The organism is Fulvivirga imtechensis AK7 (assembly GCF_000331535.1).
Classification (GTDB): Bacteria; Bacteroidota; Bacteroidia; order Cytophagales; family Cyclobacteriaceae; genus Fulvivirga; species Fulvivirga imtechensis.
On the sequence record NZ_AMZN01000044.1, the window covers coordinates 57,672 to 99,066 of the forward strand.

Here is a 41,395-nt window from a genome sequence, read left to right on the forward strand (position 1 = left end):
GCAAGATAAAATTTATTGACAATAACAAGAAGGGCGAATACCTGCAGCAGTTGCATGAAGACCTGAGAAGATTTATTTGTCCCTGGTTTTACTCTCCTTCCTCGCGGATGAATTTTGGAGGCGCCATCAGGCATGAGGAGGTACTTACTTTTTTGGAATCATTGGATTATATCACATTTATCACAAAATTGTCGGTGGTCATCGTCCATTATGACAATGAGGAGTATTCTCTTTCCGATTCTATGGATGAAAGTAAAACACTATATGCCAGCGCGCCCTGGTGTGTTTTAGCACCTATGGACAGGCACCAGATATCGATTCTGGAAAAAACTATCCATGAAACTCCTGAAAGAGCAGCCATTGAAAGCATGCGCCTGGGGGGCGACTTTGTGGTGACGGGTGAGCGGCAGGATGACCTCGGTGAAGATTTTCCTCCCTATAGGAAGGGTGACGATAAAGATTATTTTGTAGTAGAAATTGACATATGATTTAAATGAATAGCTTATGCCGATATACAACCGCACTACGCTGAAGAATTTTTTCAAGAATGGTACAAACCCAACGGAGGTTCACTTTTCTGACTTGATAGATTCGACCATCAACAAAATAGATGATGGTTTTGCCAAAAGTATTGAGGATGGCTTACAGCTTTCACCTCTGGGCGAATCCAACCGGCTAATGAGCTTTTATGAAAATGTACGAGATAAGCAGCCGGACTGGCAATTGGTGATCAACCCTAAAGAACAGGTGAAAGGGTTATCCGTTACGCAGGGAGAGGATCGGCACAGGTTGTTCTTTCAAAGAAACGGGCATATTGGAGTTGGTACATTATTTCCGAGAACAAGGTTGGATGTAAATGGAACCAGCCGCTCACAGGCGCGAATAGGTGCTTACTCCAGTGGTATGGTGCCAGCGGATGGAAACTGGCATCCGATTATTGAAAGGCTCACTGACTGTCACGCTTTTGAGATCATGGCTAAAGCCGCGGCAGGCAAAGGCCGCGGTAAATATGCAATGGCACACGCTATGGCCATCAGCGCTTATGGCAGCTCCTCCAGCAAGATAAAGGTGACACAATCTTGGTATGGCAGCTTCTGGAACAGGATCAAATTTAGGTGGAGAGGGGAGCCGGCAAATTACCGCCTCGAGATGAAAACCCGGAGTCATTATGGCATGAACGGGGATAAGCCATATTACATTCAATTTCATACCTGTAGCCTGTGGGATGATAAATTATTTGCAAAAAAATAAGTACAATAACCATTAAAAGCTGACCTCCATTTATGGCTGAGCCAAAATCAATAGCGCGCGACCCCAACCTGCCGAAGAGCATGGACTACCAGGCACTTCGTAAGGAGGGGATTGCCTATTTGCAGCAGCTTTCCGGGAAAATATGGACAGACTATAATGAACATGATCCGGGAGTGACTATCCTGGAACAGATCTGCTTTGCGCTCACTGATGTTGCTTATCGTACCAACATAAGTATCGAAAAACTGCTTTTTTACGATGACGACTACAAAACAGTTTCCGATTCGAATGCACTTTTTGGGCCTAATGAGATTTTGCCGTGCGGCCCGCTGACACTAACTGACTATCGGATCCTGGTCATTGATAAGATCAGAGAGGTAAATAATGCCTGGCTCGAACCTGTGGAAGAAAATAAACTTGGAATTTCAGGTCTCTATAATGTAGTAGTACAGATCTCGAATGAAGTACCCGAAGATGATTACCAACATGTAAAAGATAAGGTGAGGCGGCTTTTCGCGGCCAGCAGAAATCTATGCGAAGACATTAATGAGGTAACAATACTGGTACCCATGCCGGTAAGCATTAACGCTAACATAGATATAAGCTCGGATGCTGTAGGTGAGGAGGTATTGTCAGAGCTGTTTTATCATATTGATCAGTATTTTAATCCAGCCGTACAATTCCATACATTTGAAGAGCTGACAGAAAAGGGGATGCCGATCGAAAAGATATTTGAAACACCATCATTCGATCATGGCTTTATTGTTCCTGGCGAGCTATATCTGAAAAATGATGAATTTTATGTTACTAAAATAGCTGAAATAATCTCCTCTATCCCTGGAATTCGTAATGTGCAGGATCTGGCTATTAAAAAAAATGGAATTAAAGTTTACGGAAACTCCATTAACATAGAACCGGGATATTTTGCCCACCTGGATGTCAGTTATATGGAATCCATTGAGATAACCAAGGGCGGTATTTCATATGAGTATGACAGATCTATTGCCCGGCACCTCTACGAGGTAAAGCTGGATAAACATAAAAGCGCTAATGAAGCCCGGTTTAAATGGCAGTTTGACAAAACAGTAAAGCCTTTTTCTTTTAGCCAGATATCAGATTTTACATCTATACAGAATACACTGCCCGGGATCTACGGTGTGGGTAGATATGGATTGCCCGATGATGCGAATGAGGAAAGGAAGGCTAAAGCCCGGCAACTCAAAGGGTATTTGCTAATGTTTGACCAGATATTGGCTAACCATTTGGTGCAATTGGAGAAAGTGAAGAACCTGTTCTCTATAGATGATCATCATCCACATACTTACTATGCCCAGTTGCCGGCCGATTTCCCTGACCTGGGAGAATTACTGAAAGATCCTGCACCTGAAGCCGTGCTGAGAGTAATGAGCGGATTTGATGAGTATCTTGACCGGAAAAACAGGATACTCGATCACCTGTTGGCCAGGTTTGGTGAACGCTTTTCTGCTGACGTTAGCGGTAAGGTGAAAAACCTCTTTGGCGAAATGTCGAAAGACGAGGTGGAACAGGAGATAATACGGTTGAAGTCAGAGTTTTTAAGGAACTATGTTCGCATGAGCCGGGATCGGGCGCAAGCGTTCAATTACCTCGAAAATTCAATAGATCAGGCCAATGTGCCTACTTTCAGGAGACGCATCAGCTTCTTGTTAAATATTAAAGACCACCGTCAGCGTTCATTGATCAACCATCATTCTCAGATTAAAGTAGATATTCATGAACCGGGAAGCAGAGGCATCAGTAGCGCCAGGGCTGACATGGGTCAGGGTCAGGAAATTCACTATAGACAAGCCGAAGAAACGCAGGGTAAGGCCACTTTTTTAGTAAAGGACAGGAAGACCCTGGAATACCTGCTTCTCAGGGGAGGCAGCAAGTCTAATTACCACATTGTGTCCGCTTCCGATTCAAAATACCTGGTGCTTTTTTATACTCAGAAGAAGGAATTTCCGGTGAAGGTGGCGGAGGCAGATTCTGCAGAGAAGGCTCAAAAACTCATTAGAAAGCTAGTGGCCTGGTTTAATGAAGTAAGTAGTAAAAGTGAAGGATTTCATGTGGTAGAACATATATTGTTGAGGCCTTATGGCATAGATGAATTTCATTTTCAGATACTTGACAGAGACGATGCCATATTATTTGATAGTATAGAGTCTCACACATACGAGGAACAAAAACTACGAGCAGAAGATGCTCTGGTAGCGGGGTGCGACAAAGCTAATTATAAAAGAGTGCAGGTGAGATCAGGAAAGCATGTCATAATTTTAAGAGACAGGCATAACAGGGAGCTGGCGAGGCTAAAAGGCGAATTGCCTTCCGAAGAGGGAGCAGCAAGAAAGGTAGACGACCTCGTGAAATACTTTAAAGAGCTGGAAAAGGATAATACTGTCAATCAGAAGAAGCTGGTGTTCACAGCGGTGAAGGTAGAACAGCGCAAGGTAAGTAAGGATTTCTATAATGCTAAAATGAGCATTATCCTACCCGCATGGATAGCGCGTTTTCAAAATGAAGAATTCAGGTTGTTGCTCCGTAATAGCCTGAGACAAAGCATTCCGGCGCATATTTCGACCAGCTTCATCTGGCTGGATATCGAAGGAATGAAAAACTTTGAATCCGTTCAAAAGCAGTGGCTAGAGCTCAGGCAGCACCTGAATTATGATTGGAAAAAGCTGAATTCACTTTCTGCTAAATTGATCAACATTTTAACGGCATCGGAATATGGCAGAGCATAGCAACCATGGTCACGATCGCATCGTCAATCCATTTCCCGGGTTGAGGCCTTATGGAAAAGAGGAGTGCCAATATTACTACTCTTATGGCTACCGGACCGATGATGTACTGTCGAGGCTTCGGGCCAACAAATTTCTCACGCTGGTGGGGGAGCCTGGTAGCGGAAAGGCCTCATTGGTCAACTGTGCTATCATCCCAACGCTCATGGAAGGATTTGCCGGCAAAGGAGGGAATGAGTGGAATTATATCACATTGAGACCAGGAACCAACCCATTGAAAAACCTTGCGCAGGCGCTTGCCCACTCCAAGGTATTTCTAAAAGGAGGTAAAATAGAGCCCAACTTTGCCGATCAACTGGAAGAAGCATTGAGAGAGAATGTGCAAGGGTTACTGCAGGTATTTGAAAAGTACCGGCTGGAAGAAGAGCATAATTTGCTCATTGTGATCGATGACTTTGAGGATATTTTCGCTTACCAGGAGCTATATGTTAACCCGGAAGACACACTGCTCTTTATCAACCTGATACTCAAATTTATCAGACGCAGCAATTTTCCCGTCTACATAGTCATATCGCTGTCTTCGGATTTCCTGAGTGAATCCTCGCAATACCCCGGCTTGCCCGAAATGATCAACGACAGCCAGTACATGCTTCCGAAAATGGATGGCACACTGCTGAGAAAGGTGCTGGCTCATGCATTTACCAGCAGCGGGATCAGGGCTGATCAGGAGTTGATTAACACTATCGTTCATGATTTCAGTACGTTTCAAGCCAACAATTATCAGTTGCAGTATGTGCTCAAATCAATGGTTGACCTGTGGCTTGGTGAGGCTCAAAATGCGGATAAAGTTCTGGGTGTTAAATATTATGACAAAGCCGGAGGACTCGACAAGGCTATTGAACGGACGGCTGAGAGTATCTATTCCAAACTTACAAAAAAGCAAAAGAGAATATGTACCTACCTTTTCAGGTGTGTAACCTTATCCGGTGAAAACAGCAGAACGAGAGCGGTAGTGGTGGAGGATGTCAGTCAAATAGCCAAATGCAACGTAGAGGAGGTGGTAGAGGTGATCAACTATTTCGGATATGAGCAACTGGAGCTTATCGAAGTCATTGAAAGTTACGACATTGAAGAAAGGCTTGACTCCCTTGACGAGTTGCTCAACAATCCGTTTTCATTGGTAAACAGGTATTCGAAGATCACTTTACGAAATATCGAGTTGGTAGAGTGTTGGTCGCGCTTGAAACGCTGGGTGGAAGAGGAAAACAAAAGTGCAGATATATATCTGAGACTTGTGAACTCTGCTTTACTGCACAGGCAGGGAAAGAAAGGCTTCTTCATGAATCCTGAACTAGAAGCGGCACTGGACTGGTACAGAAGAGAAAATCCGGGCGAGGCATGGGCAGCACGGTATGAACCCAATTTTACTGATGCCGTGGAGTATCTGTTTGCCAGCGAGCAAAATCATCAGCACCAGCTACGACAAGAGCGATTAAGGCAGGAGCAAAAGGTAAAACGCGACAAGCAGTTCAGATGGGTGTTGATAATAGCGAGTATTATCTCTTTGGCGCTGGCAGGGTGGGCTTACAATGAAAGAATGCACGAAAAAAAGTTAGGCGTTAGGTTAAATTATGTTCAGGATCTTGACTCACTTCGGGTGATATATATAGATGCCTTACAAGACATGGATTCTGCCCATATTGATCAGCTCAGATTTAAGGTAAGAAGCCTATCGCAAAACAGAGTTTCGTCAATGGATGAGATACTGCAATATGCGGAGTCAATGATAGAAAGAGATTCGCTTTGTAAAAAAAGTTTAAAAGCACAGATAGTGAGGGTAGAGGCGGCTTTGATGTTCTGGAGCCAGAACTGGAATAATATGGACGAGGTCAATGAAGACAGCGCTGTTGCAGTGCACCGAACTTTTTTTACCAATTTCTGCGAAACGCTGCGATTTCATTGTGGAGATCAATGGGTAAATCTGACTTCCATCAATTATAAATGTGACGCTTTGCAAAAATAATGTTAGGAGGATACGGGCTGTGATAGGGACTTTTTCACAGCCTCGGCTTGCTCCCGGAAGCTAACTGTCATTTTCTTTCTTAAACTCCTCAATTTTGTTAAGAAAGGTAATGGCTTTCTGCAATTTTTCAGCACCAAAAAATTTATCTGTCCGTTTGGCCCAATGGTCGGTACTGCTGTGGGGAGAAAGCTTAATAAACAAATAAATAGCGAATGCGGTCAGCGCTGCCACTATAGCTACCTGAATAACCCAAAACAAAGGACTAGCGTTGGTAATTAGTTCCTGACTGTACCACCATGTGCAGTAGAATGGTGTTTGTAATAGTAGTATTCTCCCGACATTAATATAAGATGTATTTACCCTGGCCAGCTTTTGTTGTGTTTTGATGATACTTTCTGCTATATCAATGCTTCCCAGAATTGCCAGATGTTGCAGATACGCGATCACGGCAAAAACATTGAAAAGGATGATCAGGCCTGCTGAAATGGTGAAATAAATATTGCCGCGGATGTTAAAAACGAGAAATCCCAGGAAAATAACCCATGCTATGCCCAAAAGCATAACAACAACATGCCCTTTCATAAACGAGCGTATAATTGATCCCGCTCTTTCGCTTTGTAGGGTCTTTAGCTGTTGATAATTGATTTCCAACAGCCGGTTTAGCTTCTGATCATACGTTTTCCACACACTTTTTAATTCCAGTTCATTCATAATATTATTCGTTTATTAGTGAAAATTGCTGCTTTAACTTTTTCTTAATGCGCCCGATCTTGGTGGCTACATTGGTCTCTGAAATGCCCAATACTTCTGCCATTTCTTTATAACTGCTGTCATCCAGGTATAGTAGCATGAGGGCTCTGTTTAATTCATCTAATTCATTAATAAAATGATACAGCCATTTTATATTTTCCTCCCGTTCACTCTGCTCTTCTCCGGCTGGTATGTTAATGATAGTTGATGTGATTGGCGATGAAGGTGTTTTCCTTTCTTTTCTGTAATAAGATATTGCCACATTCAAAGCGATGCGGTACATCCAGGTAGATATCTTATATTGGCTATCATAGTTAGCAAAGGATCTCCATAGTTGTATGATCATCTCCTGCACGAGGTCCTTTCTTTCTTCAGTATCTGTACAGTATGAGTTAGCCACTTTATAGATGATCCCTTTGTTCCGTTCAATCAGATCTACAAATGCTTTGTCTTTATCTAGTGAATCCATATGCAACCGGCAATAGCTAAATAAATATATTTACACACTATTATTCGCAGGTTGATGGAAATAATCACACTAACGTGAAAAATCTTTTCAAAGCTGATGCTGAGCTGCCGTTTAAAATTGGTATGTACTGTAGATATTCATGTTTAAACGCAAAATTTTCTAACCATTATCTTTTAAATTTTTAAGTCAATATGCTTATATTGATTGATTAAATATTTTTTGAATTATCATGGAAGAAACCAAATCAGCCACTATTGAAAAACTGATCAATGAGGGAAACATTATTATAGAGGAAAAATATGCCAGGGCTTACTATTCCAGGTCATTGAAGGTTGTGGGCGTGGTGTGGGACGGTATTTTTACCAAAGAGCAATACATGGATTTTTTTGATCGCCTACTTGAGTTCGGGCGAAAAAATCAGGTGATAGGATTCTTTTCCGATATCAGAAAACAAGGTGTCGTACCTGTAGATGCCAGAAAGTATTTTGAAAAGCACGTATCTCCGGAAGCACAGCGGCTGGGTATTAATAAAACAGGCGTGGTGTCGGATGCATCTCCTTTTAAGAAGTACTATTTGAATACCATTATCAAAATGACAGGCCGGCCCGCTAAGATTTGTTCGGACCCGAATGATGCGTTAAGCTATGTGCTTGGTGAATAGGCTCTGTGCATTGATACTGTATTTATAGGGCAGGCATCTGTTCCTTATAGTACTTGTTTCTGTATTCCAAAGGTGTAAGGCCGGTGATCTTTTTAAAAACAGAACGAAAAGCCTTGTTATCAGTATAGCCTACATCGAACATTACCTCAGTGATATTTTTACGGCTCATTTCAAAACTACGTTTGGCAGCTTCTATTTTTATTCTCTGGATGTACTCTGAAATAGTGTTATTAGTGGCCTTTTTAAACCTTCTTTCAAAGCTTCTTCTGCTTACCGCCAGCATATCCGATAGCTGATCTACGGTTATTTTTTCCTGATAGTTATCCTCTATAAACTGCTGTGCCCTTTTCACGTCCTCATCATTGTGCCCTTTCTGGCCATTGAACATCATAAAGGGGGCCTGACTATCTCGGTCGATATCAATGGCGAAATACTTAGAAGCCAGAATGGCCGTATCGCGATCAGTGTATTTCTCGACAAGGTACAGCAGCAGATTCCAGTAGGAGTTGGCTCCACCACTCGAATATAGTCCCTGCTGTTCTGTGATGATACTTCCGTCTGCCACCTGTACTTCTGGAAACATGCTTCTGAATTCGTTGGCAAAAGCCCAGTGGGTAGAGCATTGTTTCCCATCCAGCAAGCCAGTGGAGGCCAATAAAAATGCGCCGACACAAAGTGAGGCTACTTCAGCCCCACGGTTGTGATGACTGGTTATCCAGGGGATAGCATCCCGGTTCTTTTCTACTGCCAGCTTCATGTCTCCAAACAATGCGGGGATCACAATGAGATCGGTTTTCTGAACTTCATGAAGAAGCTTGTCCACATGTACGGAATAAAGGCCGCCATCAAGCCGCACTTCCCTGGATAGTCCGACAAGTTGCACTTCGAAGAGTGGAGGCTTTCCTGCTGCCTGTAGAAATTGATTTGTTGCGGTAAATAAGTAACGAGGATCGGCTATCGCCTCCATTACCGCCAACTCAGGAACCAGAACAGATACATTTTTCATATTATAGTATTGAGATATTAGTATTAAGACCGGGTATCTCATTTTGCCGTTCTTTTGCTCTCCTGCCTTATTGATCAGTGTTGGGTGTTTTTCACTGTTCATTGTCAGGATAGCTTTACTAGTCCCTCCAGGCTTAGTAAAGCAGGCTTTTTGTTACTCCGTACTCAATTCTCTCAACTAAGTACTCATGACTTATGGCCATTTCATGTTATAAAAGTAATGATTTGAAGTGACGCCAACAACCCCCTAAACTGGCGTTTTCACACCCTTTATCTCTTACGGCATCCCTTTAACTTTGTTTTGTTGATCAAGGGGAATTAAATGACGCAGCTTATAACATATCTAACATTTAACGGCAACTGCAGCGAGGCAATGAGCTTTTATCAGGAGTGCCTCGGTGGAGAGCTTTATCTGCAGAAAATAGAAGACTCGCCTATGGCTGATAAGCTGCCGCAGGATATGCGAGAGTGTATACTGCATTCTTCCTTGCAAAAGGGAAACCTCATACTCATGGCCACAGATATGGTAGGTGATGAGGGGTTGATCAGGGGCAATGCGGTGTCGGTATTGATACAGTGTAGCAGCGAGCAGGAAATGCGATCCTACTACGACAGGTTATCAGTCGGAGGGCAAAAAACCTATCCTATAGAAAACACGATGTGGGGTACGCTTTTCGGAGAGTTGATTGATCGATACGGAAATCATTGGCTTCTGAAATATGGCGAATATTAAAAAACTGTGTCATGCGGGGTCGACATAAAATTGAACATTAACAAAAAAAATAAATAAGATCATGCGTAAAGAAAAAACAATTTATTGGATTGCAACAGGGATCATCTTCCTGTTCGAAGCGGTGATGCCCGCATTGACATCACATACTGAGTTGGCTGTGGAAGGAATCAGGCATCTCGGATATCCCGATTATTTCAGGATACAGCTCACAGTGTTTAAAGTTCTGGGAGGGCTGGCGCTGATACTTCCTATGGTGCCGGCACGTGTTAAGGAGTGGGCATATGCCGGGTTTAGTATCACCTTTATATCTGCTTTTGTCGGACATTGGGTGGTGGATGGTCTTGGTATTCAAACTATTTTTCCGCTGATCATCTTCGGAATAATGATATTATCATACCAGTATTATCACAAAATCAAAGATCAAAAGAGCATAGCGCTGAAGCAGATGACAGCTTAAATGATTAAACAGTACAGATATGAAAAAACAGACATTAAAATTATCAATAGATATAGCAGCTCCAAAACAAAAAGTGTGGGATGTGCTGCTACAGGATGAAACCTATCGCCTATGGACTTCTGTATTTCACCCTGGATCTTATGCCGAAGGCGGCTGGGATGAAGGCAGCAGAGTGTATTTTAAAGGCCCGGAAGGGGATGGTCTGGTAAGCAGGGTGCTTGTTCATAAACCCAATGACACTATATCATTCGAACACCTGAATGTACTGGTCAAAGGCAAAGAAAACAGAGATCACCCGGAAGCTGCGAAATGGAAAGGGTTGACGGAGACTTATTACGTCACAGAGCAGCCTGGGGGTACCCATCTGGCGATCGCGCAGGATATCACCCCTGAATATGCAGAGCATTTCAATGACACATGGCAAAAGGCGCTCAAAAAAGTCAAGGAACTGGCTGAGCGGTAAAAGTGCCAGTGAGAGGAAACTACCTGTTGTTGGTGTTTTTCACCAGCAACAGCCTTTTACTTTGAGGCTAAAACAACATTTAGCAATAAATATCAAAAATAGTCTGCTGCGGAGGTATATTTTTGTGCGGTGGAATTGTTAAAGAACGAATACGAGCAAAGAGTTGAAAAAGCTGTCAGGTTTATTGAAGACAACCTGACAGCAAGACTCACACTTGAGCGAATCGCTGAACAGGCTTCTTTCTCCAAATACCACTTCCTTCGCATTTTCTCAACGGTCACTGGTGAGACAGTCGGTAGCTATGTCAGAAAAAGGAGGATCACCCGGTCGGCTGATGTATTGATTAGCACTAACCAACCGATACTCTCCATAGCCCTCGACTATCAATTCGACTCCCAGGAAGCTTACACCCGTTCCTTCAAGGCTGTTTATAAAACAACACCCGGTCAATATCGGAAAAAAGGTATCGATCAAATAGCCTTTCGGCAAAACGAACTATCTGAAAAACGACTTAACCATTTGAAAACCAATATTTCACGGGAAGCTGAGGTCATAGACATGCAGGCGAAAAGCCTGATTGGGATGTCCATCGAAACATCCCTGAACAATAATCGCATCCCTGAGTTATGGTCGAAATTCATGAGCCGGATACATGAAATTAAGAGTAACAAGCAGACAGGAAGGTATGGTTTTCAGCGTTACAACGCGGATATGGAGATTGGAGACCTGACGGAAGATATGCCATTTGAAGACTGGGCCACTGTAGAAGTAAGAGATTTCCATAATGTTCCCCCGGGAATGAAATCTCATACCCTGGCAGGAGGGAAATACGCCCGGTTTATTCATAGAGGCGGTGTGCGTGGCTTTCAAATGTCGCTGGACTATATTTATAGTACCTGGTTTCCGGCGTCAGGCTATGAGCCCGGCAAGAGAGAAGCTTTTCAAAGATATGGAGAAAGATTTTTTGGCCCTGATCACCCTAAATCCGAACTCGAAGTGTATGTGCCGATAGAGCCGGTAAAAAGTGCCATGAAATGATCATAAGGCTAAGCTCAGATGGCTATGGGTACAGGCCCCTGGTACCGGGGCCGCAATGTTATTAAGTTAAGGATGTCATCCCGAGGCTTCCAAGGAGGGATCTATGTACAAGAAACTGCTTTAAAGATGCATAAATCTCTCCCTTGGGGTCCCCGAGGGCAAGCTCGAGACAGGCGAGATGACCGTGCTTCTTAGAAGAGATTTTTCTTAACTTAATAGCATTGACCGGGGCTGGCACAGGGATGAATAGTAGGCAGTTGGAAAATTGAAGTGGGCAGGGAGAGTCAATTCGCATTAAGTCGTGCTGCACTAATGCACTTCGGACTTCCGGCTTCGGTCTTCAAGCTATTTCAAGACTCAATACTCAGTACTCAAGACTAATATATGAACAGAGTTTTTATCGATAGTGAAAATTTCCAGGGAGTTGACTATACAGAGATCCCCCTGCCCAAAGGCGATTACGAAAATTGCACATTCGTCAATTGCACCTTTTCCAATTCAGATCTGTCTGCAATTAATTTTGTAGCGTGTGAATTTGAAAACTGTGACTTAAGTATGGCTATAGTAGATAATACCGCCTTTAAAGAAGTTGTCTTTGACGGTTGTAAGCTACTTGGAGTCCGGTTTGATAACTGTAACAGCTTTTTGCTCTCGCTCAAGTTTAGCGACTGTTACCTTCACCTGGCTTCATTCTACAAGTTGAAGTTAAAAGGTATAGCATTCCATCGGTGTAGTCTGCAAGAGGTGGATTTTGCGCAAGCAGAGCTTTCAAATGCCGTTTTTAATGACTGTGACCTGCTAAATGCAACTTTTGAAAGCACTAATCTTGAAAAAGCAGACCTGAGGACAGCCTCTAATTATGTGCTGGACCCCGAATTAAACCGCATCAAAGGAGCTAAATTTTCAATGCCTGCAGTTGTTGGTCTGCTAAGTAAGTATGACATCAAAATTGACCTGTAAATATGGAGCCGCGCATTGAAATGTTGTCAGAAAGAAAGCTCGTGGGTATATCAGCTCAAATGTCTCTGGCAAAAGATAAAACCGTAGAGTTGTGGAGCAGCTTCATGCCGGTGAGAAAACTTATTAAAAACAAGGCAGGCACTTATTTTTACTCCATGCAGGTGTATGACAAGTCGCTCTCCTTTAGCGACTTCAACCCACAAACAGCGTTTACCAAATGGGCAGCCATAGAAGTGAGTAATTTTGATAAGATCCCTGACTGCCTGCAGGCTTACACTTTACAAGGAGGTCTGTACGCTGTATTCACCTATAAAGGGCGGGCCAGAGATTTTGCTGCTACCTGGCAATATATTTTTGGCCAGTGGCTACCTGCATCAGCATATGAGCTGGATCAAAGAGAGCATTTCGAATTGTTAGATGAAAAATACGATCCTAACGATCCTGAGTCAGAGGAAGAGGTGTGGATACCCATAAGGAAGCGATGAGGGTGAGGATAAATAATTGGAGAACTTTCCGGTTTTTATTGATTTGCATTTTTTTCTACGAATACTTTTCCGTTTGATGCGGAAATTCTTGAGAAAGCTTTTTCAGACTGTCGTAGTACATATTTTTTAAGTAATTCCTGAGGTGTTGGGGGCAGGGGTATTCAGGGCTCTTATTGAATACATTTTCAACAGGAAACTGACTCCAGCCTGGCTCCGTTGACACTTCCAGAAATACAAATATATCTCTCAGGAATTGCTTTGGATGACTTACCAGGTCGTCATAAAAGCAGATGTGCAACTGGTTTTCGGGAAATACACTACGCCAGTTCTTGAGAATGGCAGGGTAATCACCCCTGGAAAAAAGGTCCGGCTCATGAAACATTCGCGTAAACTCTTTGTCACTGATATCTTCAAACTGCTTTTTCTGTGCACTCACCAGGTACATCAGCACCGAGGCCCACATGCGGTCAACAGGGTTGCGAATAATGAGGATCAGCTTCAAAGAAGGAATGATCTTTTTTATAAAGCGGATCCTCCTCACAGGTAAGTTCTCATAGGGTGTTATTTCCCCCTTCATACCTTTGGCTTCTTGAAAATAATGGCTGTAAGCGCTTAAAGGCATGCCAAAAAAGCGGTATTTACTGCTGAAATAGTTAAGTTCCTTCCTGTCCGGGAGAAAAAGATCCGGATGCTGACGCAGGTTTTCATAGAGCCATGTGGTGCCGGCTTTTTGTGAGCCGATACAAAGAAAGTCGGGCAATACCAGGCGCGATGGCTCGAGCCAGCCGTTGTAGTAAAGCCATTTTTCCATTCGGAAGAAGATCCGTTTGCTCACATTCACCGATTTTTGTATCAGCCTGGTCATAACAGTGGAGTCGACCTTTCCGATTCATGTACAGCGCCTTCAAATACCTCCAACACCCTGTCTGCCAGGTTCAGTAAAATAGGGTCGTGATCAATGAGGATCACCGTTTTCCCTGAGGCTATTAAATAGGAGATAGATGACCCGATCTCAAGCAGGTTGGTTTGATCCAGGTTGTTGGAAACCTCATCAAAAATCAGAACTTCCGCATCCCTGTACAATGCTCTCGCCAGGGCAATACGCTGTCGCTGACCCCCGGATACCTGAAGGCCATTCTCACCGAGAGACGTTCGTAGCCCTGTTGGCAATTCTTTGATAAATGAAGTGAGGTTGGCTTGCTTTACCACCTTTGTCAGCTTTTCTATGTCAATGTTCATTTCTCCAAAGGCAATATTTTCCTCAAGGGTGGCATCTATGATCACAGGCTGCTGTTGCAGATATCCGACACGGGCCAACCACGTATTGTCCTCTGAAAGTGCAATACCGTCAACGGTTATAGAGCCACTTGTAGGTGTTATTAATCCCAGCAGGAGCTTCATCAGTGTGGTTTTACCAGACCCGGATTGGCCACAGATGCCGACACACTGCCCTTTGGCGATCTCAAAGCAAATTTCTTTTAATACAGCGTCTTTTTCAGGATAAAAAAAAGTGACACGATCAAAAACTATTTTATCATAAAAATCAATTTCCTGCTTTGGCTGGTATTGAATTTCGGCATCTTTTACTTCATCAAGCACATATCGGTAGGCATTCAGACTGGTTATGGCATTTAGAATCCGGGTGATAGAGGGGTAGAGTCTGTAAAAACCTGCAATGAACAGGCTTAATAACGGAATGAGGTCAATATTGGAAGGAAAAAGCAAACTGTATGCGAAAATGAGGGCAATACCAAGAACTAATACCACCTCCAGTACCTTTGCAGGCAAAAAAGACGTTGTTTTTAGCCAGGCATAGTTTTCATTCATATCTTTCTTGAGCGTGATGAATTTCCCGGTGAAAAAATCTTCTTTTTGATACAATTTCACATCGATATAGCTATCCACACCCTGTAGAAGGTATTTCAGGCTCTTCGGATATTTATCTCTGAAATCCTGTTCTATGTTGTCGATGTGCTTTCTTTTAAACCATCTGAATACCAACAGCACCGGGATCATGAAACTGACCAGGAGCAGTGAAATAACAGGGTTATAGAGCGTGATTACGAGGATGATAATACCAGCGATAACCATCTCAGAGACCATGTTGATAAGTGGTATGAGAATATAACTCGCAAAATCATGTGGTATGGTCTTTATCTTTCTGCTGATCAGGGCCGAATTACTTTTTACAAACTCTAGATATGATGTTTTGAAGAAGGCGTTAAGCGCATTTTCAGAAAGGTCGCTGGCGATGGAAAAAACTGTTTTTGACAGGTGGTGATGTATCCTGACGCTGATAATATTTTTTGCAATAAAAAGTACGGCAAGACCGGTAAGCATGGCCACCTGAAATGAGCGGGCACTGGCAAAGCCCAGAATATCATAAACGGAGAAGATCGTGCTATTTGACCTTACCTGTGTGGGGTCCAGAAAGATGAGGATCACCGGAATAAGCATAGCCAATGAAACAATATCCAGCAGTCCGTTGAGCAGACTATAGAATAGCGAAAATCTGATCTTTTTGCGAAACCGTTCGGGGATGATGGCAAATATTTGTTCGATATCGTAGATCAACCTTTTCATGAGGTTTTAGGCTGCTTTATTTTTTCCCACTGCATGCCCAGCTTCGAAACCAATGACTTGGCTTTAAATGCTGCGGCAGCTTTGACATTACTCTTATTTTTGTAATAATTGACCTCGTTGATCACGCGTCTCAAGGCGTGGTCATAATAACTTCTTGAATATGTCCTTTTGAAGTCGATATCACGGTCTGAGCTGAATGCCCAGTTCAGTTTTTTAGTATGTAGGCTTTCTACTTCCTGATAGAGGTCTGTGCCCCGGATCGGGTAGGCAATAGTGATCGTAAAGTGGTCCGGGTTAGAAGTTTTGAGATGGTGGATCGTCTCTTCAATGTCTTTTTCGGTTTCACCCGGGTAGCCAAGCATGATAAATGTCCCCGTTTCTATTCCCGAGCTCTTTGCTAATGTTATCATCTCCCGGACCATATCTACTTTCACTCTCCGGTCCATCAGGTCAATGATCTTTTGTGAACCACTTTCAGCGCCAATCCATACCCGGAAGCACCCGGACTCCTTCATCATCTTTATCACCTCTTCGTTCATCCTGTCAGCCCGGGTGATACACTCATAAGAAATTTTTAGATTTTTCTTCTTCAATGCGTCATTGAAGCCGGCCAGCCACCGGTGGTTGATGGTAAAAACATCATCTACAAACCAAAAAGTATCGGGATTGTACTCCTCTTTCAACCATTCCAGCTCTTCCACTACTTTTTCCGGAGACCTTCTTCGGTAGCTGAGGCCGTATACCGCGCGGCTGCACCATTTGCACGTGTAGGGGCATCCACGCATGGTGCTCACAGAAATGGCGTTAGACCCATGCACTTTTTTCCAGAGGTTGAGGTATTTGAACAGGTCAATGGCCTTGCGGTTAGGCATTGGGAGCTGGTTGATGTCTTTGATTTTCGTTCGTTCTCCGGTTTGGCAGTGCTTACCGTTAAGGTCCTTATAGGCAAGACCGTTAATTTCAGGAATAGTGTCAGTAGCATCGTTTTCAAGTGCTGTGATAAGCTCGAGCATCGTTTCTTCACCTTCACCTATCACCAAAAAATCAGCGCCATGATCCAGGAATCCGCGGGTGTTGTAGGTGACTTCTGGTCCTCCCAGGATAATTGTGGTATCGTAGAGGTGGTCACTTGTTTTGACAAAGTCAATGATGCTGAGCACGTTGACCTTGGTCATCAGGTTGACGTAAATAGCGAGGTATTTAGGTTTGATATCCAACAGGTGCTTTTTTAGAAGTGCCTTTTCTGAGAATGTCGAGTCAAATACTGCGGTACTTATGCCGTGCTGTTCCAGGTAGGCAGAGACGTATAAGATACCCAGCGGAGGGTAGGGGCGCTGTATCGCCTGCTCCTTTTCATCCTCCTTCAGGAAATAGCCGTGTGTCAGTAATACCTTCACTTGTCGTTATTTTTTAGTTCCAGGTCTATAAGAAAGTGGTCGGCATACCGGGCGGCAAACCTATGCCCCTTGATTTTCTCCTCCAATGCATCCAACCTGTTCAACAGGCCCTGTCGCTTTTTGAAAAATACTTCCAGATAGGATGGTGGGAGAAAAAAGCCGATTGGTTTCAAATACGTAAGTTGGAAATCATCAGCAAAGAGGGCTTCAATACGTTTGGGCGAATAATACCAGGTTTCAACATCCTGTCCATGGATATTTACTATAAGAGGGCCGTTCTTGGCTCTTCTAAAGGCTTTTTTTCCGCTCAACTTGCTAAGAAAATAGCAGCTTTCCCACACACAGAAGTCCGGCATGATAACGCCTATAAAATGTCCACCGGGTTTCAGGAGTCTGGAGACGATCTTACCTAGTTTTTTAAGCGCAATGGTATCAAGGCAATTCAGGCCACCAAAGTCGGAGAATATGAGGTTGAAGCTGTTATTTCGCAGGTCTGCCTCTTCGAGTTTATTGAGATCGCATGGAAGAAACGAAACATTCTCTTCCAGCCCCATCCTGGTTGTCTTCGAGGCGGCTACTTTTATCATCTCTTCGGAGATATCAGTAGCCAAAACATAATGTCCTTTCCCTGCCAGGTGTATGGCATCTTCCCCGGTGCCGCAGTTCAGCTCAAGAATAGAAAGAGGTCCTTCAGGAAGGTTTTCATCCAGGTAGTCCCAGACTTTTTGACGTTGCAACGCGCCAATGGAAGAATGAGTGAACTCCTGGTCATAGTTGAAGGCAATATGGTCGAAGGCAGGTGTCATCCGGGAAAAGAATCATATTTACGGAGTCTGAATTTGTCGACCAGAATAGAAGGTATATAATATAACATGGCCAGCATGGATCGTATCCCTCTGTAGTTGAGCTTCATAGGGTTTTTTATCCATGTTTTTAATGCCAGCATACCCCTTTTCCTTCGGTATACCTTATGGATATAGCGCGGAAGTCTTCTGTAAAAATCACGATCCTGAGCGTTGGCAAACATGGCATCCAGGTCATCGGAGTCCGTCCAGTTGGCTTTGTCCTGTAGTTGCAGCTTTACCTGGTCGTAGAATTTAGTGCCGGGCAGAGGATATGATACGGAAATACCAATTTCATCAGGCATAAGTTCAAGTACCATTTTTTTTGTCTTCCGAATATCGTCTTTCGTTTCTCCCAGGTAGCCAAACTGCAGGAAGAATGCGACCTTTACTCCTTTTCTTTTTAGCAGATCCGTAGCTTCCCGGATCTGTTCCACGGTAGTACCCTTATCCATGGCATCAAGTATTTTTTGTGATCCGGATTCGGCACCTACCCATACTGTTTCCAGGCCTGAGCTTGCCAAAGCATCGATGGTGTCTTCCTGCAATAGCAGGTCTACACGAGACTGGATCTTGTATTTTATTTTAAGCTTTCTCTCCTTCAGAATTTTATCAAATGCTTGTACCCAACCCGGCTTCAGGCCAAAGATATCATCGCACACCCAGAAATGATCAGGCTTATACTTACTCATGAGCAGCTCGATTTCTTCCACTACTTTTTCGGAAGACCGGCTGTTGTACCTGTTGCCATAGATGGGCTTAGCACACCAGTTACATTTGAAAGGGCATCCGCGCGTGGTGGCTATATTTAGAGAAAAGTAGCCATGATACTTGATCCATAAATTCCGGTATTCATCGATATTGACCAGGTCCCAGGCGGGTAATGGCAAGGTGTCGAGGTCTCGAAGTACATGCCTGGTACCCGACACATGTGTTTTCCCGTGTATTTCGTAAGCCAGGCCTGGCACGCCTTCTACAGAAGGATTTTGTTTTTCAAGCTCATTCAGCAGTTCCAACAACGTCATTTCGGCCTCTCCTATGATAACGAAGTCGGCTCCGTAATTCAAATATTCTTCGTAGTGATCAGAGGCATCCGAACTTGAGACAATAATTTTACAGCCAAAACCTTTAGCTATTTCTATCATACAAAATGCTGCGTCACGCATGGTGGTGAGGCACATTTTAGTGAGATAATTAAAGCCATCATCGTAAATTACCAGGTAGTCGGGAACCTCTCTTTCAAGTATTTCGAGTAGTTCATCCGGAGAATCTTTGAGATTGGTGTCAAAAAGGGAAACAGCATAGTCATTTTCCCGAACGAGTGAAGCTGCAAACAAGGTACCCAGAGGTGGATAGGGTTGTTTGAACTTCCACTGCTTCTCGTCAAGCTTGTAAAAAAAGGAATGTGAAAAAAGCACCTTCTTCATCCCGCAGTTGTGTTTAATGTCACGTTAAAATTTTTCTCAAACTGTACTATCTTATCTTGATAGGCATCCAATATCTTCTTCTGATAAAACCTGGGGTGGTTTTTGGAGGCATATTTTTTTGTCTTGAAGGCTACCTCAAAATCCTTTTTTGAGTACTCCGTGGCAAATAGAGACTTCCAGCGCTTCAAAGTCAAGTCCATAAAGTACTGATCAAGTCGATTGCCCAAACCATTGTTGAGTAGCCGTTCACCAATTTTTTTGATCAGGCTGGTCCCGCTTTTAATGGTCTCGGTATCTCGTGGGGCTGAATTCGGGAAATATTGTAGCGCCCATGCATTGGCTGTCCAAAAATCCCAGTAAAGCTTTTCACCATAGGTCGGGATCAGCGTGATAGACTCGATAGCAGTGAACAAATTCTTTTCCTCAATCTCCAGGTTATTGTAGTCGATAAAATAGTTGACACAGAAGTTTTTGTGTGAGTTGAGTAAAAATATGCGTTTGAATAACACCAGTAGCGTTCTTGTGATCCATAATCGGCCTGGTGCAGTTACAATAAAAAAGTCGATATCACTACTTTTATCCATATATCCTTTTGATATCGACCCTGATAGCATCACCGCCCTGACGTAGGGAAACCACGAGATGAACCTGGAGAACTTTCGTGCTGTTTTTAGCTTCTGAACCGCAAGATTGTTACCTGCCAGCCTGCGGGCAATATGGGCGGGCTCGTTTTGAACGGCATAGAACTGTCCGAATTTGTATATCAGTTTCTGACTAAGTAGATGCGAAAGTATAAGCTCAGTGTCGGCACTTGAAGACATGTATTTTGATGGATTAAAAAATAGCAGCTCTTCCTTAGTAAGAGGATAATTGAAAATGTCAAAATACAGCAGCGTTTTTATGACGCCAACAGCCAGGGTAGCATTTTTTGGGATAGTTTGTTCTTCTACGGTATTAAGCATACTTTTTGAATTTTTGGTGATAAACCTGAAAAATCAGCAGGGAATTGAAAAAACTGTAAAACACTACTCCCTTTTGTGTCTCCAGCATTGATTCGGTAAGACAACACATAGCAATAAGAAATATAAAGGTCAGGTAAAGCCCCGCCTGCTCTTTGAATGCTGCATAAGCAGGTTTGATGAAAGTAAGAACAAGTATAGAAGCACCTATCAGACCCAGCGCGAGTGCAGTTTGTAAATATTGATTGTGAGCATTGAGCCTCATGTCAAATATATGTAGATCTACTGTGTCGTACTCCTTGTCAAGAGCAGCGCTAACATCACCTGTGCCTACTCCAACCAGCCAGTTCTCCCTGACGATATTCCAGGAAGACCGCCATTCCAACACCCGTAGATTCCATGAGTTCCAGCCGGTAGCGGTTTCGGGATAGCTGAAACCTGTATTAAGAGGTTCCTGAATAAACCTGAAATGTGTAACAGGATTAATGAAGATCATTAAAACGACAAAGAGCACAATGGCAATTGAAAATACCACACCCTTAAAATGACTTCCAGGTCTGATGATCAGAAATCCGCTGACAAAAAATACCAGCATCAAAAATGACAAAAGCATAATTCTGGATGATAGAAATATAAGGGTGGTTATAAGGCACAGTAGCATTATAATGAGTAGTACCTTTTTAAATATAGAATGATATTGGAAGGTACCGTAATGCCGAAAGGCAAGTAGCGAAATGGAAAAAGCGATATAAAGAGAGAAGTAAGTGGGGTGCAGTTGAATAATCGTTCCTAAGCCGATATAAGATATCATACTCCATGTTTCGGTTGGGCCGGAAAAGGCATTAAGGAATTTCTCCTGGTTTAAATAGTCAAAATTCAGATGTACCGGATCAGTCGGTTTGGGGCCAAATAATGCATATGATATGCTGATCAAAACAGCTCCGAAGCATGTCAGAATAAAGGCGTCTAAAATGATTTTTATCTCTTTATCTGATAGTACCCGGGACGTTCCCAAAACCACTGGAAAGATAAAGAGAGACAACTTTTTCTCAAGGTTGAACAAACCATTAGCGGTATCTTGTGTGAATAGCAAACCCAAAACATGCAGGATATACAAGACAGAGAATAGCCAGATGAGGCGATTTTTCTTTATTTGCTGCCATTTATGGTTAAAATCACCTTCCAGCAGCCAATTGAAGGTTAATAGGGCTATGGCTGCACTACACCATTTTATTGAATATGGCAGTGTAACCACCGCTAGCACGGTAAAGATCAAAAAGGCTTTGCTATGTATTTGCTTACGCTCCATCATTGATCACATAGCTGGATAAAATTTGTTTGTTGATCTCGTCTCTCTCCCTGTCATGAAACCAGCCCCATTTATTAAAATAATTGATAGCGCTGCCGATGTTATAAAGCAGCAGGTTCAATTTTTTATAAGAGCCTTTCTCATGGTAGTGGTAGATGCTTACCTCCGGGTAAAACATGGTGCGGTGGTACTTATGGATTCTTCGGCTTAAGTCAATATCCTCAGTGTAGAGGAAAATATTTTCATCGAAAAGCCCGCTTTTTTTAAGCGCTTCGGTACGCAGGAACATAAAACAGCCTGAAAGAAAAGGTACGTCCATTACCTTATTATAGCCTGTAAACCTCATTTCATAGAGGTGATCATATTTTTCAAAAGCTTTATAGAATTTCAAAAATCGTCTGTAGATCAGGTTATGAGGTTTGGGCAGCAGCTTGCATAAATGCTGGAGAGCGCCATCCGGATAAAGTACCTTGGGCATGGACAAACCGGCATCAGGATTCTTCTCCATAAACTCAAACATCTGTGGTATCACTCCTTCGTCAAAATAAACATCAGGATTAACTACTATATGGTATTTTGATTGATGTAGTACCTTTCGTAGCGCAATATTATGTCCGGGGCCAAAACCCAGGTTTTTTCCATTGAAGATATAGGAGATCCTGGAGTCCGCACACAACACCCGTGCATCATCCTCCGGTGAATTATCAATAATGTATAGGTGAAGGGCCGGATAGCTTTGCAGGCAACTTTTGATGGCCTTATCCAGAATGTTAAGATTGTTTTTGTAAACTACTATAGAGGCTGTCAGATTCATACATACAATCGGATTAGGTTTTTTATTAGGTTGATGCGAAACCGTATCTTAGAGATCAGGCTGAAATGGCTTTTATCACCTGTTTTTGTAGTGCTTTTTTCGTGTCTTCTGTACATAGTCAGCGGATCTTTAATGGCCACAGGCTTGTAGAAAAGTTCTCCCACCAGGCCTATCCACTGATCATGCATGGGTATATGAGCCGGAAATGGGAGAGCCTTGTTTAATATCTTTCGGTGGAAGGCCATACAACAGCCCACATAACCGTTTTTCCATAAATTTTTCCAGAAACCCGTTCTTGTTTTATTGATCCCAAATAAAGAAGGACATAATAGCTCTAGGTTTTCGTTCACCACGCAGCAGTCGCTTAGCACTATGTCATATGTTTTTAAAGCTTTTAGCATTGTTTCAATCTTATTTGGCGCCCATAGATCATCCTGGTCTGCCAGAAATATGACCTCTCCGCTGCAACGGGTTAATGCATTTTCAAAGTTTTTGATCGCATTATCCCTGACATCACAGGTGGTCAATTTTATGCGTTTGTCACGGTACGAATGAATGATCGAAATGGTTGTGTCCGTAGAGCCATCATCTGAAATAATTAATTCATCTTCCTCATTCAATTGCGGAAGAATAGAGTCGATCTGAGCTTTTATATATTTTTCTCCGTTATGGGAGGCCAGGCATACTGAAATTTTAGTCATTATTCTTTCGAATTATATCCAAACCCACTAGGGATATCAATATGAAAGACATACCAATAGGGTTGTTGAAATATTGGTTGGTCAACGACTGAAAAAAAATAAATAAAGATCCAAAATAAAAGGCATGGGCCAGCGAGGTTCTTTTTCTGCTATAGAAGTACTTCTTTGTTAGCAAATAGAAAATGAATGCCCAGAAAAGAAGGCCGATCAGACCTTGCTTGTGGAAGATCTCCAGGTACGAGATCTCCATGTGGATGGGCCGTACGGGTACGCCTATGCCGAAGCCATGGCCAAAAAACAGCGAGGTGAGGGTTGTCCGTTCCAGAACCTGACGGAACTGCTTTTTTCGTTCATTGTTGGAGAAATCCCGGTTCCCCAGCAGTTTTTCCGGCTGGAACTCTTTCGTGAAGTTGGTTTTTATTTCACTTTTGTGGATGGACTTACTGACCTCTGCGTATAGATCGTTTCCTTTCAGTCCAATTACCAGCGCTAGTAGAAGAATGATGGCCAACTTCGAAATTTTAATATATACTGCATCCGGTTGCACGATAAAGTAGCAGAAGGCAGCCAGCAAGAGTGCAAAAATAAAGCCCCTTGTGAAGGTAAGGATGATGGCCAATATGATTACCGAGGCCATTATGCCTGCATATTTTGGCTTAGTGAAGTAGATAGCTATTAAGCCAATACATAAAAAGAGGAATCCCTTGTAAAAAAAGGCCAGCTCGCCCCGGTAAAAAAATTCTTCAGTAGGTGCGGTCAGGTTGTAAAAAGCCTTGAATGGAATAACTCCAGTGTTAATAAGAACGAGCAACAATATGTAGATGATACTCATACCCAACGCCCCATAAATCACCAACCGGGATATTTTTAACAGAATGCTCTTATCAGTTATGGTCAGACCAAAAAACGGGAGGATAAGAAAGAAGGAGAGTGGCTTTATATCTTCAAAGATCAGTCGCGGATCAGCAGTTGAAAAGAATCCTATAGACATTGCGAGCAAAATTACCAGCAAAAATATCAATACAAGTCTGAGGTAAGGCAGAACGAATTTTTTCTCCATCCAAATGCTATAGCAGGTGTAGGCTAATGCGCTGGCAAACAAGATCATTCGTAGGGATATTGGCCCGAGTGCTGTAAATCGTCCTCCTCCCCCAAGAATGAGTTCGAGGACGATGATCTGTAGTAGTAGAGCACCAAACTGCTTCATCTCGATTCTAATAAATTGCGGAGGGCGATTTTAAGAAAATCAGGTGATCTGAAGTGCAAAGTCAGACGCAAAGCACGACTCAAGATTATCTTTATAGCATCAGTTGCAGGATCAACATTTTTCCTATACAAATGTGTTGTCCGACAAAATGCGTTAAACCGGTCATGAGCAGATGCTTTACTGCCTGCATTCAAACCTGAGAACTGGTGTTCACAAACCAGTGGCAGCACTTCGAAGCAGGTGTGTGTTTGCTTGTACCTGTCAATAAAAGCAAAATCACTGTAGTCGAGCGGAAAACACTCATTGTATCCACCACAAGCTTCAAAATGCTCGACCCTAACCATTATACCACTATTCACTGGCATAACTTTATGCAGGCTATAAATTCCCGGATCAATATTTTTTAATATTTTGCCCTTTCCTGGCTGCGGCCCGAAGGGGCTAATTAATTTTTTTTGAGAAAACAGTTGAGGAGCCAGCAGGCTGGTATGTCCCCTTTCCATGGCCTCTCCATATGTATGAAAGGTGTTTTCAGGGAAAGTGCTATCCTGATCCAATAGGAAGAGCCATTTTTTGCCTAGTTTCTTTGCCAAATTGCAGGCAGCGTTATAGGCTCTGCTGATGCCACTATTCATTTCGTCATGTATATAATGAATATTCCAAGAATCATATATCTCTCCCGCATACATCATAGAAGGTGAATTATCATAAACCAATATTTCTACCCGATTTTCTGTGCTCTTTAAAGCTTTGGAAAGGCTTTGAAAGGTTTCCGAGTGCTCAAGAGACGTATTGTACAACACGATGGTTGCCAACACACTTTCTGTGGTCTGAATTTTTGTGTTCATCGCCTACTCAAGTTTGAATACACTCACTACGGAAAAATTTTTATGACGTATCTCGAGGTATAGATAGAGTACCATAGTAATGAGCATTTCAGTGGCAAGAGCTATGGAAGCCGCTCCATAGGCAGCAAAGAGGGAAATAAATATGATGTTAAAAGAGATATTGAATAATGCACCCAGAATGGTTATAGCAGCATAACCTTTTTTGAAATTATACGCAAGCATTGTATGACAAGCAGGAATATTCAAAGCCGCCATCAAAGGGGCAAAGCTTACAATTTTTAACAAGGTGGCAGGTGTTTCTAATTGCTGTCCGGCAAAAAGCCATACGATTTCTTCAGACAGCATAAAAACACCAATACCAAGAGGAATAAAGCCGATAAAAATGAGCCTGGTGATCTTCTTTAGAAATGATAGTAGCACTTCAAATGATTGCTCTGCAAGCACGCAGACTCTCGGAAAAACGCTTTGATACAAAAGCATAGCCGGAGCCCGTATAGCAAGAAGTATTTTTTCAACAATACCATAGTACCCGATACTGACCGGGTCGGCCATCAAACCAAGAATGAATAGTCCTGAATTATTGGCAACGAATCCGGCAAATACCGATACAAATAAAGGTTGGTTGTGAGTGATCTGTTTTCTGATGTCTGAAAAAGAGGGGAAGGAGAAGCGAACGGAAAACTTCCACATACCATAGGCAATGCCACCCAGTCCGGCTACTATCTGGCTGGATCCCAGGTAGAGATTCACCCATTTGTAATCATTATTTTCGCGTACCAGCAGCAGGACCATTAGTACAAAGCCTATCTTGGAAAGAAAATTCATGGCAGCGACACCCTTCATTTTTTCAAGACCCTGAAATAACCATAGCGGCAATAAGAGCTGTCCTGCTACTATAGTGAAACTGCTAATAAAAAGCCACTTTTCACCTTTCCAGTCGGGAATGGAAAATATCAACAGGAGGAGTAGGCCAAAACATACCAGTAACAACAGGAGCTTAGTAACATAAAGATTGCTAAATACTGCAGACAGTTTCTCCGGGTTGTCCCGGTTTATAGACACTTCACGAACAGCGGTAATAGAAAAGCCAAAGTCGATGACATATACAAAATAGGTAACAACTGCCTGTGCAAATACCACTAATCCAAATTTTTCAATATCGATGGTACGCAACAGGTATGGGTAAGCCACCAGCGGAATTACTACATTAGCCACTTGTGAGGTAGCCAGCCAGCTAAAATTTTTGAATAAGGAGCGCTTTTGTCGCATTAATTTGCTGTAGTCTGATGGCGATGATTAAGATAGCGAAAATACTACGGAGTTATTTGGCGTTTGGTTGGCTGTTAAGGGATCCTTATTCAAAAAACACAGGTAAGGGCAAGGAGATAAAAAGTAATATGAGTTGTTTTAATCCTGGATGGTTCTTCTTGCTATGAAATTTTCTTAAACAATATTTTTTAATATAATTCCTCGAGTACATCTAAAAAATGTCTTTATTAAGTTTAAAATTCTACAAATGGCACTCATGTATAATTAACTTAAAATGTAAATGATTTTGATTCGATGAAAAAGCAAAATTAAACAGAATGAGGGACTTTAATAATTTTTCTCCTATTTCAAAAAAGACAAGTGGCAGTTCCATAATTCATTTGCAGCGGGACCATAAAGAGCTGTTAATCATTTATGTTAACGCTTAATTGATTTCACTGTTACCTTTAATTGTACATGTCTGACCCTATAATCGAATGGATATAATACCATGGTATGGTCTTGGTTGTAAGAAAAAATTCACATATGAAAATACAAGATCAAATCTCCTGATCTTATGACCCGTACTTACTGAACTTACATGTATGGTGAGGCCATTCTGTATTTTTTTTATAAAGAGTTCCTTAATTTCAGGCTGTTAAGTGCTCCTCTACCTACACTTAATAATAAAATAGAATAACTAAGAATTGGGAGTTATTGTAGCGAAGCTATTGGCCAAAACAGAACTTCGCAAGTTATTTAGCCCTTACTTAATCTTACACTGAAATTACTAAGAATATTAGAAATGTACTATGCGTACATTATCGATTGTAATATAAATCATGCAGCATGACACATAGAAAGCTTAAGGAAAATTGGTATATAGCATATACATTGCCGCATTGTGAAAGAAAGGCTCAAAAGAAGTTGTATAATATGGGGGTTGAGACTTTTCTGCCACTTCAAAAAGTGGTGAGACAATGGAGTGATCGAAAAAAAAGATTAGAAGTACCTTTGTTTCCTAGTTATATTTTTATCCGTACCGATGCTCATAAAAGATTCAACATAATAAAGCTCCCTGAACTAGTGCAGTATGTTTCTTTTGACGGAAGACCAGTTACAGTCTCTGAAGAATTAATTTATTCCTTGATTAAGGTCACAGCCGGTGAGGTTGAGGTGTCTAATGAAATCATTAATGTAGGAGGCAGAGTAAGGATAGTAGAGGGTAAATTTCAAGGGGTAGAAGGTATTGTTTCTCAAAAAAACGGAAAAACCAGACTTGTTATTTGTATTAGAGCTCTGAGGCGATCAGTTAAAATGGAACTTCCTGCTCAATTTGTCGAAGTCTGTTGAAAATGAGCATAATATTATTTAAGATATGTTTCAGATAATTTAATGAATATAAACCAACTAACCTAACCTATTTCATATATTATGATCAGGAATCTATTTTTAATTTCTATAAGGAACTTTCTTAAAAACAAAGGATATACCATTTTGAACCTCATCGGGCTTGTAGCGGGGCTTGTGTCGTTTCTTCTCATCTCAGTTTGGGTAGACTATGAAAAAAGTGTTGACAAATTCCATGAGAAGGACGAGAGGCTTTACAGAGTCTTGAGGAATGTCAATCATGAGGATGGACGGCTTGAGAGTGATTTTGTAATGAGTAAACCTCTTGCTGATGCGCTTGAAGCAGATTATCCCGAAATTGATCAGACTGTACTTGTTTTCTGGGAGGAAGAGGTGCTTTTTAGACATGAAGGAAAACTTGTAAAGGACCAAGGCTTTTATGCTGGCAAGAATTTTTTTCAGGTTTTCTCCTTTGATTTGATCAAAGGCGATGCAGCTACGGCTTTGGAAGGCATGTATTCCATTGTAATTTCTGAATCGCTGTCCAATAAAATTTTTGGAACTGTAAATAGTTTAGGGAATACTATAGAAATCAAGGACTACGGGAATTTTGAGGTGACTGGAGTTAGTAAAGATGTTCCTGATAATTCTACATTAAAGTTTGACTATGTTATTCCATTAGAACATTATGTAAAAGACAATGACTGGGTCCATGCATGGGATAACTATGGTTTCAAACTTTATGCTACGCAAAAAGAGGGAATAGCACCAGAGGTGATTAGTGACAAAATAAAGGGCACTACCAAGAGGTACCAGCCAGAGTCAAAAGATGAGATCTTTCTTCAAAAGTTTAGTGATGCGTACCTGATATCCGATTTTGAAAATGGTAAACCATCTGGTGGTAGGATTGAGCAGGTCCGTTTAATCAGAGCGATAGGATTGTTTATGCTCATAATTTCAGGAATTAATTTTATTAATCTATCTACTGCTCTTGCTATCCGCAGGGCCAAGGAAGTGGGCATCAGGAAAGTGATGGGGGTAACCAGGGGGTTTTTGGTGATGCAGTTTCTTTTTGAAACATCACTTGTAGTGCTTATTGCCATTTTAATTGCCAATGCTATGGCAGTAGGGCTACTGCCTTACTTCAATCAACTTACGGAAACTGCTTTGGTCATCAATTATACTAATCCGGATTTCTGGATCCTTGTTTTCAGCTTATGGATTATTATGACTTTGCTGGCCGGACTTTACCCGGCAATTATTTTGTCGGGATTTAACCCAGTAAAGATATTAAAAGGTCATTCTTCTCAAAGCAGGTCCAATGAGCGTTTAAGAAGAGTGTTAGTGGTTATACAATTCAGCATTTCGGTGATTCTGGTTGTTGGCACTTTTGTAATTTTTAAACAGAATAACTATATAACAAGCAAAGATCTGGGTATTGAAAAAAATAACATAATACAAGTGCCAATAGAAGGGGAAATCAAACAAAACTACAATACTATAAAACAACAACTGTTGGCAAATTCATCGATCAAATCAGTAACTGCCACAGGACAAAATCCACTTGAAGTGACTTCTAGAATTTCTGGTGTTAATTGGAGTGGAAAAAATCCCAATGAGGAAATAATTTTCGGTATGATCACTGCTGACTACGATTTTCTTGAAACATTTAAAATACCCCTGAAGGAAGGCAGAGCTTTTTCAAGAAAATTTCCTGCTGATTCCTCTAATTTCATAGTCAATGAAATGGCTGCAGAAATCATGGGATTTGATGATATCGTAGGGGAGAGCTTGCAGTTTGGGGAGGAAAACGGAGTAGTTGTTGGTGTAATAAAGGATTTTTATAATGCCACCCTTTACTCACCTATTAAACCGTTGATAATAAGACTGAATCCACAACAGACGGACAGGGTTTTTATCAGAGCAACTACTAGCGACATACAATCTGTTCTAGGCAACGTACAGCAAGTTTTCGAGGCGTACAATTCCGAATTTCCTTTTCAGTACAGTTTTCTGGATGAAAACTTTGAACGTAGATATAGAAGAGAGCAGGTGACCAGTAAGCTTATCCAATCGTTCACCATTGTAATCATACTGATCTCTTGCCTGGGCCTTTTCTCACTTTCCACCTATGTCGCGGAAAAGAGAAGTAAGGAAGTCGGTATACGTAAAGTACTTGGTGCTTCAGTTACTTCTATTTCACTGCTGATGTCTGGTGGATTTGTCAAACTTGTACTCATCTCCTATATCATAGCAGTGCCGGTTTCGTATTACCTCGTAGATAGTTACCTGGACAAATTTGCGTACCGTATTGATATCGGAATAGATATTTATCTTCTTACAGCGGTAATTGCGCTACTAATCTCTGTACTTACAACAGGGTATCAATCCATAAGATCTGCAAACATTAATCCGGTGAAGGTTTTGAGAGATAATTAAACAATAATTAATCTTCTCTGAGATTTAATTTCAACTCTTTTTTCGATAAAATGGCTGCTACAGTCTCCGGCAACACCCAGAGGGTGGTCGCCGGGGTGTCTTACTATTTCACTGCTATCAACTAACAATACAAAAGGTGAACTGCAGGGGAACTGGTAAGCAATATTCCGGTGAGCGGGACCTGTATGCAGTTATAGTTTTATTGGCGTTGTTAAAACAGTGGCGCTGTGCTCCAGCTTAGTCATCTGGCAGTTGAGAACGGGAATATCTACCCGGATGCAGGAAATATATAATAGCCTATCATATGATCATCTTGAGCTACATGGCTCTGGGATAACTTTTTTCTAAAAAAAAATGGTTAATATAATGAGTGAAACACTTGTTTCTATATTTAGAAATAACAAATGTTCTGAAAGAGGGATTACTTTTATCTCCGCAAGAGATAAAGAAGATTTTATTTCTTATCAGGAGCTTTATGAAAAAGCTTCCTTACTTCTGGAAATACTTAAGGAGAAAGGACTTGGCGAGCGTGATGAGGTAATAATCCAGATCGAAGACAGCAAGGCTTTTTTAATCTCCTTTTGGGCTTGTTTACTGGGCAAAATGATAGCAGTTCCCATTGCCACGGGCAATCAGCATGATCATCGCCTTAAGCTATTTCATATTTGGAACTCATTAAATAGCCCCTTTCTTATTAGCGATGACGAGCAACTGCAGCGGCTGGGCAAGTACGCAGTTGAAAATAACCTCAAGGAGGAGTATAAAAAAATAAGCGAGCATTTCCTCGCTTTTCCCAATAACATCATTGAAAGCAGAGCACCAGAAAAGAATTTGCCCCTACAGGAAATTAATATCTTGGCCGATGATATTGCCTATATTCAATTTTCATCCGGTTCAACTGGCCAACCAAAAGGTGTAATATTAACACATCGCAATCTTGTCACAAATACCAAGGATATTGCTGACCGATCAGAAATAACAGATAGCGATTCTATGTTGAGTTGGATGCCCTTAACTCATGATATGGGACTAATTTGCTTTCATCTGACGGGTATTATTTCGGGTGTAAACCAATACATAATTCCTACCGCGCTGTTCATTAGAAGACCACTGCTTTGGTTGGAAAAGGCAAGCGAGCATCATGTAAGCCTTCTCTATTCTCCTAACTTTGGCATTCAGTATTTTTTATGGGCCTATGAGAATAGTCCAATTGATCTCAACCTCTCCTGCGTTCGGCTTATCTACAACGGAGCCGAGCCAATCTCAGCGTCTCTTTGTCACAGGTTTATTAATGAACTGAGTTCGAAAGGCCTTGGCAGCAATACAATTTTTCCAGGCTATGGCCTCGCAGAAGCATCGGTTGCGGTAACATTACCTTTTATTGGTAAGGAAATCATTGAATATAATGTGCTGAGAAATAGCCTCAATATAGGTGATCGTGTTATCCCTTCAGATAAAAATGAGGAGGGAGTAGTAACTTTTGTTGAGGTGGGTTGCCCAATCAATAATTGCAAAGTCCGGATATGTGATGATTCAGGAAATGTACTTGGAGATAATTTCATCGGTCACATACAGATCAAAGGAGATAATGTAACACAGGGATACTATAATAATCCGGATGCAACAGATACCCTCTTTACTCATGATTCATGGTTAAAAACTGGCGATTTGGGTTTTTTATCTAATGGCAGGCTTGTAATAACTGGAAGATATAAAAACCTGATAATTGTAAATGGTCAGAATTATTATCCACAAGATATAGAAAAGGCTATATGCGATGGTGTTGGACTGGAACTTGGAAAGGTTGTGGCCTGTGGGGTGAGAAATCATGCTCAATCGGAAGAGGAACTGGTCATATTTGTTCTTCATAAAAGACCTTCAGCAGATTTTGTGAAGATCATAGAATCTATAAAACAATTGGTTTTAAACGTGATTGGAATAACTGTAGAATTGGTGGTCCCCGTGAATAAAATCCCAAAAACCACCAGCGGAAAGATCCGTCACTTCAAGCTAATTGAACAATATACAAAAGGAGAATTTAATCCTTCTCTTCAAAAACTGAAAGAGATACATCAGAAAGTTCAGTCCCACAGCTATGACAACGAAGATGGAGGAGGAAGTACGCAACTGTTGCTGAATATTTTACGAGAATTAACGGGAAATCCCAAAATAGAGCAGAATGAAAGCTTTTTTAAATTAGGGATGAACAGTATTCTTGCAACTCAATTTGCCTCACGTGTTCATCATAAATGTGCGGTCAGGTTGTCAGTAAGTGATATTTATAATCACCCTACAGCTCTGCAACTATCAGAATTTTTACAAGATTTGTCACCAGGCACTCAATTAGAGGTTCGACCCATTGAACGATCCGACTCCTATGCGTTATCTTTTGCGCAGAAAAGGTTCTGGGTTCTTGATCAGATGAAGCCAGGGAATAGCGCTTATAATGTGCCAGTTTGTTATGCACTGAAGGGAACATTGGACATTCCAAAGCTTGAAAAAACTTTTCAAATACTGGTTGCTCAATATGAGGTGCTGAGGACTGCATTCCTTGTTTCTGATGGTATTCCCCATCAGAAAATAGCCGAAAACATAAACTTCAAAATCGTCTGTCACGACTTAAGTGAAGAAGATAGTTGTGCGGATAGAGCAAGGAAGATGGCGATGGCAGCGTCTCATATATCCTTTGATCTTTCTACAGCTCCTCTTTTCAGAGTCTATCTTTATAAGTTAGATCAGGAAGATTTTCTATTGCTTCTCAACTTCCATCATATTATTACCGATGGGTGGTCTATCAATATGCTGCTGAAAGAGGTCGGTGAGATTTATCAGCGATTGTCGGCTAACCAGAAATTTTCAAAAAAGGAGCTTTTGTGGCAATACAAAGACTTTGCAGCGTGGCAACTCGATCTGGTTGAGAGTGGCTGTTTTGATGAACACAGATCCTATTGGCTTCAAGAGTTGCGTGGAGAACTTGTAGCGCCAGAGCTGTCACTAGGGAAACCTGCCGTTTCATCAGAGGATAAAACCCCTTCCATTGCTCAATTCATGTTGTCTGAAAATACCCTTAAAAAGCTGCGGAAATTGGCAAGTTCACAGGAATCAACTCTTTTTATGGTGTTATTGGCTCTTGTAAAAATCTTGTTCTACAAGTACACAGGTCAAAAGGATTTAGTAGTGGGAACCGACACTTCGGGAAGAGGTGCTGTTGATTTTGAAAGTCAGCCTGGTTATTTTCTTAATACGGTATGTATAAGAACATTTCTTGATCCACAAAGATCATTTGATTCGATACTGCAACAGGTCAAAGAGAAGGTATTGTTGGCATTTAAATACCAAGATTATCCTTTTGATCTACTATTGGAGGATCTTGGCCAGACCCGGGGTTTGGGTACTACCCCGCTGTTCAATACATTGGTTCTTTTACAAAATCTGGATACTTCTGGCCTGGAAGGTGCCATCGAAGGTGTTACTGCCCGACACCTGGATATTATTCAGGATTTAAATCTCGTTGATCTTCAATTTGAATTTGAAGAGACACCAGGTGGCCTTTCCCTGATTTTGAGATATAACAACGGAATTTTTTCTGCCAGTCAGATAGAAGCATTTTTCGGTCATTTTAAAAAGCTGACAGAAGAGATCCTAACATATCCTTCAAAATGCATTTTTGAATATGAGATCTTATCAGAAAGTGAGCAGAAACTATTAAATGCTTTTAATGATACCAACTGCGATTATAATGAAGAGGGGCCGGTTCACAAACTAATTGAAAAGCAGGCAGAATGGACTCCTTCACAAATTGCTTTGATCTATAATGATAATGAAGTTACTTATGAGGAGTTAAATGCTAAAGCCAATCAACTGGCATTCTATTTAAAATCAAAATGTAACATAGGCCAGGATAAACCAGTTTCCATCGGGCTCATGTTGAAAAAATCGGAACATCTCATTATCACTATTCTGGCTATTTTGAAGTCCGGGGCCAGTTATATCCCGATAGACCCTGATTATCCGGCCGCCAGATGTAGACATATTATAAAGGATACTGGGTTGGAAATTATAGTAGTTGATAAGCATACGCATGGGATATGTAAAGATATCGGACAATTCGTGAGTCTTCTGCAGGTAGATGAGGAAGCTGTTATTGAAGAAATTAATCAACAGCCTACACGTAATCTGGAACATCGCGTAAAGCCCGAAGATCTGGCTTACATTATATATACTTCTGCAACAACTGGCGCACCTAAAGGAGTAATGATCAAACATGAGGCGGTTCTGGACTATACTCTGACGTTTAAGGATTATTTCTCCATAAATTCCAACGATACGGTTGTACAGCAATCTTCAATAGGTTTTGATACCTTGGTGGAGGAAGTATTTCCTATACTAGCCGCAGGTGGAAAGCTAATCATCCCAAACAATGATGGCCGCGACATTGATGACTTGCTTTATCATATAGATAAGTATAATGTTACTATCTTAAGTACCACGCCACTTATTATCAATGAAATTAACGGGCGACCTTGGAAATTTAGTAGCCTAAGAATTATCATCAGTGGAGGGGATCTTCTCAGACCAGCATACATCGATAATCTTATTAATAAAGTTGATCTGTATAATACCTACGGACCTGCTGAAGCTACCGTATGTGCTACATTTCACAAAATAGAATCTCTGAAGGATTCTCATTTTATTGGTAAGCCTATAGCTAACCATAAAATTCATATTCTGGACGATGATGGTAAGCGGTTGGTGGTGGGAGCACCAGGAGAGATCTGCATTTCCGGTTGCGGACTTGCAGCAGGATACCTCAACATGGAAAAGCTTACCAGGCAAAAGTTTGCGGCTAACCAGGATGAAATAATATATCACACAGGCGACCTCGGGAGATGGACTCCTGATGGTAAAATAGAATTCTTAGGCAGGAAGGATCTTCAGGTTAAGATTCGGGGATACCGAATTGAACCAGAAGAAATTGAGAAAGTACTATGTCAACACCCTAAGATACGTGATGCAGCTGTTATTGCGGATATTGACCAAAATTCTTTAACAGCGTTTGTTGTCGGTGAGATGGACCAAAAGGAATCGCTACTTAGAAGACATATGGCTTCATTTCTTCCTACTTACATGCTGCCTCATAGATTTGTAATGTTAAGCGAATTGCCAAAGACTGTTCATGGTAAAGTAGATAGATCTTCTTTGGCATCAGTCTCTAAGAGTGAAGTCAACACCGGAAATCATGTACCACCGACAGGAGAATTGGAGCTAACCATTGCTAAAATCTGGAAAGATGTATTAGGGGTGTCCGAAATTGGTGTTCACAATAACTTCTTTGACCTTGGGGGTAACTCGATAAAGGCAATCCAGATCATTTCGAGGCTTCAAAAAGAGCAGAATGTGAAAATTGAGGTGAGGGATCTGTTTATTAATCCAACTCTGGCAAAATTATCTGAAGTAATTGAGCAGTCAACGCAGAGCTTTTACGAGTGTATTCAGCCTACAGCCAAAAGGGATTATTACGATGTGTCAAATGCCCAAAGACGTATCTGGATTCTTGAGCAATTAGATCAAAGTTCTTTGGCCTACAACGAGTTTGAAATTTATGAACTCGAAGGTGATTTAAGTGTTAGTTTTCTCGATCAGTCTCTAAAAAGTGTTATCAGAAAGCATGAAATCCTGAGAACTACCTTCATTGACATAAATGGTGAACCTAAACAGGTGGTACACCCTGAAGAAGACAATCGGTTTGAACTGATTTATGAAGATTTAAGAAGCGAGAATGATCCTGATGCAATAGTCAGGGCTTCTGTAAGTGAAGAGGTGAGCACTCCAATTGATCTCAAAAACGGCCCGTTATTAAGAGCAAAAGTTTATCAGACCACTGACGATAACTATATTTTTCTTATTGTAATCCATCACATCATTTCAGATGGATGGTCGGGACAGATACTTGTGAGGGAGTTGTTGGATGTTTACAACTGTTTGTTTGCTGGTAAGGCATTACCTCATACCGAGCCTGGAATCCAGTATAAAGACTATGTTTATTGGAAGAATGAACATATTCATTCAGGTGCCTTAGAGCCACACAGAAGATATTGGCAGAATTGCTTTAAAGATGATATACCTGTTATTGATTTACCATTAGATTTCAGAAGGCCCAAACTCAAAGCTTACAGGGGAAATACACTCAGTTTTTCATTTGATGCTGGGTTTCTTAAGAGGGCGAATAGATTCGGAAAAAAATATAATGCCAGCAAATTCATGATATTTTTGGCCGCTTTGAAGGTGTTGTTATATAGATATACAGCTCAAAATGATATCATAATAGGCACCCCGGTGGCAGGCAGGGAACACGCAGATCTTGAACAGCAGTTGGGACTATATATTAATTTACTTCCCCTGCGATCTCAAATTGATGGAAAAAAGAGTTTTGAAAGCTTTTTGAATCAAATAAAAGAGATGACCCTGGAAGCTTATGAGCACCAAAGCTATCCATTTGATCTGCTAGTTGATGAATTAGACATAGCCAGAGATATCAACCGCTCTCCATTGTTTGATATTCTTATAGCTTATCAGCATAAAGAAATCTCCTTTGAGCGGCAGCATATCGGTGGTCTGCATGTAACAAAACTCGAAAAGGATATTTCCATAAGTAAATATGATCTTTCTTTTTACTTTGAAGAGTATCAAGATGAAATTACTTTAGGTATTGAATACGATGGCGAGCTTTTTCTAAAGCCGACTATTGAAAAGTTCTTCACACATTATACAACCTTAGTACAATCTGTCTTTAATGATCCGGTGCAGGAAATTGATACGATTAACTTTTTAAGTGCACAAGAACATGACACACTACTGAAATATTTTAACAATACGGATGTTGAATATGCGAAAGATGTAGCCGTTCATCAGATGTTTGAAAATCAGGCCTTACAAAATCCTGAGGCTGTCGCTATAACCTTTAATGCCCGTTCTTTTTCATACAAGGAGATTAATGAGAGGGCCAATCAACGTGCCGCATTTCTGCATTCAGAATGTAAGCTCAAACCCAATGAACTAGTGGGGCTACTATTGGACCGCTCTGAGGAAATGATCATTTCGATTCTTGCTATTTGGAAAGCGGGGGCTGCTTATGTGCCAATAGATCCCCAATACCCGAAGGAAAGGATAATTTACTTGCTTGAGGATACAAAGTTGAGTACGGTCCTGACCAACGGGAAATATCTTTCTTTAAATCGTTGGCTTCAATGGGAAGTTGAAAGTTATAAAAATTTAATCACAATTGATCAGCCGGAAATCAACTATAGTGGCTTTAACGATCAATCAAAGCACTTGTGGAACCACGTTACAAATACCGCTGACAATGAAGCAGAGAGTTGTGGCTGGATAAACAGTTATACAAAAAAGGCATTTGATAAGGAGGACCTGCAGGAATTATGGAACAATGTGATAAACAAAGTCAGGCCACATTTGCATGCTGAGAGTAAGGTGTTAGAAGTAGGGTGCGGATCAGGAGCAATAATGTATGAACTGGCGCCATTGGTAAAGAAGTATACTGCTACAGATATTTCTGATGTTGTAGTTAATAACAGTAGAGTACAGTTTCAAGAAAAAGGGCTTCATAATATAGATGTAAAGCAACTCGCAGCAAATGAGATCGACTTCCTTAAAGAGCAGAAGTTTGATATAATTATTGCGAATAGTGTTGTACAATATTTTCCTGATGCTGGTTACCTCTTGGATTTCCTTAATAAAGCCATTGACCTTCTTGATGAGCATGGGATTATTTTCCTTGGGGATTTACGTGACAAAGAACTTCAGCTTCAGTACTATCGATCTTTATTCGATGAATCTGCTGACCTTGAGCATGAGATTCTTAGAAAGAAAAAATTGGAAGAAGAATTGTTTGTATCAAAACATTTTCTGATCGACTTAGTGAAAGGGTTATCCTGCTATGGAGAGGTGGAATTCTCTGAAAAGCAAGGTAAGATAGAAAATGAGCTGAAAAAGTATCGTTTTGATAGCGTCATCAGGGTTGATAGAACTAAATCAGGGTCTGCAGTAAAGCCAGATAAAAATCACATCCTTGCAAGAACCGAACAGAATTTCAAATGCACCAATCTCAATATTCCGGCAGGTGACCGGGCCTACATAATCTATACTTCAGGTTCTACTGGGAAACCCAAGGGAGTGGATATTATGCATAGGTCGGTGGTCAATTTTCTTCTAAGCATGAAGAAAAAGCCTGGTATGGTATCCTCAGATAAGTTACTAGCAGTAACTACCTATACCTTTGATATTTCCGTGTTGGAATTTTTCCTGCCATTAATTACTGGAGGGCAGGTATTACTCGCTGGTGAATCTGATGCCAAGGATCCATCGACATTGATCCGGATGATTCGCACTGAACAACCCACTATAATGCAGGCAACTCCAAGTACATGGAATATGATGTTTGCTAATGGATGGACGGGCAGCAAAACCCTTAAGGTTCTCAGCGGAGGCGAACGGTTACCCGAAGAGTTAGCGCTTAAGTTGCTAAAATCCTCAGGTGAAGTATGGAACATGTACGGCCCTACGGAAACAACAATCTGGTCAACCACAGGTAAGGTTCGGCTGGGATATGGCAGTAATGTGGGGAGTCCTATTGACAATACTACGGTATACGTGCTGAGCGAACGGCAACAACTGCTTCCTATAGGAGCATTTGGTAACCTTTACATTGGTGGTGAGGGGCTTGCCTCACAATACCTCAACCAGCCTCATCTCTCAAAAGAAAAATTCATACGATCTCCTTTTGATTCTGATAAGCGACTTTATTATACGGGTGATATAGCGAGATGGTGTTCTGATGGTACTCTTGAATTGTTTGGCCGGAGTGATGATCAGGTAAAAGTTAACGGCTACAGGATTGAACTGGGGGAAATAGAAAATACTCTCTTAACCTATAAAAGTATAAAAGAGGTTGCTGTTATCGCAAAAGATGATCCGGAGGGCAGTAAATTCCTGGTAGCCTTCGTATGTGGTAGTGAGTTTGATACCGCTGCTCTAAGGGAATACCTCGTTGAAAGATTACCTTTATATATGGTGCCCTCTTTTTATGAAGTACTTGAAGAGATTCCTCATACACCTAATGGCAAAATTAACAGGAAAGCACTACAAGAGTTCAGGCTTTCCGTTTCCAGCAGTTCGGTGGATCATATAGCACCTGAAAGCGAACTGGAAAGGAAGTTAGCCATGATTTGGAAATTGGTTCTTAACATTGATACCGTTGGGGTTGAAGATAACTTTTTCCAAATGGGAGGGCATTCTCTTAAGGCAATCCGTCTTGTATCCGGAATTGAACAGGAATTGCAATACAAGTTGAACTTGAGAGAGGTTTTCATCAACCCAACGATCAGACAACTTGCTCGAATAATGTCGGTAGGGGTAAAAACAAAATCTGTTGAACTTGCTCCAATTGAGATCAAAGATTATTATGATGTCACTCCATCACAAAAGAGGTTCTGGTTACTTAATCAGTTGGATGAACGTGTTGCATATAATCTTCCCGGGGCTCATCGCATTAAAGGAGAACTGGATGCTGAAGCGTTGGATAAAGCATTCGAGAAGTTAATTCAAAGGCATGAAAGCCTGAGAACCAGCTTTATACAAGTTAATGGAGAATTGAAGCAGAAGATCAATAATACTTCTGATTTTAGAGTTGAATACATAGATTTAAGTGATCGGGATGAGAAGTTAGCGGAAACACAAAAAATTGCTGATGAAGAGACTTTCATGCCTTTTGATCTTTCATCTGGCAAGCTTATCAGAGCCAAACTGATCCGGTTGGCCGACAATGATCATGTTTTTCTGTTTACGATTCATCATATAATATCAGATGCGTGGTCCATAAATGTACTTATTAAAGAGGTACTAATGGTGTATGAATCATGTATAAATAGCGATGATATTGCACTTCCACCATTGCCTGTTCAGTATAAAGACTATAGCCATTGGGTAAACTTGCAGGTTAAAAGCCAAGAGAATGCGAAGTATTGGCAAGGACAATTCAGAGAAGGAGTCCCTGTACTTGAATTACCACTTGATTACCCTCGCCCGGCAATAAAAAGCAATGCTGGGGATAGAGCATATTTCAGTGTGCCGAAAGATCTCAAAGATGCTCTGAAGACTTTGGCTAAGAATCATCAAGCCAGTCTCTATATGGGCCTGATTGCAGGACAGGTACTCCTTTATCATAAATATTCAAATCAAAATAGCATTGTAATAGGTGCACCTCTAGCTGACCGTGATCACAAATACCTAAATGATCAGATTGGGTATTATGTCAATAATATTCCCTTACACATTTCATTTAATGAAAAATGCACTTTTATTGATCTTTTGGAAACAGCCAGAAAGGTAGTACTTGGAGCCTATGATCATAAATCTTATCCTTTGGAACAGCTCCTGGAGGATCTCGACATTCAAAGAGATTTGAGCCGATCAGTCCTGTATGACGTTGGGTTCACTTGGGATGGAAACTATCACGATCATTTTAAAGGGCTTAAATCACTGCAAATTGAGGAGTTTCATCTCGAATACAAACTTGCACAAACAGATTTATGGTTTTATGGCGTTGAACACCCCGATAGACTAGACTTTATAGTTGAGTACAATACAGACATCTTCACTGCAAGGAAGATCAATCAACTCATTAATCACTATTTGAACATTCTTTCTGAAGTAGTAAGGCAACCGGAATCTGCGTTGCCGGAGATTAACTACTTGTCGGGACCGGAGAGGGAGAGAATTTTAAGCTCCTTTAATGCTACAATCTGCAACAATGAATATAACCGGACAATAGTTGAGATATTTGAACATTATGCAGCCATCCAGCCGGATTCATTGGCTTTGGTATATGGAGATGTTAGCTGGAGTTATGGAGAGTTAAATGCCAGTGCCAATCGTCTGGCCCATCACCTCAGAAATGAAATGGGTGTTAAACCTAATGACCTGGTAGGTATTATGCTACCTCGTTCGGAGTGGGTAGTATTAAGTATTCTGGGGATACTTAAGGCTGGAGGTGCTTATGTGCCTGTTGATCCTAATTTGCCCAAGGAAAGGATGCAATATATTTTTGAAGATACAGGACTAAAAACTATTTTACTTAATACCGACTATTTCTTCAACCTGGACTTCTTCACGGGCAATTTAATAGCTATAGACATCCAGTTC

Annotated in this window: 29 protein-coding genes (1 of these 29 running past the window's edge); 14 read left to right on the top strand and 15 right to left on the bottom strand. The window is 41.3% G+C overall.

Annotated elements, in window-relative coordinates; translation table 11 throughout:
• The 4 genes in view from C900_RS12750 to C900_RS12765 are tightly spaced (at most 32 nt apart) and all read left to right on the top strand, a layout consistent with a single transcriptional unit that may run on beyond the window.
• Positions 1-488: the final stretch of a baseplate J/gp47 family protein gene (locus C900_RS12750; RefSeq protein WP_009580340.1), read on the top strand. It extends 3,310 nt beyond the left edge of the window; 488 of the gene's 3,798 nt are visible here — the last part of the coding sequence; its start codon lies off the left edge, out of view; it ends in the stop codon at positions 486-488.
• A gap of 16 nt (positions 489-504) precedes the next feature.
• Positions 505-1,251 (top strand): hypothetical protein, encoded by a 747-nt coding sequence (locus C900_RS12755; protein ID WP_009580341.1) that lies wholly within the window; start codon positions 505-507, stop codon positions 1,249-1,251.
• Between the two features lie 32 nt (positions 1,252-1,283).
• Positions 1,284-4,013 carry a hypothetical protein gene (locus C900_RS12760; RefSeq protein ID WP_009580342.1) on the top strand — a complete coding sequence of 910 codons (2,730 nt, stop codon included), beginning with the start codon at positions 1,284-1,286 and terminating at the stop codon, positions 4,011-4,013.
• Positions 4,000-6,033 (top strand): nSTAND1 domain-containing NTPase, encoded by a 2,034-nt coding sequence (locus tag C900_RS12765; RefSeq protein WP_009580343.1) that lies wholly within the window; start codon positions 4,000-4,002, stop codon positions 6,031-6,033. The genes C900_RS12760 and C900_RS12765 overlap by 14 nt, the downstream gene beginning before the upstream one ends.
• A gap of 60 nt (positions 6,034-6,093) precedes the next feature.
• Here C900_RS12765 and C900_RS12770 read toward each other — a convergent pair whose 3' ends face one another.
• Together C900_RS12770 and C900_RS12775 are read right to left on the bottom strand one after the other, a co-directional pair.
• The gene (locus C900_RS12770; protein WP_009580344.1) at positions 6,094-6,744 is read right to left on the bottom strand and encodes a hypothetical protein; all 651 of its coding nucleotides are present in this window, start codon (positions 6,742-6,744) and stop codon (positions 6,094-6,096) included.
• Positions 6,745-6,748: 4 nt separating this feature from the next.
• Positions 6,749-7,252 carry an RNA polymerase sigma factor gene (locus tag C900_RS12775; RefSeq protein ID WP_009580345.1) on the bottom strand — a complete coding sequence of 168 codons (504 nt, stop codon included), beginning with the start codon at positions 7,250-7,252 and terminating at the stop codon, positions 6,749-6,751.
• 229 nt (positions 7,253-7,481) lie between these two features.
• Between C900_RS12775 and C900_RS12780 the strand changes: the two genes are divergently transcribed.
• Positions 7,482-7,913 carry a hypothetical protein gene (locus C900_RS12780; RefSeq protein ID WP_009580346.1) on the top strand — a complete coding sequence of 144 codons (432 nt, stop codon included), beginning with the start codon at positions 7,482-7,484 and terminating at the stop codon, positions 7,911-7,913.
• 22 nt (positions 7,914-7,935) lie between these two features.
• Here the strand turns inward: C900_RS12780 and C900_RS12785 are convergent, their stop codons facing one another.
• Positions 7,936-8,919 carry a GlxA family transcriptional regulator gene (locus C900_RS12785; RefSeq protein ID WP_040496727.1) on the bottom strand — a complete coding sequence of 328 codons (984 nt, stop codon included), beginning with the start codon at positions 8,917-8,919 and terminating at the stop codon, positions 7,936-7,938.
• Between the two features lie 321 nt (positions 8,920-9,240).
• Here C900_RS12785 and C900_RS12790 point away from each other — a divergent pair, with 321 nt between their 5' ends.
• The 6 genes from C900_RS12790 (at position 9,241) to C900_RS12815 (ending at position 13,054) form a co-directional block, all read left to right on the top strand.
• Positions 9,241-9,651, top strand: a complete 411-nt coding sequence (locus tag C900_RS12790; protein ID WP_040496703.1) for a VOC family protein — start codon at positions 9,241-9,243, stop codon at positions 9,649-9,651.
• A 61-nt stretch (positions 9,652-9,712) separates the two neighbouring features.
• Positions 9,713-10,108, top strand: coding sequence for a DoxX family protein (locus C900_RS12795; protein ID WP_009580349.1), 396 nt, complete (start codon positions 9,713-9,715; stop codon positions 10,106-10,108).
• A gap of 19 nt (positions 10,109-10,127) precedes the next feature.
• Complete coding sequence (locus tag C900_RS12800; RefSeq protein ID WP_009580350.1) at positions 10,128-10,571, top strand: SRPBCC family protein; 444 nt, start codon at positions 10,128-10,130, stop codon at positions 10,569-10,571.
• Positions 10,572-10,700: 129 nt separating this feature from the next.
• The gene (locus C900_RS12805; protein ID WP_009580351.1) at positions 10,701-11,609 is read left to right on the top strand and encodes an AraC family transcriptional regulator; all 909 of its coding nucleotides are present in this window, start codon (positions 10,701-10,703) and stop codon (positions 11,607-11,609) included.
• 384 nt (positions 11,610-11,993) lie between these two features.
• Positions 11,994-12,569 carry a pentapeptide repeat-containing protein gene (locus C900_RS12810; RefSeq protein WP_040496705.1) on the top strand — a complete coding sequence of 192 codons (576 nt, stop codon included), beginning with the start codon at positions 11,994-11,996 and terminating at the stop codon, positions 12,567-12,569.
• A 2-nt stretch (positions 12,570-12,571) separates the two neighbouring features.
• Complete coding sequence (locus tag C900_RS12815) at positions 12,572-13,054, top strand: GyrI-like domain-containing protein (protein ID WP_009580353.1); 483 nt, start codon at positions 12,572-12,574, stop codon at positions 13,052-13,054.
• A 55-nt stretch (positions 13,055-13,109) separates the two neighbouring features.
• On the opposite strand, the gene C900_RS12820 is transcribed toward C900_RS12815, so the two are convergent.
• From C900_RS12820 to C900_RS12875, 12 genes are read right to left on the bottom strand one after another with little or no spacing between them, the layout of a single operon-like run.
• Positions 13,110-13,919, bottom strand: coding sequence for a sulfotransferase family protein (locus C900_RS12820; protein WP_009580354.1), 810 nt, complete (start codon positions 13,917-13,919; stop codon positions 13,110-13,112).
• Positions 13,916-15,637, bottom strand: a complete 1,722-nt coding sequence (locus C900_RS28440; protein WP_009580355.1) for an ATP-binding cassette domain-containing protein — start codon at positions 15,635-15,637, stop codon at positions 13,916-13,918. The genes C900_RS12820 and C900_RS28440 overlap by 4 nt, the downstream gene beginning before the upstream one ends.
• On the bottom strand, positions 15,634-17,034 hold the full coding sequence (locus C900_RS12830) for a B12-binding domain-containing radical SAM protein (protein ID WP_009580356.1): 1,401 nt from the start codon (positions 17,032-17,034) through the stop codon (positions 15,634-15,636). The genes C900_RS28440 and C900_RS12830 overlap by 4 nt, the downstream gene beginning before the upstream one ends.
• Positions 17,031-17,840, bottom strand: coding sequence for a class I SAM-dependent DNA methyltransferase (locus tag C900_RS12835; protein ID WP_009580357.1), 810 nt, complete (start codon positions 17,838-17,840; stop codon positions 17,031-17,033). Before C900_RS12835 ends, C900_RS12830 begins: the two co-directional genes overlap by 4 nt.
• Complete coding sequence (locus C900_RS12840; protein WP_009580358.1) at positions 17,837-19,303, bottom strand: B12-binding domain-containing radical SAM protein; 1,467 nt, start codon at positions 19,301-19,303, stop codon at positions 17,837-17,839. The genes C900_RS12835 and C900_RS12840 overlap by 4 nt, the downstream gene beginning before the upstream one ends.
• Positions 19,300-20,265 (bottom strand): nucleotidyltransferase domain-containing protein, encoded by a 966-nt coding sequence (locus tag C900_RS12845; protein WP_009580359.1) that lies wholly within the window; start codon positions 20,263-20,265, stop codon positions 19,300-19,302. The genes C900_RS12840 and C900_RS12845 overlap by 4 nt, the downstream gene beginning before the upstream one ends.
• Positions 20,258-21,574: an O-antigen ligase family protein gene (locus C900_RS12850; RefSeq protein ID WP_040496707.1), complete on the bottom strand. Its 1,317-nt coding sequence runs from the start codon at positions 21,572-21,574 to the stop codon at positions 20,258-20,260. Before C900_RS12850 ends, C900_RS12845 begins: the two co-directional genes overlap by 8 nt.
• Positions 21,561-22,385, bottom strand: coding sequence for a glycosyltransferase family 2 protein (locus C900_RS12855; RefSeq protein WP_009580361.1), 825 nt, complete (start codon positions 22,383-22,385; stop codon positions 21,561-21,563). The genes C900_RS12850 and C900_RS12855 overlap by 14 nt, the downstream gene beginning before the upstream one ends.
• Positions 22,382-23,086 (bottom strand): glycosyltransferase family 2 protein, encoded by a 705-nt coding sequence (locus C900_RS12860; RefSeq protein ID WP_009580362.1) that lies wholly within the window; start codon positions 23,084-23,086, stop codon positions 22,382-22,384. The genes C900_RS12855 and C900_RS12860 overlap by 4 nt, the downstream gene beginning before the upstream one ends.
• Positions 23,079-24,293: an O-antigen ligase family protein gene (locus C900_RS12865; protein WP_009580363.1), complete on the bottom strand. Its 1,215-nt coding sequence runs from the start codon at positions 24,291-24,293 to the stop codon at positions 23,079-23,081. Before C900_RS12865 ends, C900_RS12860 begins: the two co-directional genes overlap by 8 nt.
• On the bottom strand, positions 24,290-25,141 hold the full coding sequence (locus C900_RS12870) for a glycosyltransferase (RefSeq protein ID WP_009580364.1): 852 nt from the start codon (positions 25,139-25,141) through the stop codon (positions 24,290-24,292). The genes C900_RS12865 and C900_RS12870 overlap by 4 nt, the downstream gene beginning before the upstream one ends.
• A 3-nt stretch (positions 25,142-25,144) precedes the next feature.
• Positions 25,145-26,410, bottom strand: coding sequence for a flippase (locus tag C900_RS12875; RefSeq protein WP_009580365.1), 1,266 nt, complete (start codon positions 26,408-26,410; stop codon positions 25,145-25,147).
• Between the two features lie 828 nt (positions 26,411-27,238).
• On the opposite strand from C900_RS12875, the gene C900_RS12880 reads away from it, so the two are divergent.
• From C900_RS12880 to C900_RS12890, 3 genes are all read left to right on the top strand, one after another.
• Complete coding sequence (locus C900_RS12880; RefSeq protein ID WP_009580366.1) at positions 27,239-27,742, top strand: UpxY family transcription antiterminator; 504 nt, start codon at positions 27,239-27,241, stop codon at positions 27,740-27,742.
• Between the two features lie 81 nt (positions 27,743-27,823).
• The gene (locus tag C900_RS12885; protein ID WP_040496708.1) at positions 27,824-30,178 is read left to right on the top strand and encodes an ABC transporter permease; all 2,355 of its coding nucleotides are present in this window, start codon (positions 27,824-27,826) and stop codon (positions 30,176-30,178) included.
• A gap of 366 nt (positions 30,179-30,544) precedes the next feature.
• A partial coding sequence (locus C900_RS12890; RefSeq protein WP_040496710.1) for a non-ribosomal peptide synthetase occupies positions 30,545-41,395 on the top strand: 10,851 nt, incomplete at its 3' end.

Bases quoted from the DNA above. Each gene is read 5' to 3' on its own strand.
- C900_RS12755 (WP_009580341.1), top strand. From the start codon at position 505: ATGCCGATATACAACCGCACTACGCTGAAGAATTTTTTCAAGAATGGT.
- C900_RS12760 (WP_009580342.1), top strand. From the start codon at position 1,284: ATGGCTGAGCCAAAATCAATAGCGCGCGACCCCAACCTGCCGAAGAGC.
- C900_RS12765 (WP_009580343.1), top strand. From the start codon at position 4,000: ATGGCAGAGCATAGCAACCATGGTCACGATCGCATCGTCAATCCATTT.
- C900_RS12770 (WP_009580344.1), bottom strand. From the start codon at position 6,744: ATGAATGAACTGGAATTAAAAAGTGTGTGGAAAACGTATGATCAGAAG.
- C900_RS12775 (WP_009580345.1), bottom strand. From the start codon at position 7,252: ATGGATTCACTAGATAAAGACAAAGCATTTGTAGATCTGATTGAACGG.
- C900_RS12780 (WP_009580346.1), top strand. From the start codon at position 7,482: ATGGAAGAAACCAAATCAGCCACTATTGAAAAACTGATCAATGAGGGA.
- C900_RS12785 (WP_040496727.1), bottom strand. From the start codon at position 8,919: ATGAAAAATGTATCTGTTCTGGTTCCTGAGTTGGCGGTAATGGAGGCG.
- C900_RS12790 (WP_040496703.1), top strand. From the start codon at position 9,241: ATGACGCAGCTTATAACATATCTAACATTTAACGGCAACTGCAGCGAG.
- C900_RS12795 (WP_009580349.1), top strand. From the start codon at position 9,713: ATGCGTAAAGAAAAAACAATTTATTGGATTGCAACAGGGATCATCTTC.
- C900_RS12800 (WP_009580350.1), top strand. From the start codon at position 10,128: ATGAAAAAACAGACATTAAAATTATCAATAGATATAGCAGCTCCAAAA.
- C900_RS12810 (WP_040496705.1), top strand. From the start codon at position 11,994: ATGAACAGAGTTTTTATCGATAGTGAAAATTTCCAGGGAGTTGACTAT.
- C900_RS12815 (WP_009580353.1), top strand. From the start codon at position 12,572: ATGGAGCCGCGCATTGAAATGTTGTCAGAAAGAAAGCTCGTGGGTATA.
- C900_RS12820 (WP_009580354.1), bottom strand. From the start codon at position 13,919: ATGACCAGGCTGATACAAAAATCGGTGAATGTGAGCAAACGGATCTTC.
- C900_RS28440 (WP_009580355.1), bottom strand. From the start codon at position 15,637: ATGAAAAGGTTGATCTACGATATCGAACAAATATTTGCCATCATCCCC.
- C900_RS12835 (WP_009580357.1), bottom strand. From the start codon at position 17,840: ATGACACCTGCCTTCGACCATATTGCCTTCAACTATGACCAGGAGTTC.
- C900_RS12840 (WP_009580358.1), bottom strand. From the start codon at position 19,303: ATGAAGAAGGTGCTTTTTTCACATTCCTTTTTTTACAAGCTTGACGAG.
- C900_RS12845 (WP_009580359.1), bottom strand. From the start codon at position 20,265: ATGCTTAATACCGTAGAAGAACAAACTATCCCAAAAAATGCTACCCTG.
- C900_RS12850 (WP_040496707.1), bottom strand. From the start codon at position 21,574: ATGATGGAGCGTAAGCAAATACATAGCAAAGCCTTTTTGATCTTTACC.
- C900_RS12855 (WP_009580361.1), bottom strand. From the start codon at position 22,385: ATGAATCTGACAGCCTCTATAGTAGTTTACAAAAACAATCTTAACATT.
- C900_RS12860 (WP_009580362.1), bottom strand. From the start codon at position 23,086: ATGACTAAAATTTCAGTATGCCTGGCCTCCCATAACGGAGAAAAATAT.
- C900_RS12865 (WP_009580363.1), bottom strand. From the start codon at position 24,293: ATGAAGCAGTTTGGTGCTCTACTACTACAGATCATCGTCCTCGAACTC.
- C900_RS12870 (WP_009580364.1), bottom strand. From the start codon at position 25,141: ATGAACACAAAAATTCAGACCACAGAAAGTGTGTTGGCAACCATCGTG.
- C900_RS12875 (WP_009580365.1), bottom strand. From the start codon at position 26,410: ATGCGACAAAAGCGCTCCTTATTCAAAAATTTTAGCTGGCTGGCTACC.
- C900_RS12880 (WP_009580366.1), top strand. From the start codon at position 27,239: ATGACACATAGAAAGCTTAAGGAAAATTGGTATATAGCATATACATTG.
- C900_RS12885 (WP_040496708.1), top strand. From the start codon at position 27,824: ATGATCAGGAATCTATTTTTAATTTCTATAAGGAACTTTCTTAAAAAC.